The organism is endosymbiont of Galathealinum brachiosum (assembly GCA_003349885.1).
In the GTDB taxonomy this organism is placed as follows: domain Bacteria; phylum Pseudomonadota; class Gammaproteobacteria; order SZUA-229; family SZUA-229; genus SZUA-229.
The window spans coordinates 115343-173013 of record QFXC01000014.1; the positions used below are offsets into that span (position 1 = coordinate 115343).

The following is a 57671-nucleotide window of genomic DNA, read 5'->3' on the forward strand; positions in this document are numbered from 1 at the left end:
ATTAATTTTAGTTACACTCATATTCAATAAGCGCCTACCAGAACCACCACCCGGACTTTAATTCTGCTTCACAGGTTTTAAGCTGTGCAGCGTATTTACTCGCATTCTTTTTAACTTTTTTAGCCACTTTAATCAGCCAGGGTTTCTGATTATATGTTTTACGCTTAAAACCACCATGACCTTCATGATAAGCAAGGTACTGGTTATAAGCATCCCATTTGGATATTTTCAGGGTATCGTATGATTTTTTACCATACCAGCCTATAAAATCAACAGCATCGCCAAAATCATCCCTGTCTGCGCCTGAATTGCCCGTAGACTTAATATACCAGTCCCAGGTGGCATCTTTTACCTGCGCATAACCATAAGCGGTTGATTGACGACCTGTTGGTATAATCCACAAAAAATACTGCATTTCTGTTTGTGCATCATGTGTAAAACGAGATTCCTGATGAATTATAGCCAGTTGCACATGTACGGGTACCCCCCAGCGCTTAAAACTATCACTCGCATCATCATACCAGCCGCCTTTTTCTTCAAATATAGAACAGCTATTAGTCATATTCTTTGGTGGTGAAGTTGAGCAGCCTGCTACCAGAAGATATATTACAAAAATTATCAGATGTTTAATTTTAAAAAGCCTATTAATTAAATGTTAATATATTCAATAAGATAGTTCATATATTAAACTGTTATTCATGCTATAACTGATAAAAACATTCATATTATATCGTGATCTATTTCACACAATTTGCCCTAATGAACGTTTCATCCTTGTTATTACTATTTCCACTGCTTTAATAAGGTGACTCGCAGTATTTTTACTGACTGTAAGTACAAAATGATAACCCTCTTTATAAGAATAACATTATCTTTTACTTATTAAGCAGGAAAACTATGAAAAAATTAGCTCAGCGATTCTTCAGCAAAAAAACAGACGATCATTTTGTATCAGCTGTCGGTACTAACGTAAAAATACTCTTTTCTTCTGAAAACCCATCATTACTCGGTAAAACCATGGTGACCACCGCGATTGAGATGTCTCCTCAAAGCATTAGACTGGAAGTGGCACACCCGATAGAAATAGACTCTGTACTGGATATTTCTGTAAAACTGGATAGCAGTGATAGAACGTATAATTTAACAGGTAATGTACGCTGGCGCTTACCTTCAACACGCGGTCAGTATCATATCGTACTGGTTTTAAGAGAACGAAGAGATATCAGATCTGACTTCAAAGCCTGGAAATCAAATTTCCTGCAGAATTTTGAATACGCTAAAGCGGTTTAATTTACATTATGAGCAACCTTGAAGGTTGCTCATTTTTAATTATTTAACGATGACTTTACTTATCTGATGTTGCTTATTTAAATTCAATACTACATCTGCTCTTTGCGGCATTTCTTTTAAACACTGCATAGTGATTCTTTCAAAGTACATAACAAACTCTTTAACTTCTATCTCACTTTTAATATGTGACGTTGTGTTTTCTCGGTGATTCAACTTTGATTCCTGCAAACACCTCCATTCAAACACTGATTCCATATCCGGTACTTTTAGCATAATTAAATGATCAATATATGAAAATAAATCATTATATTGCTCTGTCAACTGCCTGTTAACATAATGCCGCCAGTTCCCTTGCGTATCTTTACTTTCTTCAAGTTTGTTAAGTGGTTTTAATAATTCACTGTCTGATTGAGGCTTTGCGCCGACACACCACCCCTCAAATATAATGATATCAGGCATTTTTCTGATAACTGTCCATTCTTCATCCGGTAACAGGTCATCAAGCGCTTTATCAAAACGGGGTATTTTGAGTTTATTGTTAATATTAGTCTTAAGTGTTTTTAATATTTCAATCCCAAGATTAACATCATGAGTTCCAGGAACGCCTCTAACACTTAACAGTGGGTGCACCTCATCAGCTAACAACAAACGACGATAACGGGATATATACAGATCATCAATTGATAAATGTAATACTGTTTTACTAAATAAAGTTTCAAGAATAAGAACAAGCAACTTACTTAAAGTCGACTTACCCGAGCCCTGCCCTCCATTTAAGCCTATAACTACAGGGGTAGTAGTATGTTTATTTTCTATCCATTTTGCTAACGGCAGATAAACTGATTTAAATGATTCTTTAAATGACTCATCGAGTTTTTCCTGCTCTATAAATAAAGAAAGCTCATTTAAAAATACATTATTGTAATTTTGTATTTGATCTTCTTTCAGAATATGATGTATTTCAGGCCACATTGTTATATTTAAACATTTTACTTATAATTAATCTTACAAAAAGCCTATGTAGAGCATATAAATTGAGTTTACCTGAAAAAATAATTCAACAGACCCAGTGCTGGTTAAAAACGACCATTATCGGCCTTAATTTCTGCCCTTTTGCTAATAAGGAATTCAAACAGAACAGTATACGATATTCTGTTTTTGATGGACTAGATCTTGAGTCTAATCTACATGCTCTGGCAGATGAATTTCAACACCTTGATAACAACAATGACACTGAAACCAGCCTTTTAATGTTCACTAACTCGGTAGATGAGTTCGAAGATTTTCTGGAACTAATAGAATACAGCAATGAGTTACTTGATGATCTGGGTTATTGCTCTACTTACCAGATAGCACATTTCCATCCCCAGTATTGCTTTGATGGAGTTGAGGCTGATGATGCGTCTAATTACACCAATCGATCCCCCTATCCGACGTTACATTTAATTCGCGAAGCCAGCCTGCAACTAGCTATAGAAAATTACCCGGATACTTCTGAAATACCTGAGAACAATATTAAACTCGCTCGGGAACTTGGCTCTGAGAAACTGGATTCTCTCCTCAAAAGCTGTAACAAAATTTTATGATTACATTGTCACAACTGGCTATTTACCCCATAAAATCAACTGCACAGGTTTCCTTAGATAACTGCAAAATGGGCGCTTTCGGGCTAGATATGGATAGACGCTGGATGCTCATCAATAATGAAGGTTATATGCTGACACAGCGCAAACACCCGAAGATGTGTTTGATTAAGAGCCGCTTTGAAGCTAATCAACTCGTTATTACAGCTCCTGGAATGGAACAGCTCATAATTCCGACTCAATATTCCGGGGAATTGATATCAGCCACTGTTTGGGATGATGTCTGTAATGCACACAACTGTGGACAGCAGGCAGCGCAATGGTTTAGCCATTTTTTAGGTATATCAGCACGTCTTGTTTATTTTCCACACGAAGAAGTACGTCAGGTTGATCTAGATTATGCAAAACAGGGTAATAAAACTGCATTTAGTGATGGTTTTCCTTATTTATTGATAAGTCAGGCATCACTTGATGATTTAAACAGCCGTCTGGCTGCACCGGTAGATATGAGACGCTTTCGCCCAAATCTTGTCATTAATGGTACTGAAGCATTTGCTGAGGATGACTGGAAAGCAATACGCATTGGTGATATTACATTTAACCTCGTAAAGCCCTGCAGCCGATGCGTAATACCCAGTATTGATCCAGAGACCGCTAAAAAATCAGCTGAAGTGGTTAAAACTCTCGCGGGATACCGCATGAGAGAAAATAAGATATATTTCGGCCAAAATCTTATAGCAGAAGATGCGGGTAAGTTAGAAGTGGGTATGGAGGTTGAAATACTTGATACCTGTTGATACCCGAGGCGAATACACATTCAGTTTACGTTACAGGTAAAAAAGTACACCGCTGTGGAACATATCCCTCGGGGATGGACCGCGTTTTTAGCGCTCCGTCCCCTTAAGCCATACCACAAGGGCTGACAGTGTAGCTAGTTAAAGCACTAAACTTCAGGCCCTAATAAAAAAGACATCTCTTCAAAGCCCATATCTTCCAGTTCCTCCATCAGGTCATCCCAGTCATAGTCTGGTAAATTTTCCTCTATACGCGCAATTGCCCCTGTAGCAGCCCTGTAGACTTCATGTTCTTCGTAATCTCTGGGTATCTTTACGAGTCTTATTTTTTTGCTATCCTTACTTGGCAAAATCATTAGCTTTTCAGCCATATTAAACAACCTTTAAATATTAATTTATAAAATAATACAACCGTATGAAACCATTTGCTAATACTGTGTTCTTATAGAGACCTCAGTAACACAAAAATAGTACAATAAGATTATGAAAAATACGAGACTACACCTTATACATAGCCTGGCATTATTAGTATTTATTTTGCCTTTTAATCTCTCGGCATCTGTTGAAAACAATAACACACTTATTAACTCACTACCCACCTACAGCACACAATATAATGTAAAACAGGATGCTTTTAAAGATGGTGCAGCTGCAGTAAAACTTGCAACCAGCACTAATCGCCGAATTCTTATTGAGTTGGGTGGTGACTGGTGTAAATGGTGCCATCAAATGGATGTGTTTTTTGATAACAATCCGGATATCAAACAAAAGTTACACGAAACATTTGTAATGCTTAAAATTAATGTCAGCGATGAAAATGACAATGCCGAATTTCTAAAAGCATTTCCAAAACCTTTAGGTTACCCGCACATGTACGTTTCAGAATACAACGGAAGCGTATTATGGTCTCAGGATACAGCCGAATTTTTAAAAGATGGTCATTATACGCGTGAGTCATTTCTCGTATTTTTTGATCGCTGGAATATTAACAATAAAAACAAAAAGTAAAACATGAGCACACAGTTAATTAATCGTAGGCAATTCGTCCAGCTTATAGCAATAGCGAGTACAAGCTGGCCTTTAATGAGCAGGGCTAATACAAAAACACTTGGTCAGGATGCCGACCTTGTTTATAAAGACCTAACTGACCCCTGGTTAAGTCTAGCTGCTGTACAGGAACATTTATTCCCTGCAGATGAATCTTCTCCGGGAGCGAAAGATATAAGCGCATTACGTTTCTTACGTAATATGCTTGACACACCTGACTTAGAATCTGACGAGAAAGAATTTATTATTCAAGGTGTAGGCTGGTTAAATGACTTATCTATTAAAAATCATAAACAAACTTTTATTAAACTGAATGATTCTGAAAAAGAAAAGGTATTACGCAAAATTGAGAGCAGTCGTGCTGGTAGTCGCTGGTTGTCACTTATGATGAATTATTTAATTGAAGCTTTACTCAGTGATCCCGTATACGGAGGAAATAAAGACAGTAAAGGATGGCAATGGCTAGAACACATTCCCGGTTTCCCTACTCCTACTAGCAATCAGGTCTATTTCAAACTTGGTAAACAGATTAATGGAAATACACGTCGGAGAACAAAAGCATGAGTAAAGATTATGACGTGTGTGTAGTTGGCAGTGGTGCCGGCGCAGGACCAGTTATTTCAGAATTATCAAAACAGGGTAAATCAGTACTGGTTTTAGAAAAAGGCCCCTGGTTAACCGAAGAAGATTTCACTAAAGATGAAATGGCCTGTTGTAGACGTAGTGTCTACACCCCGAATCTTGAAGATGAACAACATGTGCTTGAAGAAGAAACAAATAAAGGTAACTGGGTAAGTGAATCTACCTATGAATCAGGATGGGACTTCTGGAACGGCAATGTTGTCGGTGGCTCATCTAATTTTATGAGCGGCTATTTTTATCGAATCAAACCCAAAGACTTTCGACTGTTATCAGAGTTTGGTCCCATTAAAGGTGCAAACATTGTTGACTGGCCCATTAGTTACGAAGACATGGAACCTTACTTCACTAAAGCCGAAACTGAGGTTGGTATCTCGGGAAAAATAATGCCTCATAAACATCAGGAACCAAGGTCAACTAAAGACTTTCCATACCCGCCAACCAGTGAACATCCTATCGTAAATAAAATTGATAAGGCATGTAATGAACTAAATATAACCTCTCTACCAACACCAAGAGCGATTTTATCCCAACCTAAAAATAATCGTAACAGTTGTGAATATTCAGGTTATTGCGGAAGTTATGGTTGTCACTCAGGAGCAAAAGGTAGCGCACGTGCAGCATTACTTGATGATGCGGTTTTAACTGGAAACTGCGAAATTAGAGCTCATTGCAAAGTATATAAACTAAAAAGTGACAATAAGGGAAATGTAGTTGAAGCACTATATTATGATATAAATGGTGAAGCACAATCCGTTTCAGCTAAAACATTTGTTGTCGCCTGTCACGCAATTGAAACATCACGTTTATTATTATCATCTACAGGCCCTAAACATCCCAATGGATTAGGTAATAATTATTCACAGTTAGGTAAAAACCTTCTATTTTCAGCAGGTGGATCAGGCACAGGTGAATTTCATTACAGTGAAATGGACAAACTTGCTGCTTCTGCAATGAAGACACGTGGCCCCTTTGTAAACAGGGGCGTACAGGACTGGTATTATTTTGAAGACAATGAATTTGGCGGAAAAACAAAAGGTGGGGTCATTGACTTTTTATTACGACACCCTAATCCAATTTCAAAAGCCATGTCTGCAAAATGGAATGATAATGACAATTTAAACTGGGGACATAATCTTAAACGCGATTTAAAAACTGTATTCACTGAATCTCAGGACTTACGTTTTGAAGTATTTAATGACTGGTTACCAACAGACAATTGTTTTGTAAGCCTGGATAATAATGTAAAAGACAAATGGGGATCCCCTGTTGGTAAAGTTCGCCTGGGTTATCACGAACATGATTTAAAGGTCGGCAAATACTTATCAGGTAAAGCAGAAAACATTTTACGTCAAATGGGTGCTAAAAATATTCGTTCTAGTGTAAGCGGTTCACCACCTGCCAATTTAGTTGCGGGTGGCTGCCGTTTTGGAAATGACATTAATACATCTGTACTAGATGCCGATTGTAAAGTTCATGATGTAGACAACCTGTATGTTACCGATGGAAGCTTTATGCCTACAGGTGGTAGCGTTCCATACACCTGGACTATTTATGCTAACTCTTTTCGTGTTGCTGATATATTAAAAGACCGAACATAATCATATTAACAACTACACACCTTCATAAATGTACTCTCTAAATTTCTGTTTTTGATTTCGATCAAAAACAGAAATTATAATTACGCTTATAACTCTCTATTTTCAATCTGATCCATCTCAATATTAATATATTAAAATATTAAAACACATTCAAAAGTTGAGTAATGTCAATTTTTAACCGTATCAACTATGGGAGAGTATTTCAGGTAAGTAAGAAAGCATTTAACGATGTTTTATTGTAGGCACGGTTGATACAGATCAAATTGATCATTCAACTGGAATTGCTGGCTATGTTTTTGTAATAGATATTTATTAATGGTCAAACGAAAATTCTATTCAAAAAATAATCTAAATAAAATCAAAGGTGATATCCAATGAAAAAAATAGTTTTATGTGCTGCTGTATCAGCTATATGTGCAGTCCCCGTTACGGCAATGGCAGAAGCAGATTTCTATGGCCAATTACGAATCTCACTTGATTCAGTTGATGCAGACAATGCAGCTGCCGCAAAAGATGGCTTAACTGTTACAGACAATACTTCTGTATTCGGCTTTAAAGCAATGAGTGAAGGTGATGGAGTAAAAGCATTTATTCATTTACAGGCTGGAGCTAAAGCTGATGGAAATGACGCAGCTGATGCCGCATTCACTAAGCGTTTCTACTTCGGTGGATTAAAAGGTGACTTTGGTCAGGTTGCATATGGTTTAATGTCTAGTGCATATAAAATGCCTGGTTTCAAAATGGACCCTTTCTATAATCACTCTAGTGTAAATGTCAGTGGTTCAGTTGTAAATGGAGCTGGTGGTACGTATGGTCTGTCTCCAGTAAACAATCTATTCACTGATAATGCATTACAATATACCAGCCCTGCGATGGGTGGTCTGACATTAAATATAGGCCTGTATGTTGATGATTCAGAAGCTGATGAACATGGTACCGGTTTTGGTGCTGCTTATAAGAGCGGTAATATTTCAGCAGGTGTTCAATATGCATCGAATGGTGATAACGCAACAATAAAGAACTTAAATGCAGACAGTACTGCTATTCGTGTACATGGCGGATATAAAGCAGATGGCTGGAGTGCCGCTATTTCAGCTGAACAGGTTGAAAAATCATCGACTACCGATGACACCTACCTGTTTCTTGTAGGTAAAGCTAATATTTCAGATTCTTTAGAAGCAGCTGTAACTTTAGGTTCAGTTAGTGGCGACACTACTGCAATAGAAGGTACGGGTATAACTGCGGGTGTTTTCAAAACTGTTGCTAAGAAAACACAGGTATTTGGTTCTCTAAGTACGGTTAGTTTAGATGATGATACTCAGGCAGAACCTTCAGTGTTCTCTGTGGGTGTAATTCATAAGTTCTAAAACGATTAAATCATGCAACAGTTAACTGTTGCATGATTTTTTACTTAAGTAATTTATTTAATACCTGTGCTGCCTTTTTTGAAGACACACCTTCTCTTACCGGTATATTTGTTTCATCACCCGATTCAAGTCTTTTGAAAAGATATTTCTTTTCCTCGTCACTTCGCTTTTCCAGACCAGACAAGACTTCTCTTGATATATCACCTTCAACATCAATCCCGTTTTCACCAAAAAAGAATAATTTCTTATCGGTTTCCTCTGCTTCAAGGTCATTTAAAGCAATTTTATATCGAATATCAGGGCAGACTTTAGGTGAAAAACCATAATTATCTTCTTCAGCATACTCAACACAAACTCTTAATGTATATTCCAGATATTCTTTCGATATTATAATGTTTCGGGCATCAATAGCTTGTTTAATAAACGCCTCATCATCACTTAAATTAATCTGAGTTTTTGAAGACACAATAACTGGAACTGATTTTTCTTCTGACGAAGCCTTGCACAATTCAGTAATCTGTTGCGTAGTAAAGTTTTTAGATAGATAAAACTCAACATCATCTCGATTACACTCTGAAAGAGCATTTTGTGAAAATAAAGACAGACCAGTAAGCGCTATAAAACAATAATTAGTCTTAACGATTGAATTCAACTTAAGTTACCTCCTAAAAAACATTCATTAGATGACAATTGTACCATCTAACCCGCATAACTCTCTTGACATATATTTACACTGATAATTTTTCTAGCAGGTTAAACACATTATTACTGCTTAAATTAATATAATCCTGTTGATTGAATAACAACATCGCACCACTAAGTTCATACCATGTAAAACCACTGCTCCAGTTAGGCGTCTCTATATCACCCTGCAGTTTTCTTGGCATGATGTACAGAGCATCAGGAAGGTACAATAAATTAAAAGGCTGCTTTTTAACATGTAGTTCATTTATCACTTGCCAGGATTTTAGCCTGTCTGTTGATTTTATTACCTGCAGTGGATAAGGATCATTACCGCCATTATGCTGCCAATGTGAATGACTAACCGGTAACCCCTTATCATCAACAAACATCTGAAAATGTAAATGATTTACAGAAGCATAAGCTCCATAACTATTATAACCGAACCCTGCCCCCGGCAAAGTAGCAGATAACCCAGAACTTAAACCCCAGATATATTCATGCATTTCCTGAAATAAAAACTGAGGCAGACAATCTTCACGCTGCGGTACAATTAAACCATGAAGATCTGCAAATGGATATTTATTATAAAACAGATCAAGTTGCTTCCCCTGATACTCACCTCGCCAGAAACATTCTTTAGCCATAAACGGTTTATTAAAATTAAACTGATTTTCAACAAATGGAGTAAACATTTCACCATTATGATTAAAACTGCTCATTCTTCTCGGGCGAAATGAACGTAGTTGATTAAACTGATACAACCAGGGAGATTCTTCTTTTAATTGAGTGATGTTAATATTTTCAAACCCCATTGCTACGAGCTTTAAAAAAACAAGAAGATCCTCTTCTACTGCATTAATCTGATTACCATTTATTAAATCTAATTTATACTGCTTAAGTAAAAATTCAAACTGAGATTTAAGTTGCGATTTTAGCTGGTTAAATAATTCAGGATTATTACTTGCATTTGCCAGACATAAAATAAAGGTCCCCAGTTGCTGTTGATCAAGTAATTCACACAGTCCCTGGTTAAACTGCTCTCTAAAATAGGACAGTGATGTAAATGGATTATTCATATATTATCAGAAGTATTTTGTGTTAAAACGGATCAATCATCAATACTGGTATCAATCCAGTCATCAAGATAATAAATTCTCTGACCTTCTGATGATTTAGATGGCCCTATCACTTTTGCTGCAAACAGGTGTTTTTCTACGTTAGCCTCTTCAATTGCATCTAACTCGGACTCGCATAAAAACACACAGTTTTCTGAAAAACGCCCTCGTGAGCGTTTAGGCGCATAAACTACGGCAAATCTATGCTGAACAACGGTTGAATCTCCGTCTACGGTAATTCCTTTCATAATATAATTGATCTGTAAGCTGATTTATTAAGGTTACCTGAGCACACACTAATCAGTATTAGTTTATACTAGGGCATCTCTGAACAAGTCTATCATGTCTCTGCGGGGCGTTCAGAGTTACCCTGACGTTTAAGCCATTTTAATTAATCCAGGAAACTATCTTTCGTGTCACAAATCACCCTAACAACCCTGAATGCACGGTATATTCATGCATCTATGGGTTTACGATATTTATATGCCAATATGGGTGACTTACAACCTGTTACCAAACTTGTCGAATTCAATATCAATACCCGCGTTATGGATATTGCTGAGTCTCTATTACTGGACGAACCAGAGATCATTGGCATTGGAGTGTATATCTGGAACGCCAACGAATCACTTGAGCTGGTCAAGTTACTTAAGACTATTTCACCTGAAACCATTATTGTACTTGGTGGCCCTGAAGTTAGTTATGAGTTTGAGCAACAGGAATTAGTAAGTTGTGCAGATTATCTAATCACCGGTCAGGCAGATCTGGCATTTAAAGAGTTATGTAGCGATCTAAAAAATAATAAAAAACCAGTTAATAAAATAATCCACCCTCTGCCTCTTGAATTATCAGAGATTGAGCTTCCCTATGCACATTACAACGATGAAGATGTTGCTAATCGGGTTATCTATGTAGAAGCATCTAGAGGCTGCCCGTTTAAATGTGAATTTTGCCTCTCCTCTCTAGATAAAACAGTTTACCCTTTTGATCTTGATATTTTTCTAACAGAAATGGAGAAACTGTATCAACGGGGTGTACGCCACTTTAAATTTGTCGATAGAACCTTTAATCTAAAAGCCGATACCAGCATTCGTATTATGGAATTCTTTCTGAATAAAATGAACTCGGAAAACAACAACCTGTTTTTACATTTTGAGTTAATTCCAGATCATCTTCCTGAAAAATTAAAAAAAACGATCAGTCGTTTTCCTGAAGGTAGCTTACAGTTTGAAATTGGTATTCAGAGCCTTAACCCTGAAGTTCAAATGACCATTAGTAGAAAACAGAACACACAAAAAGTTAAAGACAATTTAAGCTGGATAAGAAATCACTCTAATGCACATATTCATGCAGATTTAATCATAGGTTTACCCGGTGAAAGTATAGATAGTTTTGCCACAGGTTTAAATCAGTTATATGATTTTAACCCCCACGAAATTCAGGTCGGAATATTAAAACGCCTAAAGGGCACACCAATCATACGCCATAGCATTGATTACGATATGCGATATAACCCACTACCACCCTTTAATATAGTGAGTAATAATTTAATCAGTTTTATGGATATGCAGCGCTTGAGTCGTTATGCCAGATACTGGGATTTGATTATTAATTCAGGGCGTTTTAAACATACCAAGAAAGTTATTCTTGAAGGAAATTCTTTTTATAATTTTCTTAATTTAAGTGACTGGATTTTTGGAACAACGGGTCAAACTCATAAAATCTCATTAGAGCGTTTATATTCACTTCTTTATAATGGGTTAATTAATGGACTTGAGTTTGATGAGAAACGGGTGACTGATGCTTTATTAAGTGATTATGATATATCTGGTATAAAGGGGTATCCTAAGTTTTTGGCTAATTCCAATAATGATGCTGAGGTTAAGAAAATTAAGTCTAGTCAGAGGCAGGTTAGGCATAGTGGGCTTTGATTTATTTAAATTTAACTAGTAGTTAGGGCTGCTTGAGTTTTCCACGCTAATTTCTTCATGGGAATGTGAATTCTGTTTAGTCGCCGCGCTGGCGACTTACTTTTCTTACAACAGCTTAAGAAAAGTAAGCAAAAGAACGCCGTCCTTTACTCGCTTGTTCTCATTAAAAAGCTAATGAGAATTCCCAAAAATTGTACCGAAGTCTTCCAGTAATGCTTAACCTGTCAGTTCATTGCTCTGTTGCCGGGTCGTCACGGTAAGCCGTCCTGGCTTATCGTGACTCAAAATCACATCCCTGTGATTTTGCCCCTACAGATATACAATTTTCGGCAAGCTCCAGAGGAGAGGTAAATCAAAACCGATATAAACTTCTCTTTCAAAAGAAAAATATTCTATATTGTCATTCCTGCGGAGGCAGGAATCCACTGGCTGTGAATGCATAGCAATAAATCCAGTCTGTAACTAACAACCAGCCCGCATAATCTGCTTGTGATTCTATTCTTTTGACTCATCTCCCCATTACACAAGCTGATGAGGGAGTGATTTATTTGGAGTTTTCCGCGAGGATGTCTGAGCGAATTCGCCTTTTAATTCGTGAGTTCCGCAGTGGCCAAATAAATCGGGAACGAAGAAGGTACTTTTATTTGTGTTTTTTACAAATAAAAGCTTGAGTTAAGCGGGGCGGCATTTCTTTGGTTACTTTCTTTTTGCTGCTGAAAAGAAAGTAACTCGCCAGCACGGCGACACCTCAGAAACCTAATTCCCATGAAGCAAGGGGCTTGTAGATAAACTAACAGACTGAAATCACAAAATTCACGTTCCCATAAGGAAATGAACGGGTAACACTCCGACAGGCGACACCTCAGAAATTAAATAGAAAAACTACGAATAATCCCCTTCGCACTCTGAATGAGCAACCACAAAAACAACAAAGGAAAAATAATAGTCTGCACCACAAACACAACAATTAAATTTATAACCTGATGACTCATATCAGATGCCGCCTGTTTTAAAGACTGTATTTGCTTCTCAACATCCAGGCTTTGCCTGGTTTGATCAAGCCAGACACCCACCTGACCAATTAAATCATTACTAGAATCATCAATATTTCCTCGAGTTGTTTCATTAATACTCTTTATCTGATCTGAAGCATTAACTAACTGTTCCTGCGCTTCAGTATATTGAGGCTGTAAATAATGTAGATAAAGACCTTCATTTATTAATGCAATCGTTGGAACTGAAAAACGGATAAACATCAAAATAACCAGACCTTTCTTCAAAAACGATAACGAAAGTAACTTATATTCAGCTCTGTTAAATACCCCCCATATTTTAAGTAAAAGTAATATGATAAAAATTGAAAGCATTACACTAATCAATAAAGAAGAGGTTATTTCCAGAAATAACCGTTGGACACCTAATGAAGCCCCACTAACCATTACGACCCAGGAAAAACGCTCTATCAGGTCATTAACCGGATCAAGAATCTGACCAGGAGCAAATGTTAGACCAACACCAGCTGGAGATAACGCGACTTCTGTTCCCTGTGCTACCGAAATAACACCATTTAAGCTCCTTGAAATAGCAAATACAATTAATGATCTTTCTACACCTGCCTCAGTATAGTCTTCAGCTAGCTCATCAAGCAGATTCGAATAAGACAGAAACACAATCAATATCAGGAATACCGTGAGTAAACTTTTATTTATAAAATTTTTATTCAAATCGATAGCTCTATGACAGAATCATCATCATTAGTTAATTAAAGTTAAATATTATTGCTGATCACACTCTGATCAGTATCATCGTTATAATAAATAAAACGTCATTTCCTGAGATTTTATTAAAACTGTTAACGCCAATTATGTGACGTTATCAATGTGTATAAACAGAGAAATGATTCATTTTTGACAAACACGTTACAAACTTAAACGCTACTAATATCGATTTGCCATAATTACCGACTCATATAGTACTATTTCACTTATTATGAAACTAGCCAGATTTTCTTTTATACATAAAAAAAGCCGCGTCTACTGAGGCGACTTTAAATATAATAACTAAAATATTTCAGTATTAATTTATACGATAATTCTGGTACTGGATTATTGCCTCTTCAACTTTATTGTTGAGATGCTGCATTGGCATTACCTTAATATAACCTGATTCATTGTGTTCATCGATTGCATCAGGGTGCACTCTGTACGTACCTTTTCTTATTCTAAACAGATACTTAGTGTGAGTTGGAGTATATTGTCCTGTTTCAATTACCGCTGCTGGTAAGAATGAATTTATATAGTCAGATTTAACGTCTTTAAAATATGATTTGAATTCTTTTAAGCTCACAATCACACCAAAGTCATCTACTTCACCAAGATCTCCACTGGATACTGCTTCCATAAAACGATTTTTTAATGTCATTTGATTACACCGTTAATAGTTGTTTATAAAGTAACTCTAATATTAGAAATAACAGATACACTACTTTGCTGTATTATTTCTTCAAGAAATAACAAAGCAATAGTTAGGCCAATACTAATGGCTCTTTATTTGCGTGAGTTTGAGAATTAGATACGCTTCTCTGATCTTTATAAACTTTAAACTATCTCCACCCTTATCTGGGTGATAAACGGTTATAAGCTGTCTATAAGACTGCTGGATATCTTTCCAGCTTGCTGATGATTTTAACCCGAGAGCATGTAACGAGTCTAACCGTTTATCTTTTGCATCATGCCACTCATGATAGTTTGTATAAGAGTCCCAGAAACTACTCAGTAACTCATCTACACCCTGTTCATCTGTAAGGTGGTAATTATCCCAGTTAAGAAAATAGTCACTCAGCGCATCATCTGTTGTTGTATTAGAATCTTCAACTGATAAATCCTGAGCATTTATTTTCAATTCTGGAATGAGCTCAATTTTTAAAGATGATATAAAAAGACTAAAACCTGAACCAGATAAATCTTTTCTCAATTGGTATAAAGCATTCATTACAACAAAATTTTTTCGAAAAAGCTTCATTTCACTGGTTTCATCAGGCTCTGATTTATTTAGAGCAAAACCAAGTTGTTCTAATATTTGCATTAACTTATATAAGCTTAATACATCATCTGACTGCTTTAATTCATTTAAAATTGCTAATATTAATGGGTTTTCAGTCGACATCTGAGAGATTAAATACCTGATGACAAATTTCGTTATACGCGCTCGAGTCCCACTGGCCAAGCTGAATACCAAAAATTCTTGACGGTAATTGAGTATTTAAAGCCTGGTCTATGACTTTTCTGTCAACTTCAAAACGCCCATCACTCATTATCAATATATCCGCATTTTTCCATTGACTGCTTTTCCTTCTTTCAAGGGCTTTTACTAGAACATTATTAATATCGGTACCCCCATTAATAGAGACGTTAAGAAACTCAAGTATAGACTTCCAGCCATGATCTAAATTTAATTCTAACTGAATAACTTCTTCTGGCCCACTAAAACAGAAAAGATGACAATCTCTTTTTTCTAAACGTGAAACTCTCATTGCTTCAAGTGCTATAGCTTTAGCTAATATGGCTGGCCTGCCTTTCATAGACGCAGAAGTATCTACACAAAGAATCATGGGGCCTGCATGTTTAATCGATGTTTTACCCGGTATATTAATATTTATCGAATTTGTTTCTATATTAGGAATATGCTCTGATAACAAACCTTTTACGTGATAATTCAATAACTGACGTTCAGCACGTCTTACATGCCATAGCATTTTAAATCGACTATTACCTAACATTGAAAGCTCAGAAGACAGCATTTTAGAAATATCATCACCCCGAAAAACACCTGTAATACTATTTACAGCCTGATCATCAGGTAACGCATTATCCATCTTTCTATTCTCATCTGAATATTGATTAAACCCTCTTAAATCAGTCTCGTCATAATTCCCTGATTTATTCCTGCCTATTAATTTTATGATGGATTGCAATCTTTGTGATTTTTTAATGACACGATGAACATTCACAAGTTGTTTTAAATCAGCTTCAGAAGTTATACCTTTAGATAAATCCCAACCGAGACTACGTTGCAATGCAAAATCAACATTAATATCATTCATTGATTTATATAGTGCATTATTAACAATACCTGACTTTTCATTATTATATATGTCTTGAGTTAGACTTTTATAAGATTCATTCAGCGCACTATTATCACTTGTTATTTCATCCTCAACATCATCTAACCAGTTAAGCACACTAATCAGAATATCATTTGTATAAGATTCGTTATCAAGTGAGTGTTTCAACAATGTTTTGTCGGTTAATTTATTATGAAAAGCATCAACAAGATCAGACTCAATCCATTTCTCTAGAGACTCTTTAGTTACCTGCTTCCCATTAATGAGATTATTTCTTATCTCAACTATACCGGTTGCTCTTTTTTGTAAGCTATTAGACGTAGATCCATCTATCGTTGATCTGTATTGGTGTGTAATTAATCTTTTATAGATATACTCAGGTATCTGATCAAGAACACTTAAAGATTGAAACTCTACCTTTAACATAGCAGCTTTAATTTATAGTTATTTCTTTGTGTTTTTTCTTATTCAAAGATTCATTTATGATAAGAAGTGATTGAAGACGCTGATGATAATCAACAAGTTTTGGAACCATTAGATTAATTTCATCACTGGATTTTTTAATAAACCCTCCTGATAACCATAAATGATCATTTTCAACCGTGTTAATTTTATTCTGAATCTTGATGAAGTTATCACATTCATATTTAACGTTATTTATAATATCAGTAAGTTCAGACCTCTGATTAACTATATAATCTTCCGAAAAATAATAAAGCTCTGTTAAGGCTTCAAAATCAATTCTATTCACCAGTCTGTTTTGAGTATTGTTAATATAATTTTGTACATCTACCCAACGTCCTTCTATATGACTTTGTTTAAAATTATCATCAAAAAACAATTCCTCAAGCTCGTTTAAAGTATATCCGGCCCCATTATTAGTTCGATCATTTTTATCTGGTGGCGCTAAAAAAAGCACCTCATTATCTCTTTCAGCCAGGCTAACACGCTCATGCTGCGTAGTTATCTTACCTTCAGGTGTTTTATACAGATTTTCTCCGCTTGAATTTGTTTTTTGCGTATACCTGGATTTGTCTTCATCAAGCTTACTTTCCCAAACTAATACGAGCTTCTCTATTCTTTTGGTCTGGTTATATATATCTAATTTCAACATTTCTATAAACCAGTTATTTAAATCCTCAATTTGATCAGGATGATTCCACATAAGATGGGTCAACAACACACAATCCCATACATCAATAACATCTTTATTATTGGTAAAAGCACAAACCTGTAATATTTTTAGAGCTTTACGCCAACGACGATCTGAAATATAAATGGATTTATCTGATAAGTGATTGCGTAACTTTCGTAGTAATTCATGTGATTCAGCATTCAGTTTAATGCTGTTTGAATTTGATTGAATTTCATCTACATCTGAAACACTTAATTTTTCAAAATCAAATTGACTACTTTCAGAATCTGATGATATTTCTAACAAATCATTAAATCCGTCATTTGTGACTGGTACAACCTGATAACGAAACAAAAATCGATCGAATAGAGCATCTAAGCCCTCATCATCAGGCAACTCATTACTCGCTGCGATTACGCTTATCAATGGCACATTAACTCTTACATTGCCATTATCGAATTCTCGCTCGTTTAAAATCGTTAATAAGGAGTTAAGTATTGCACTATTAGCTTTAAATATTTCATCAATGAATGCCACACTGGCATCAGGAAGATAACCTGTTGTAAGACGATGATAACGATCATCCTCAAGCGCTTTAATAGATAATGGGCCAAAAAGCTCTTCGGGAACAGAAAAGCGAGTCAATAATCGTTCGAAATAGTTTATATCTGTAAAAACATTACATAACTTACGTGCCAATTCACTTTTTGCTGTTCCTGGTGGACCTAGAAGCAGTAAATGCTCTCCACTTAATGCGGCCAGTAAAGACAGACGAACAGGAACAGAGCGCTCTATTAATGTCGACTCGATATATGAAAAAATATTTTTTAATTTTGTTTTCATTTTTAAATATACGACGCCGAATTAAAGATAAAAGTATCGCTATTAATGCTCGCCCTTAGGCTTTCTAACACCAGCAAGACGATTACCCTGCTTCTGCGGACCACCTAATGGGAATATTTTATGTAAATATCGGGTATTTCCTTTTTCTTTTCCCCAAACTTTTTTAAAATGTTTAATCATGTCTCGTACAGGTGCCTGAACATTATTCTGTTCATAGTAATCACGTATATAATTTATAATTTCCCAATGCTCGTCAGTTAACTGAAGCTCTTCAAAATCTGCACGTACCTGCACAAATTCCTCAGACCACTGATCAAGATCTAACAGGTAACCCTCACCATCTAACAATATTTCTATCCCGTCAACCACGGTTGTCTGGGTTTGCATATTTGGGTAATAAATCTTTCCGGCCATAACAATTCCTATTTAAATTCTAAATAATATTTTAATGCGCATCGGCAATAATGCCGGCCTGCACGGTATTCGCTAAACCTGTTTCACGAGCATGCTCTTCAAAACCTTTATTTTTCCAGAAGAAGGCTCCTGGCATCGTTGTTGGTACTACCATCACATAAAACATTGCTCTACTAATTAAAGATGATGCCAGTACGCTTAATACCAGTAGCACCCAGAGCGCCATTATGATGGGTGATGGACTGGTTACAAACATTAAAGACGCAACCACTAATATGTTTGTAAATAACATAGCCAGCCTTAACAAATTCGTCTTACCAAATGTTGTAACCTGCTCGTAATAAGAAACAGCCCCTTCACGTCCCTTCACATTTAAATGTTTAGCGTGAAAATAATGACCTACAGCTTCTATCATCAAACCAATAAACATAAGGCCGGCTACTAACTGCAACAAACCAGATACTGACTGATTGCCATACAGTAAAACCGGTACAAAGAACAAACCTGTAATCAAAGAACCGAGTGAAATCATATTTCCATAAAAAGCAGTAAGAACCTGCCAGTGATTCCAGAAAGGGCGTGCCTCTATTCGATATATTTTATGCATAAAATATATCGCTATCGGACCGGAAACTGCTGCTGCATATGCAAAAAACACTGAAGCCTGCCCGACTATTTCATAACCACCCATTTCTGTATATACAAGCGAAGCCAGAAAGTGAGCACCCAGACTATTAAAGAAAACAGCTATGCCCGCTACTTCACGACTCACCGGAGAATATTTAAGATTATTAAATGCTCTATAAAAACGCAATGGTTTACCTAAATGCATTGTTGATAAGAATAAAGCAATCGCCTCTAAACCAAGCATGACAAATAACATTGGTAAATAAGCAGAAGAATTGACAATTTTCTGAATAGATTCAATCCCAGCAAGATTGCCAATAAACATCAGTAAAAATGCACCTATCACAGCTTGTGATACGAGTGTAAATATAACTAGAGGATCTTCACGTGAGCGTAATTTATCCAGATTCCAACTACGCTTAATACCTTTCTTTTTATCAACAACCGGTTCAAATACACCCGTATCTATATCTTTATGATACTTAACGGCCATACTATCAGTGCGGGTCATTTCATTAGGCATATCACGTGTCTGTTGAAATCGTATATTCGGATTTGTTATATCTGTACGAGGAAAGCCAGGTATTTCAACTTTTGCCTGCTCTCTCTTTTCAGGTGTATTTTCAATAACACCAAAATTCAATGCATTACCTAAGCATGCTGATACACAAGCCGGCTTCAAGCCAACTTCAAGACGATCAACACACATATTACATTTACTAACCTGTCCTTTTACCGGATCGAGCTGAGGTGCGTTGTAAGGACAAACCCAGGTACAATAACCACAACCAAAACAGATATCTGAATCCTGTAATACCGCACCATACTCAGCAAATTTTGTATACGCACGTGTTGGGCAACCTTTTAAACAAACCGGGTCATCACAATGATTACAGGCCATTGAAATATTCAGGCGTTTAAAATCAGGATAAGTTCCACCTTCAACATAACCTACAGACCTGAATGCAATATGCGCCGGGTTATCATTCTTTTCACTACAGGCTGCTTCACATGCATGGCAACCTATACAGTTATCTGCCGTAAAATGAAAGCCATGCTGTTTATAACGATTTGGATTTTCACCCACAGCCGAATTTAAATTAATATTCAGTGATTTTCCATGAAGCTCACTAGTATGATCAACCGTTTGAATAGGTTTACCATAACAGTTGGTTTCTTTCATGGTTTCGTCATTCAGAAATGCGTATTGGGGTTCGTCGTTTCTTACCTGGAACATAATTTTTCTTCAGTCTTTTTAATTCACATTGTCATTGCCGAAAGCATGTGTCGGAAATAACGTATTTTAGTTAATATTCTCGTGCTTCAACATTACGTTTAGCTGCTTCTACCTGATCAACCAGTTCAATACGAACTGCATTTTGTTTAAATGCAGGCTGACGTGAATGTGGATCCAATAAGCCAAGTGTTAAACGATTTACGCAATCATGAAAATGAAAGGGTATAAACACCATGTCCCTGGGAATTCTCTGCGTTAACTGAACCATTACAACCGCATCACCACGGCGTGAAACACAACGTACATATGACTGATGCTCGATACCCAGTTCAGCTGCTGAATCAGGATTCATCTCCATGTATGGAGTTGGTGAAAATTTATTCTGATTGCCTATCTTTCCTGTACGAGTACGCGTATGAAAATGCTCTACTACACGACCTGAATTTAACCAGAACGGATATTCTGTATCAGGACGCTCATTATTATCTACAAACGGCAACGGAATAATTTTGGCCTTACCATCGGGATACGGAAACTTTCCATCACTGTACAGTCGCTGAGCACCTTTCTCATCACCTTCACGACAGGGCCACTGTAACCCACGATTTTTTTCAATTTTTTCGTAACTCATTCCTGAAATATCTAAATTACGATCTTTACCTTTAGATAGCTCTTTCATTTCTTCAAACATGTCTTCCGCATTATCAGAAAACTTCATTTTTAATCCATTTTCAAAACGTTTGGCTAAATTACTGAATATCCATAAATCAGGTTTTGAGTCTGCATAAGGTTTAGAGACATTTGATACTCTGTTCACTCGACGCTCTGTATTGGTAAAGCATCCTTCTTTTTCTGCCCAGATTGCAGCTGGTAAATACATATGCGCATATTGAACAGTTTCAACATCTTCATAAGCGTCCTGAATAACAAGAAAATCAAGTTTCTCCAGTGTCTTACGAATACGTGCTGTATTAGGCATAGATGTCATGGGGTTAGTTGCAACCAGCCACAGACCTTTAATTTGACCTGTTTCAATTGCAGGAAAAATATCTGTTTGTGCCAGACCTCTTTGCTTGGGTAAAAACTCAGGATCAATTCCCCAGTAATCTGCAATTTCCTGACGGTGATCTGAGTTTTCTAATGCACGATAACCGGGTAAACCTGAACATGAAGACCACTCACGTGTCCCCATTGCATTACTTTGTCCGGTAATAGATAAACTTGTTCCACCCTCTTTACCGATGTTTCCAGTAATCAGGTTTAAATTATTAATACCCACTACGCCATCTGAACCATGTGTACTCTGGTTAATGCCCATCGTCCAGATAGACATCGCCTGACCTGCTTTTGCATAAAGACGAGCAACATGACGAATTGTATCTTCATCAATGCCACAAACTTTTGAAGCTGAAACCGGATCATATTCTTCTACAATGGCAGTAAACTCCTCCATACCATTTGTATTTTTTTCTATGTAATCCATATCAGCAAGATTTTCATTGATAATGACGTGCGCTAGAGAGTTTAACAACACAACATCTGTTCCGGGGTTAATTGCCAGATGCATATCCGCAAATTGAGCCAGCATGGTCACGCGCGGGTCAACTACAATTAGAGGAAACTTTCGCTTCTCCATTGCTTCTTTTAAACGCCAGTAAATAATCGGATGTTGTTCTGGAAGGTTAGAACCAAATGCAATTAAACAATCTGTTTTTTCAAAGTCTTCATAACAACCGGGAGGACCATCAGAACCGAAAGATCGTTTATAACCGGAAACAGCTGATGCCATACAAAGCGTTGTATTGCCATCATAGTTATTAGTGCCAATAGCACCACGTGTTAATTTCCCTAAGGTATAAAATTCTTCTGTAAGAATCTGACCAGTAGACACGACAGCAAATGCGTCACGACCATATTTTTCCTGAATTGTTTTAATTTTATCTGCCATGGTATCCAGAGCTGGATCCCATTCTGTTTCTCGATACTCATCAATCGTTGAATTACGCACAATTGGTTTTTTGCCACGACCTTCTGTTTTAAATAATTCGTGTTCAAAAATTCCTTTAATACAAAGCTTGCCACGATTTACATCCGCACCACCAACACCACGCGAAGAAACCGCCTGGCCATCACCATTAATTCCTACTTCAATAGAACAACCGGTTGAACAATATCCACAGGTTGTATACTTCCATTCAACTACACCTTTATCTGCAATTTTAATGGGATTTTTTTTGTTACGGCCGAATAACATGGGTGGGAGGCTCCGAATTTAAATGAACAATACCGTTAAATCGTTAGCCCATGCTATTAACAGGGCTAACTCCTATAAAATTTATATATTTTATGTAGGAGCAATCTTTAGATCACGATCGGCGTACAAATACTTATTTTACTTCAACGAAAATACTTCCGTTTTCAATTTTAGTAGCAAAATGTCCTGTACAACCTTCATCAGGACCTAATGCTTCACCATTAGTTAAATCAATTTTCCAGTTATGTAACGGACAAGTTACAGATTGACCGTGCACAATACCCTGAGATAACTTGCCCTGCTTATGAGGGCAGGAATCTGTTACAGCAAAAACTTCATCGTTGTTATTACGGAAAACAGCAATATCTACATCACCATTTTTAACAACACGGGCACCCAATACAGGTATATCTTCTACTGATCCTACTTCTATCCAATTTGACATAATTTTTACCTTTACTCTTTCAAGTAGTGTCGAATTAGAAAACTAATTCGACCTGTTTTTATTAACCGATTACTTTTAATGGAGTGAACTCATGCGCATCAACGCCTTTAGTTGAACGTTCAGTCCATGGATCTTCCTGAGATCGAGTAATTTCCTGTGAGAACTTAAATCTTTCAGCAAGTTCTTTACGTTTTTCAGCATCATCAACGATGCTTTCTTTAACGTAAGTAAAACCAACTCGTTCAATCCAGGGAGCAGTACGTTCCAGATAACGTGCTTCTTCACGATATATCTGACAGAAAGCTGCTGCGTACTCTAATACTTCTTCTTCAGTATCAACCCTGGTTAATAAATCAGTTACGCGTACATGAATACCGCCATTACCACCGATATGTAATTCGTAACCTGAATCAACACAAACCACACCGAAATCTTTAATCGTTGCTTCTGCACAGTTACGAGGACAACCAGATGCTGCCATCTTAAATTTATGAGGCATCCAGGAACCCCAGCTTAATTGCTCAAGCTTGATACCAATACCAGTTGAATCCTGCGTACCAAAACGACACCAGTCTTTACCAACACAGGTTTTAACTGTACGTAAAGCTTTACCATATGCATGACCTGAAACCAGGCCTTCATCATTTAAATCTTTCCAGATTAAAGGCAGCTCTTCTTTCTTAACACCGTATAAACCAATACGTTGACCACCGGTTACGTGAACCGTATCTAAATCAAATTTTTCAGCAACATTTGCAATCGCACGTAACTCTTTAGGTGTAGTCATACCACCCCACATACGTGGAATAACTGAGTAGGTACCATCTTTCTGAATGTTTGCGTGAGCACGCTCATTAATGAAGCGTGACTGGTAATCATCTTTCGATTCTTCAGGCCATGAACTTATTACATAATAGTTAACCGACATACGACAGGCCGCACAGCCATCATCATTTTTCCAGTTAAGCTTTTTGTAAACATCACTAATTGAAGTTAGTTTCTGTTTGCGAATCTGTTCACGCACATAATCATGAGTATGATCAGTACAACCACAAATTGGTTTAGCCTCAGGTGCTGCATAATCACCACCTAAGGTTGTTTCTAATATTTGTTCAACTAAACCGGTACATGAACCACAAGAAGAAGATGCTTTTGTATGAGCACGAACATCATCTAATGTGAATAAACCTTTAACCGTAATTGCGTTAACAACATCACCTTTAGTAACACCATTACAACCACAAATTTCAGCATCATCAGACATGTTAGCAACAACGTTACCACCGTGACCTGAATCTCCCAGGTGACCCTGCCCAAACATTAATGCATCACGAATATCAGTGATATTTGTACCTTCACGCATTAACTGGAAGTACCATGAACCATCAATCGTATCGCCATATAAAACTGCACCAAGAATTTTTTCATCTTTGATTACAATCTTTTTATAAACACCACGACTTGCATCACGTACTACTATATCTTCTGTTGTTTCATCACCGATGAAATCACCCGCAGAAAACAAATCAATACCCGTAACTTTTAATTTTGTAGAAGTGACTGTACCGGTGTAAATACCAATACCGTATTCAGCAAGATGGTTTGCACAAACCTTAGCCATTTCGAACAATGGAGCAACTAAACCATAAACCATGCCACGGTGCTCAATACACTCACCAATCGCATAAATTTTTGGGTCATAAGTTTGTAATGTATCGTTAACAACAATACCGCGTTCACAATGCAAACCAATTTGTTTAGCCAGTTCTATGTTAGGGCGAATACCCACTGCCATTACAATTAAATCTGTTTCAATTTCAGTGCCATCAGCAAAAACTATTTTCTCTACTTTGCCATCACCCTGAATTTCAGAAGTAGAAGTTTTCATTCTAAACTTCATACCCTGCTCTTCTAATGAGTTCTTTAACATCTCACCAGAAATATCATCCATCTGGCGTTCCATTAACCAGTCCATTAAATGAATAACAGTTACATCCATACCCTGCTTCATTAAACCGTTTGCCGCTTCTAAACCTAAAAGACCACCACCAATGACAACAGCACGTTTTTTAGATTTAGACACATCAATCATCGTGTCTACATCTTTTATGTCACGGAAGCCGATAACACCGGGAAGATCATGACCGGGAACAGGAATAATAAATGGATCTGAACCGGTTGAAATCAATAAACGATCATACTCAACCGTTGTGCCATCATCAGCAGTAACCGTACAGGCTTTACGGTCTACATCAGTAACCTTCACACCTTTATGTAAAGTGATGTTGTTTTCTTCATACCATGGCAAATCATTCAACATGATTTCATCAATTTCTTTTTCCCCACATAAAACAGGAGATAAAAGGATACGGTTATAATTTCCGTAAGGCTCCGCACCAAATACAGTTATCTCATATTTGTCTGGTGCAATTTCCAGCAGTTCTTCAACGGTACGCATACCCGCCATACCATTACCAATAACGACTAGTTTTTCTTTCATGTGCTGACTCCATAGATGGGGCAAATTTGTAATTGCTTGTGATAATGCACATTACATGCCAAATTCACCATTAGACGTTTAACCTATTGTTTTATATAGATTATGTATAATTTACTTCATTAACATTAACATTCAATAGGCCATATGCGCACCAAGTTAGTGCGTCGCACCTGCATGTGACATATAATTAAGCACTAATATTGTACTCGGTATTAAAAACATAAGCTCTAAAGCGCTTAACATATGAACAATAAAAGACTTGCACCAAAAAAATGCCAAACGATTAAGGCGTAAAATAAAACCCTTATATTTTGCACCTTTAATGTGCAAATCTCAGCTTATAATATCCTTTAAATTCACTATCTATTTGAATTTATTAGCAAAATTATAACTGGTATTAACATTGCTTAAACAACAACAAATTAAAACTTTCAGGACAATTTGCAAATGAGCGCTTCTAACGGCATCAAGATATTATCATTCAGCGGCAATACACGGATATTACACTTATCATGGATTGCATTTTTTATTACGTTTGTAATCTGGTTCAACCACGCCCCACTACTGGCTGCAATGCGAGAAACAATGGGACTGACCGACCAGCAGATTAAAACCCTGTTAATACTAAACGTCGCATTAACCATACCCGCACGAATAATTATTGGAATGCTTGTCGACAGCTTTGGGCCGAAACGTATTTATTCCTTCCTGTTAATGGTATCCGCCCTGCTCTGTTTTGGTTTTGCTGCAGCTCAAAATTTTGAACAACTGGCTATTATGCGTTTCTTACTCGGTTTTTCCGGTGCGGGTTTTGTAATTGGTATTCGTATGATTTCTGAATGGTACCCGGCTCGTCAGGCTGGTATTGCTCAGGGCATATATGGTGGCTGGGGCAACTTTGGCTCGGCCGGTGCAGCTATAAGCCTTCCAACCATTGCATTATTATTCGGCGGTGATGATGGATGGCGTTATGCTGTTGCCAGCACAGGCGTTCTGGCGTTTGTATATTCATTTATCTACTACTTCAGTACACACGATACACCCAAAGGCTCCACCTACTTTAAACCGAAAAAAAGTGGTGCACTGGAGATTTCAAGTAAAAAAGATTTCGTTTTATATCTGATAATGAATATCCCCATGTATGCAGCACTTGCTGTTCTTACCTGGAAATTAAGCCCATCTAATATCAATATGCTGGAAGCCGGTGTAACAAATACTATTTACATCATATTAGCCTCTCTATACCTGTTTCAGGCATTTCGTATGTATCAGGTAAACGCACATGTATTTAAAACCGAAGTACCAGAAATTGAGCGTTATGAGTTTAGTCAGGTAGCCGTGCTTAACCTTGCTTATATGGTTACCTTTGGTTCCGAACTCGCTATTATTTCAATGTTGCCTTTGTTCTTTATGGATACATTTAATCTATCACCAGCAGGTGCCGGTCTGGTTGCTTCCATATTTGCAGGTCTTAATCTAATTATGCGTCCTGCAGGCGGCTGGATTTCAGACAAGTTTGGCCGTAAACGCAGTCTGGTTGTCATTATGTTTGGCCTGATACTCGGTTATGCAATGATGAGCCAGATAGATGCAAGCTGGTCTTTACCAATGGCTATTGTCGTCACTATTTTCTGCTCACTATTCGTTAATGCAGGTAATGGTGCTGTATTTGCAGTTGTTCCATTAATCAAACGTCGCCTTACCGGGCAAATAGCCGGTATGACAGGTGCTTACGGTAATGTAGGTGGTGTAACCTTTCTGACTGTACTGTCATTTGTATCTTCCGAAATATTCTTTCTAGTTATTGGAGGAGCAGCTATCTTTGTTTTCCTTGCAACTGTATTAATACTGAAAGAGCCCTCTAACAAAATGACAGAAGTACTACCGGATGGAACAGTTCAGGTAATTGAGACTTAAAGGCATGCTGTTTACGGGGCATCTCCATCGGGGATAGTCCGCTGCTTTTTAGCGCTCTGTCTCCTTATTGATTCCATAGAAATCATACGGTGCCGTTTATCACACTGCCAGGCTGAGCGAAATCATCACAGGGATCAGAGCCGTAAAAACCGGCTCTGATCCCGAGCAAATGAACCTGCATAAACAATAAAATCCCAGTAATATACAATCTTAACGAGACAACAAAAATAACAGCATGACCAACCAACTAAAAATAAATGTAGCCCAAAGCTCGGATGCAGGCATAAAAGACCATAATGAAGACTCTTATGGCATTGTCACTCCTGAGGGCCAACTGCTTGAAAACAAGGGCATTAGTGCAATTGTTGCAGATGGCATGGGTAGCTGCGCCTTTCCCAAAGAAGCGTCTGAATATGTTGTAAAAGGTTTTTTTAGTGATTACTACAGCACACCCGAGAGCTGGACGGTTAAAACATCAGGCGCAAAAGTGCTTACTGCTTTAAATAGCTGGCTCTATGGCAAAAGCACCGATGAACATGCAAAAGCCTATGTATCTACGTTTTCTGCTTTGGTCATCAAATCAACTACTGCACATATCTTACATATTGGCGATAGCCGTATTTACCGTCTTCGTGATGGCAATATCGAACAACTCACAAATGATCATCGAATCTGGATTACCAAAGAAAAAAATTACCTGAGCCGCGCAATGGGTGTAGACCTACACCTTGATATCGACTACAAAACGGTTGATCTTGAAGTTGATGATGTATTTGTAATGACAACAGATGGTATTCACGACTACATGCAGGACCAGCAAATTAAAGACGTTGTTAGCCAGTCTGCAAATATGAATGTATTAGCCGATAAAGTAATTAGCACAGCTCTTTCCCAGGGCAGCCATGACAATGTCACCTGTCAGATCATCCATATTGAACAGCTACCAAATCAGCAGGCCAACGAAGTTATAAATGACCTGATACGCCTGCCGTTTCCACCCGACCTGTCACCCGGTATGATCATAGATGGCTATAAAGTCATTAAAGACTTTCATTCCAGCTCAACTTCCCAACTTTATCTGGTAGAAGATACGGAAACAGAGAAAACAATGCTGATGAAAACACCATCAGTTAACTATGATGACGACCCATCTTATATTGATCGTTTTCACATGGAAGAATGGGCGGGTAAGCGGGTTTATAACCCGAATGTAATGATCACTTACGAACAGAAACGCAAACGAAGTTGTCAGTATTTTTTAATAGAGCATGTTGAAGGCATTACATTAGCCGAATGGATTACGCAAAACCCGAACCCGGATATTAAACAGGTTACAAAAATCATTGACCAGTTAATTCATGGGTTACGTGGACTGCATCGCCTTGAAATGTTACATCGCGATCTCAAACCAGATAATATAATGATCAAGGAAGATGGAAGCATAAAGATAATAGATCTGGGCGCTGTTAAAGTCGCTGGTATTCAGGAGATTTCTTCACCTGTTGAGCGCCTTGAACTACTCGGCACAAAAAACTACACCGCACCAGAATACCTGATGGGCGTAGCCGGGTCTAACAAATCAGACCTGTTTTCACTGGGTGTTATCGCATACGAAATACTCACGGGAAAACTTCCCTATGGAGATCAGTCAGATAAAAACATCGACTGGCGATCTATAAGCAAAATCAGATATACCTCCTCCCTGAAACACAATCCCATGATTCCATTATGGCTTGATGGCGCCATTGAGAAAGCAGTACGTATTGACCACAGATTACGCTATGACAGCTTCTCAGAATTTTATCACGACCTGACACACCCTAATGAGTCATTTATGAAACACAGCCTTCCTCTGGCTGAAAAAGACCCGTTAATATTCTGGCGTTCTATTTCTGTTATTCTATTAATTAGCAATTTGATTCTGCTTTACTTATTTATAAAATAAAAAAACACATAAATTCAAGCACATATAGAATATTGTACTAAACTAAAATATAACTTTATGATTACTGTGTGTTTAATGTGCCTCAAGAAAACAGAACCGCTACAAACGTAATCGATTTTAGAAGAGAACTTAAGGACAGAGAATCTGAAATTGAATTACTACAGGATACTTTTCGACTTGTAGCAAGCGAACTTAATCTCGAAAAAGTATTTGATACTGTCGCAAAACGTGCAATCCACCTGGTTCGCGCTGAGACATTATTAATCCCCATTCTCGACAATAACAATGAAACTTACACCTATCGTGCTGGTGCAGGAAAAAATACCGAAGAAATAGTGGGCGAAGCACTGCCTCTTGATTTTGGCGTATGTGGCTGGGTATGGAAAAATAAAAAACCCTGGTGGCGCGGCATGCTTGATGAACTTGATGAAAAAGAAAGAAACCAGTGGGAAAAGGAAGCAGGCACGTTAATACTTGTGCCTTTACAGGGTAGAAGACATTTTCTTGGTGGTATTGCAGCCATCAATAAACAGGACGGGCTTGAATTTACACAACGTGACCTGAACATGTTATCCATGTTTGCAGGAATTGTAAGCATAGCAATCGAAAATGCACTAGCTGTAAAAGAGCTTGAAGAAACACACCAGGCATTAATCACACATCAACACAGACTGGAAAGACTCAATAAACAATATTCTGAATCGAATAAAAAAGTAGAGCAGTTATCACTGTACGACCCATTAACCGGCTTGCCAAATCGCACACTTTTAAGAGACCGGATAAACAGGCAGTTATCTCTGTCCACTAGTGAAAATGATGTTACAAGTGTGTTATTAATAGACATTAACAACTTTAAATCCATTAATGATGCATTAGGCCATGATAAAGGTGACCAGATACTCATTGAATTTTGCAAACGTATAAAAAAACACCTTAGACTTAATGAAACGCTAGGCCGTCTGGGCAGTGATGAATTCATTCTCCTGCTACCCTATACTTCACATAAAAAAACAGTAAATCGCACCAATAAAATATTAAAGGAAATGGAATCTCCTTATATTATTGACAATAAAGACTTCAACGTAGATGCCAGTATTGGAATAAGTTCTTTTCCTGAACATGGTGAAGACAGAAAAACTTTATTAAGGCATGCCGATATTGCTTTAAATATCGCAAAAGAAAGACATAGTAAATATCATATTTTTAATGATCAGGAAGATGAAGCAGATGAAAGCCAGATAAACCTCTCTGTTGATCTAAACAACGCCTTTAAAGAAAAACAGTTTGAACTATATTATCAACCAAAAATTGATATTAAATCTAACACAATAATGTCCGCTGAAGCCCTTGGCAGATGGACACACCCTGAAAGAGGTTTCATATCTCCAGTTGTATTCATTGAAGCACTGGAACAATATAATTTAATTGATAAATACACCTATGACGCAATTGAGTGCGCTGCTGAAAGCATTAACCAGTGGAGCAAAGATGGGCATAATTTAAAAATTGCTATTAATATTTCAACTCAGACATTAATGGATCCGGACTTTGTTAATCAGGTCAGGAATAGAATTAGCGATTTTTCCATTAGCCGACGATTAATATTTGAAATAACAGAAAGTCTTTTCTTATCTGATCACGATTATATATTTGACACCCTCACCCGTTTACGCTCAATGGGAATAGAATTATCAATTGATGACTTTGGAACAGGTTACTCTTCACTAAGCCGTTTAAAACGATTACCCGTAAATGAATTAAAAATCGATCAGTCTTTTATCAGAGATATGATTGATAATTTTGATGATCAGATAATCGTAAAATCAATTATAGATCTAGCACACAACCTTGGCTTGTCGGTTGTTGCAGAAGGCGTAGAAACTCAGGAAATATTAGATCACCTGAATAAACTTGGCTGCGATATTGCGCAGGGTTATTTAATTGCTAAACCTATGCCAGCTAAAGAATTTGAAAAATTCATTAAAAACTATAAATAATAATTTTATTTTATAAAATAACTTATAACCCATATGAATGATTTAAATATTACAGTTTCTCTGTATTATAGGAGAGCTTTGAAATGTGCGAATAAAACAAATTCTTTACGTACTTTCACTATACGGAACTAATCAGATTCCGAACAGATGACAAAATTCACTAAAAATACTTTATTAATCTAACAGGATTATTTATTACTATGCATTATTTTTTTAACCTGAACAAATACATAACACTATTTATTTTAAGTATTCTGTTTACCTCCCCCGCTCATGCAGTTATAGACCTCCAGTCATCAAGTGATACCTGGGCTGAAGTTCTAGTTGGTAATAATTTTGATCCTGGCCAGGATACGCAGGCAGTTGCCGCGGTAGATTTAACCGGTTTTGGTACCACTCCCCTGTTTTACATGAAGTATGACGATAGTGGAACTCCAGCAGACACATCTGATGATGAAGTCGCCTTTCGTTTTCGCGCAGATCATGCCGTTGATAATAAGGGTGAGTTTGACGGTTATATCTGGATTGGTCTGGATGTAGACAGTGATAATGACATAGATGCTTTTATGATGTTAGTAGGTAAAAGCGGGGTTTATAATGTCGATGTATATGATGCAGGAAATGGCACAAACACGTCACCCAGCACAACCGATATTAATTCTGCTTCTATTACGCCTGTCACAGCAGGCTTTACTTTTGACCATAACCTAATCACAACAATCGATGCGACAGGCACTGCAGATCTTGATGGCGATACAGAACTGGACTACCTGATAAGTTATAAAGTGAATTTCGATGCACTTGCTACCGCTCTTAACGCATTAACATTAACTGGCTCTAACCCTTCAGCTACAATCTCTACACTCAATTCAAATGCAGGCATGACAGTCGACACTGCGTTTCAACTTGTTGTTGCAAGCGCACAAAACGCAAACACACTTAATGGAGATATCGGCGGTTACGATGATAAAGCCGATGATCTAACCGTTTCTTTTGCAAGCAAAGGCGCTTTCTCCAGTGGTTTAAGTTTCTCAAATCCGGAACCCGCTATTGCCGATTTAACTACCAGCCTGATCACAGCAAGTATTTTATCAATAGAAGCCAATGGCTCTTCAACATCCACTATTACGGTACAGTTAAAAGATGAAAATGGTATTAATCTGACATTAGGTGGCGATACAGTTACATTAAGCACAACACTCGGTTCACTTGACACCGTTAGTGATAATAATAATGGAACATATAGCGCGATATTAACAAGCTCTACAACAAGTGGCTTAGCTACAATTACCGGAACGATAAATACCAACAATCTTACCGATACTGCATCTGTTACATATACACCAGGTGCGGCAACTACCACTACAAGTACAGTTTCTGCCAGTAGTGCATCCATTACAGCCGATGGTACATCTACATCAACAATCACTGTTCAACTTATAGATACAAACGGAAACAACCTTAATAACGGTGGTGACGCAGTAACGCTTTCAACAACATTAGGCTCACTAGGTTTAGTTACTGATTTAAATAATGGTACATATCGCGCTGTACTTACAAGTGGTACAACAACCGGAACAGCGATTATTACCGGCACATTAAACACTCAGGATATTGATGATAATGCCTCTGTTATCTTTAACGCTGATATTGTCTCGCAAAATACCAGTATAATTTCTGTTAGTAATAACACTATAGCTGCAAATGGTATTTCAACTTCTATCGTAACCGTACAACTTAAAGATAGTAACGGCAATAATCTCAGCACTGGTGGTGACACTGTAGAATTAAATACAACGCTAGGCACATTAAGTTCAGTAACAGATGAGCTAGATGGTAGCTATACAGCAACATTAACCAGCTCTATCATTGCAGGTACAGCAACGATTACCGGATTAGTAAATAGTAATTCTATTACAGATAATGCCACCGTATCTTTTTTTGTTAGTGCTGCATCAGCAACAACTAGCCTGATTACTGCTAGCATTTTATCTATTAATGCTGATGGAACATCAACATCATTAATAACCGTTCAGCTTAAGGACATTAACGGAAACAACCTAAGCAGTGGCGGCGATACAGTCGTACTTGATACAACTCTCGGTAATCTTAGCGCTGTAACTGATAAATTAAATGGCACCTATGAAGTAACGTTAACCAGCGCCACTACGGTAGGAACTGCGACGATTACAGGTACTTTAAATGGCGCCTCAATTACAGATGATGCAACGGTTGCTTTTACAGTTGGTTCAGCCGTAATAACAACCAGTGTAATTTCTGCTAGCATTAATTCAATATCGGCAGATGGAACAAGCACTTCAATCATTACCGTACAGTTAAAAGATGCTAACGGCAATGTACTTAGCAGCGGTGGTGATTCTGTTTTACTAAATACCACATTGGGCAGCTTAGGGTTAGTAACAGACCAATTAGATGGTACATATCGCGCCACTTTAACCAGTGGTACTACAGCTGGAAGCGCAACAATTACAGGCACATTAAATGGAAATGCCATTAGTAATAATGCCAGTGTAGTTTTCATTTCAATACTGGATACAGACGGTGACGGAATTATTGATGACATAGATATTGATGATGACAACGATGGCATACCAGACTCGCTCGAAGGTGATGGAATAACCGACAGTGATGGTGACGGTATAGTTGATAGCCTTGATCTTGATAGTGACAACGATGGTATAACTGATTTAATGGAGTCAGGTATAACAAACCCTGAGTCACTCGATACAGATAACAATGGTCAAATCGATACTGACAACCCTGTCGGCACTAACGGATTAGCTGATATTATTGAAACCACAATAGACTCAGGCATTGTTAATTACAATAATGGTAACACCATAGATACTGATGGGGATGGTGTTGAAGATTTCCGCGACCTTGATAGTGATAACGATGGCATACCTGATGTTACGGAAGCAGGTGGAAACGATTCTGATAACAATGGAATTATTGGCACAGGCACACCTGTTGTAGACAGTAATGGACTTCCATCAGCTTTAATTACCTCACCTACAGATACTGATGGTGATGGCATTCCTGATCACCTGCAACTCGATTCTGATGGCGATGGCATCTCTGACCTGATCGAAGGCGGTGGCACCGACAGCAATGATGATGGAAAGGTCGACGGTTTTACTGACAATAACGGTGATGGTTTTGATGATGGAACGTTAAATACCCCTCTCCCACTTACCGATACTGATGGAGATGGAACCCCGGACTATCAGGACAATGATGACGTTGATAACGATGGCATAACTGATAGCATTGATCTTGATGATGATAACGACGGTATTCCAGACAGCCTTGAAGGCAACGGCCTAGTTGATACAGATGGAGACGGAGTTGTTGATAGCCGTGATTTAGACAGTGATAATGATGGCTTATTTGATCTTGTTGAGTCAGGAATTACAGACCCGTCATCACTGGATAGTGATAACAATGGCCAGATCGATAGCTCAAATGATGTGGGTAGTAACGGAATTGCAGATGTAATTGAAACATCCCCGGATAGCGGAACCATTAATTACAATAACGGCTCAATCATTGATACCGATAACGATGGTATTGAAGATTTCCGTGATCTTGATAGTGATAATGATGGTATTACAGATGTTATTGAAAGCGGTGGTAGTGATGATGACAATGATGGAATTATTGGTACGGGAACACCAACTGTTAATAACAACGGCCTTGCGACTGGTAGTGGTTTAACTGAGAAAGATACAGATAAAGATGGCATACCTGACCAACTGGATCTGGATTCTGACGCTGATGGAAAATTTGACCTGCTTGAATCAGGTAATAATGACATCGATTCAGATGGTCTGGTAGATAACTTCACTGACCTTGATGGAAATGGTTTCGATGACTCACTGACATTGCAGGCAACAGTTCTAACCGATACAGATAATGATGGCACGCCTGATTATCTTGATACAACAGACGACGCGAGCGGCACAATTCGTACAGGTGTAGATGGAATTGGTCCACTTAATCCAGTATTAATTTTGTTATTAATGCCTGTCGTTTTAATCAGCCGGTATTTTTCTAAAACTATATTATTATCGCTATTAATCACGCTACCTTTAACAGGCAATGCTGAAAGCAATAATGAAAGTGATAAAGATAAATATCAACGAGGTGTTTATATTGGCGCAGGTATTGGTCAGTCTTTAATGGCTCCAGAAACTGATGGCACTATTTACTCTATAGATGATGATGAAGATTTTTCATATAAAATTTATGCCGGTATGGATCTGACAGAACACTTTAGTGCCGAGATTAGTTTTGCCGATTTAGGCACAACCACCCTTCAACCAACGGGTGAGATTGATTATGAAACCATCTCATTCAGTGCTCTATATTATTTTTATGATCAGGATGAAAATGATCATCTAGGCTGGGCCGGTTACATTAAAGCAGGTCTGGGTACAATTAATAACAGTGCCAACGTACCCTATGATAAAGAAAATTCCGTACAGATATCAATGGGTGCCGGTATAGAATACGGTTGGGATAATGGTCTGGCTGCTCGTCTTGATCTTGAAAGCTTTGATGATGACGCATCCTTATTAACTGTAGGTCTGCTATATCGTTTTGGTAAGAAACAGAAGAAGCCACAACCAGAACCCAAACCCGAACAAATCAAAGAACCAGTGGACACAGACAAAGACGGCATCATTGATGAGCAGGACGAATGCCCGAACACAATTGCCGATAGAAAGGTAGATTCTAAAGGCTGCGAACTTGATACAGATAAAGATGGCGTATTAGACAGTCAGGATCAATGCCCGGAATCACCAGAAGGCGTGAAGATCGATGAAAAAGGCTGCAATAATGACAAAGATAATGACGGTGTACTAAATGAAACAGATGCCTGCCCTGACACTGTAAAAGACGCTTCTGTTAATACACAGGGTTGCGCTATTTTTGAGACAAAAATAGATGGCATCAATTTCAAAGTACGCTCTTCCGACTTAACTGATGACTCTAAATCAATATTAGATGTTGCCGCTGAAGCTTTACTAAAAGCAGCCAGTGTTCGCATAGAAATTCAGGCGCATACGGATAGCCGTGGTAAAGAATCTGCTAACCAGAAACTGTCGGATGCACGGGCAAAAAGTGTAGCTGATTATTTAGAATCAAAAGGTATTAATAGCGAACGAATGGAGTCGAAAGGTTATGGTGAAACACAACCTACAGCAAGCAATGACACTGAAGAAGGTCGCGCCGAAAACAGAAGAGTTGAATTTCGTGTACTGGATAGCGAATAACGAACTGCGTTAGATATAATCTGTTCTCACACATCTGTGTGGGAACAAATCTAAAATAAAATATTTTATTAAAACTATCAGATAAAACTTAAGTAAATATACCTTTAATTACACCTACTTAACTATGCTCCCGACTGACATTAATAACATTCTGTAACTGATTAATTTTATCCATTACCCTTCCCAGTTGGTCTAAGTCACAAATCTCAGCAGTAATTGTCATATCAGCCGTTTGCTCATCTTTATTCGAGAACGTATTAACACCGACAACATCTACTTTTTCATCTGTTAATACCTTGCTTACATCACTTAACAAACCCTGGCGATCAAACGCTTCGACATGTATGGAAACGGTATAGGTTTTATTTATATCATCCCCCCAGTCGGCCTCAATCAGGCGATCACGTTTATCATTTTCCAGATTAATAATATTAACGCAATCTTTTCTATGAACAGCGACTCCTTTGCCACGGGTAATAAAACCAATTATCTGATCACCCGGCACAGGTTTACAACAATTTGATATTGTTGTTAATAGATTATCCACTCCACGAATACGAACTTCATCACTATTTAATGGTTTTTTCGATGTTTTCGTTTGTTTGGCTAATAACGGTATACTCTTTTCTTTATCAGAAAATACATCATGCAAAGCATTAGCTAATTGCCCGGGAGTGATATCTCCTCGACCAATCGCAGCATAAAAATCTTCTGCAGAATCCTGTTTGTAATGGTCTAGTATTTTTTGCAATGATGATTTAACTAAACCCAGACGATTTAATTCACGTTCATAACAGACTTTTCCGTCAATTATATTGAGTTCATAATCCTGATGTTTAAACCAGCTTTTAACTTTTGCACGGGCACGTTTAGTTTTTAAATACCCCAGAGTCGGATTCATCCAGTCACGACTTGGAGCGGCTTTATTACTGGTTAATACTTCTACCTGCTCACCATTCTTTAATTCATAAGTTAACTGAACAATACGCCCGTTGACTTTCGCCCCACGACAACGGTGACCAATTTCTGTATGAACTATATAGGCAAAATCTAAAGGCGTTGCACCATGTGGCAAATCCAGAACTTTTCCTCTGGGGGTTAAAATAAAAACACGATCAGGAAATAATTCCGTATGAAAACTATCAATTAATTCTTCATCTTTTGTTTCGTTCGGGTCGAGTAATTTCCTTAATGATGCTATGCCTTTTTCAAGACTATCATCACTCTCACTTCCTTCCTTATACCGCCAGTGCGCAGCAACACCGAACTCTGCAAATTCGTGCATTTCACGTGTACGAATCTGTATTTCTAACGGTTTACCATCAGGACCAAAAACGGCAGTATGAAGCGAGCGGTAACCATTTTCTTTTGGGTTAGCAATATAATCATCGAACTCCTGAGCTATATGGTGCCAGCGCCCATGAACTAGACCAAGTACCGCATAACAATCTGCAACCGCCTCTACAGTAATTCTTACCGCTCGAACATCAAATAGTTCTGTAAACTCTTTCTGTTTGGCGGTCATTTTTTTCCAGATACTATAAATGTGTTTGGGGCGACCGTAAATTTCAGCCTTAACATCATTCGCATCCAGCATACTGGTTATATCGTTTACAGCATCCTTAATATAATTTTCACGCTCATCTCTACGATCTTCTAGCAATCTTGCAATACGTTTATATGTGAACGGCTCAAGAAAGCGAAACGAAAGATCTTCCATTTCCCATTTAAGCTGCCCCAGCCCAAGACGATTTGCAAGTGGCGTAAAAATATCCAGTGTTTCTCTGGCAATTACCTGACGTTGAGCTGTGTCCTGACCTGCCAACATTCTTAACCGTTGAACACGATAAGCGATTTTTATTAACATAACCCGAACATCATCAACCATCGATAATAACATTCGCCTTAAACGCTCTATCTGTTCAGGTGAATTATCACCCATGTTTTCTATATGAAACTCATGCAACCAACGAACTTTTTTTACCAGATGATAAATCTCTTCACCATACTCTTTAATTACACTCTCAATAAATTCGTCCTGATTTAAACGGAAATCACCCAGCAGAGTAACGAGTAAAGTCGTACTATCGACACTTAAATCAGCCAGAATTAAAGCAACTTCAAGACCATTGGGCAGTATTTGTTCAGAGGGCGGCAGGTTCCAGACAAGTTTACAGGCACGAGTCAGTTTCTGATCACTGCCACAGTGGGCAGTTAATTTATGAAGATACTCATCAAATGTATACTGACGAGTAATATCCTGTCTTGAATGGGTAGTTTGCATAGACTATTTATATGAAATACTTTCATCCATGAAAAGAGATTTAATCCTTTGTAAGATTAATGTGACGTAAAATTACTGACAGTTCTCACAGTATCCATAAATAATTAAGCTGTGTTCTGATATTTGAAAATTATTATCTTTGGCTATCTGGTTCTGATGCTGTTCAATTACATCATCCATAAACTCAACAACTTTACCGCAACTGGTACAAACCAGATGGTCATGATGCTCACCATGATTTAACTCAAATACCGCTTGACCACCCTCAAAGTGATGACGCGTAACAAGACCTGCACCTTCAAATTGAGTTAAAACACGATAGACCGTTGCCAGCCCAATTTCTTCATCCTGCTTGAGTAATGATTTGTAAATATCTTCAGCACTTTGGTGACGCAGATTTCCCGACTCCAGCAATTCAAGTATTTTCATTCGTGGCAGGGTAATTTTAAGCCCTGCTTTTTTTAAATCAGCTGTTTCCAAATCAAACTCCTGCTGTTTTTTGAGTGGGATATAGTTTAAGATTCTACGCTTCATTATACGCGAATCTAGATACGTATCATTAATATATGCAAAAGAAACTCATTATTATTAGCATTATAAGTGCCGCTCTGTTTTTTACATCGGCTTGCGACCCCCACCGAATAGACATACAACAGGGAAATAAGGTCACGCCTGAGAACTTTGCCAAACTGAAAAATGGTATGAGTCGGAACCAGGTTGTCTTTGTACTAGGTTCCCCACTACTAAAAGACCCGTTCCATCAGGATCGCTGGGATTACATCTTTTATCTCAAACCAGGGAATAAAGACGTAAAACAATCACGTTTAACCTTACATTTTGATGGTGATACGTTGATTCGAATTGACGATAGTGCGTATACACCGGGAGTTCATGGAGATAAGGTAAAAGTAGAATCCCTGAATCCAGATGATTTACCACCCGAAGTAAATTAAGCCTGCTAAATAAGTTCGATGAGATTTACTGGCGATAGTGACTGATTGCTCTTTGCCACTATAAATGAAAGGGTTTATTTATCACCACCGCCTTTCTTCATTTTCTTTCCATCTGCTTCTCGTTTACGCCGAACCTCTTTAGGGTCAGCAATTAACGGACGATATATTTCAACTCGGTCACCGGCTCTCAATGCTGCAGTTTTCTTACCCAGCTTGCCAAAAACACCTATTTTATTAACTTTAAGATCAATCTCGGGATATATCATTAGAATTCCGGACTGATCAACTGCCTGTTCCAGTGTCGTACCCTCATCAACCATCAATTCTAAAATTTGTTGATTGTTTTCCAGAGCATAAGCAACTTCTACTTTAATTTGAGTTATCTGGTTAATTGTTTCAGATTCGCTCACCGTACACCTCTACTGCTCGTTTACAAAAAGCATCAACCATTGAATTACCTATCTGATTAAACACCGGGCCTACCGCAAACGCGATAAGTTTGCTCTCAAATTCAAATTCCAGGTCCAAAGAAATTTTACTAGCACTTTTATCCTTAAGTGCATCAAATCGCCAGTATCCCTGCAAGTGCTTGAATGGACCTTTTAAAAGTCGCATTTCAATTATCTTGTCTTTTTGCAGGCGATTTAATGTAGTAAATGATTTATTAAGTGCACCACGGGCAATTTCTATACTCGCCTGAACTTCATTATCATCTCTGGATAAAACATCTGTTGAACGACACCAGGGCAAAAACTCTGCATAAGATTCAATGTCATCAACCAGTGCAAACATTTCTTCTACAGAATACGGAACTAGCGCATTACGGGATATTAACGTCACTCTTAAACCTGTTTATTTAATCACACCGACTACATTTAAAAACACAACCATAACCGCTATGGGTGCTACAACCCGAACCAGGTTAATCCAGACAGTATAACCTTTTTCCGTTGTATTTAACTCTTTCTTACTAGACTGAGGTTTCATTAACCAGCCAGCAAATATTGCGATAAATAGCCCTCCGACAGGCAGCATAATATTTGCAGTCAGGCCATCGAGCGTATCGAAGAAGGTTTTATTTTCAAATAAGGTTTCCCCAAATACAACCAGAGACCAGGTTTTATCCGCCCACAGGTTAAAGGATAATAAACTACCAATACCTGTAAACCAGACGGCCAGGCCACACCAGACAGAGGCAGAAACCCGTGTCATACCTCTATTTTCAACCAGCCATGCAACCGCTGGCTCTATCAGAGAAATAGAAGAACTCCAGGCAGCAAAAACCAGTAAAACAAAGAATAATGTACCAATTAAAACCCCTGCCTCCATCTGACCAAAAGCAATAGGCAGGGTCTGAAAAATCAAACCGGGACCAGCACCTGGCTCAAGATTATTAGCAAACACTATCGGAAATATAATCATGCCAGCAACCAGGGCAACTGCTGTATCTGCAACGGCTATCATGAAGGTAGCTTTAGCTATCGACGTCTCTTTAGGCAGATATGACCCATAAACCATGATCGCCCCCATACCAAGACTCAGGGTAAAAAAAGCATGCCCCATCGCAACAAGTACAGAGCCAGGGGTAAGTTTGCTAAAATCAGGAGAGAACATAAATTCCAGCCCCTGCGAAAAATAACCCGTAGACATGGAATAGAATAAAAGAATAATCAACAGTACAAACAGGGCTGGCATTAAATAAGTAACCGCTTTCTCAATACCGTGCTTAACACCTCTTGAGACGATGACCATAGTAGCGACCATAAATATGGTATGCCATGCCAATAGACTTTCAGGATTAGATACTAAATTTGTAAAGATACTGCTAACACCATCGGCAGTTGCACCTGAAAACAATCCTGAAGCAGTACGAAAAACATAAGACAAAGCCCAGCCTGCAATTACACTGTAATAAGACAGAATTAGAAAACCTGCAACAACACCAAGCCAGCCTAGCAAGGCCCAGGATGCAGGGCGCCCCTCTTCCGCTGCCAGAGCAGCCATGGTATTTACAGGGCTTTGACGACCTCGTCGACCCAACATAACCTCGGCCATCATAATAGGAATACCGATAGCAGCTATACAGATGAGATAGACCAGAACAAAAGCACCACCACCATTTTCACCGGTAATATATGGGAATTTCCAGATATTACCTAAACCTACTGCAGAGCCGGTGGCTGCAAGAATAAATGCGGTTCGACTTGACCACTGACCATGAATTGAGGTTCTGCTTTCTTCAGACATTTATTCTCCAGAAAAGAAAATACTTTAATTAAATTATATAACTTATTGTTTTATAAGGATTGTATTCTTAATGTTTCACTTTAAACAATGATAAAACACAACTCTTTTTTTATGCATAGTGTAAACGACTATTGCCTTTCGATAAACGACTTAAGCTGACAAATCATTCTCACGAGCAATAATATTAAATTCAAAACCAGCTTCATATTTAACGTATAATCACGCATCTTTAATGGACCACAACCAGATCTGTATTTATAAGAATGGCAAAGAAAAACAAAAAAACCAAGAAAAACTCAGGCAGCAGCATTGCTTTAAATAAAAAAGCTAGACATGACTACAGCATAGAAAAAACATTTGAAGCAGGCATAGTGCTCGAGGGCTGGGAAGTAAAAAGCATACGTGATGGTCGCGTTCAAATGACAGATACCTATGTCATGGTTAAAAATAATGAGATATTCTGGTTAGGCGGCCAGATCACAGCCCTGCTCACCGCATCAACTCATATCCATCCAGAACCCACCCGCCCACGTAAGTTACTACTGCATAGACATGAGATAGACAGACTAGTAGGCGCAGTTGAGAGAAAAGGATATACCTTAGTTCCTTTAAAAATGTACTGGAGCAAAGGCCATGTAAAAATGGAAATCGGACTGGCGAAAGGAAAGCAATTACACGATAAACGAGCAGATGAAAAAGATCGCGACTGGAACAGAGATAAAGCCCGAATTCTGAAAGGCACTCATCATTAACGTGGATAATCAGGGAATAACATAAAACAGGATAGAAAAGAAATGCAATACACTGCCCGCAAGCACAAACATGTGCCAGATCGCGTGATTGTATTTAATGCTATCCCATACATAAAAAACAACACCTAAAGAATAAAATAAACCTCCAGCAAGCAACAATATCAGGCCTCCAGTTGCCACCTGCTCCAGCATAGGATTAATGGCGACAATAACAATCCAGCCCATTCCCAGATAAAGCGCCAGAGATACTTTTTTAAACGGTTTCCAGTTTACAAACTCAAGCACCACACCAATAAGAGCCAAAGACCAGATCACACCAAATAATGACCACCCCCATGAACCCCGTAAACTGATAAGTAGAAAAGGCGTATATGTTCCTGCAATAAGCAAATATATTGCTGCATGATCAATACGTTGTAATAAAACTTTAGCAACAGGATGAGGAATGCCATGATATAAAGCTGAAGCACCATATAATATAATTAGACTGGCTCCATAAATACTGCTACTTACCACATGCCATGCATCACCATTAAGGCTGGAAAAACCCACTAGAATCGCCAGTCCCGCAATGCTAAGCAACATACCCAATGCATGCGTAGCGGTATGAGCAACCTCTTCAGCCGACGTATAGGCAGTTTCTTGCGATTGAGACATGATGGAACCTCTGGCATTCTAACGACTCCGACTATACTGAAACACTAAACAAACGAAGTAAAGAACATAAATACATGACTCGTAAGCATCAGCTAATTCAGGCCTTAAGCTTTGAAATAGGCGCTCTGACACTCTTTATCCTGATTTTTTCTCCTTTATTGGGGTATAACGAAATAGACCTGGGAATCCTTGGACTCATTTTCTCATTACTGGCTATTATCGTTCTCTATTTCTACAATCAGGCATTTAACAGATCACTAGTAAAAATTAACGGCAGTACAGACAAATCTACCCTGGCAAGATTTGTACACGCCATTATGTTTGAGTTTATTTTATTACTAATAAGTCTGCCAATCGTGATCTGGTGGTTAAGTATTAACTTATTAGAAACTCTCACTCTGGAAGCAGCAGCAATCACATTTATGGTGATATACACTTTTTTATTCCACCTGATAGTAGAGAAATATATTATTAAACCTTCTACTTAGTGTTATTAAGAATGCATTCTGGCCAATATGATATTGTATTTATATACACAATATAAAAAGCTCTTACATGAGATTTACAGGCAATTAAAAATATGGAAGATAAAAAGTATGCAGTAATTTTCACTGCACAAATGACTAACCCTGATAAAGAGTATTATGCGACTGCAAAAAAAATGCGCGAACTGGCAATCAATCAATACGGTTGTACAGACTTCACATCTGTATTTGAAGATTCAAATGAAATCACGGTATCATACTGGGAAAACCTGGAACAAATAAATGCATGGAAACAGGATATAGAACATTTAAAAGCCCAGAACATGGGAAAGAGCAAATGGTATAAAACATACAGAGTACAGGTTGTAGAAGTTTTACGTGAATACTCTAGCCATTTATAAACAGGTATAAATACCTTAAACATACATCACGTTTTTATATACTAACCACTATCAATATTTAAAAGGTAAACCAGAGGCTAAAATGTCTTATATAGAATCCTCCCTGCTAGATGGCGAGAAAATCAGAGAACTATTCAATTTTCACTGGTCATCCAAAGTTCTGGCTATTGTTATGATCCCACTTATCATTCCAAGTTTTGGTATTGCTTTAATTATCATTATTAGAGAATACATAAAATTAGTTAGCACAGACCAGTGCCTGACAGACCAGCGCATTATACTAAAAACCGGCATTCTAACCTATACAACAGATATTATTGAGTTACCCTCAATTAAAACTGTAACTATCGATCAGAACTTTTTTGGCTCTATCTTTAATTTTGGCTCAGTGATAATTAGCGACAACAAATCTAAAGACATAACCTTTAAATACGTAGATAACCCAATAAACGTCAAAAACACAATAGATAACGCCAGAACAGAATGAAATACACACTAATCACCTGATTTAATTCAATTTAAGGCATTATTGATTTTTTAAGCTAAAATTGGATAACGAATTAAAGATAACCATTATAAAAGGCATACCAGACATGAATACTAATAATGAAACAGATCGTCGACAATTTCTACTGGCTGCAGGCTCTCTGGCTGTTGCGGCTGCTGCAACCTCATCTAATGTATTAGCTTCCAATTCTAAACACCATCATCATGCTCCATCAAATGAAGAGCTTGTTAAAACAGCATCTCATTGCCGTTCTACAGGCAATGCCTGTATTGCACATTGCCTGACTTTACTTGGTGAGGGTGATACTGAGATGGCTGAATGCGCGAAAAGCGTACAGTTAATGATGCCTACGTGTGATGCCACAGGATATCATGCGGCCGCCAATTCCAAATATCTAAAAGATTTGGTTAAGACCTGCCAGGAGGTTTGTGAAGATTGTGAAAAGGCCTGCCGTAAACACGAAGACAAGCATGTTGAATGTAAAGATTGTGCGGAGAGCTGTTCTGATATGATTGATGCCTGCAAAGCTTATTTAAAAGCTGCATAATCATTTAAATTACCCCCCTTCAAAGCCTTGCTTAGGTTCAGATTATCTGAATTCTAAGTAGGGTTTTAAGTACTCAACAACTATAACTTAATCATCATCTCTCAGTTTCTGCCCGGACCACGCACGAACAATCGCCCAGACTGCAACTAATATAAACACAGTATGCACGAAGGTAAAATAAGTAATAACGTAAACCCATGTCAATGGTGACTCAAAACCTCCAAGTAAAATCATAAGCGCACTAACCACAAACAAACTTACCCCTGCTATCAGGTTTAACTTAATCCCCAGTAAAGCATGATAATGATCGATAGTATTTTTTTCTGATTTACTAAAATTAATCAGGAGATATATAAAAGCCAGACCTGGGAGAAAAGTAAGATTTAAAAAAGAGGCTAAAGCATAATTAGATGCGTGCTTTACCTGAGTATCTGTAAAACCATTATTACTGCTAACTTCTGATGCCTGCATTATCAGTACCTGATTATATTAGGAAAACGAGTATTCGACGCCTATACAACATTCACAACACCTCTGGCATCCCGTAACAACACTATCATAAGGATAGCAGAAATAGTAATAGAGTTTACTGCTTCCTCTGCTTTTTTTATAACACAACAAAACTTAGCGGCTAGTTAAAAAGTCCGTTAACTTTCCCTTATTCAATAACTTTGCTTTACCCCATGAAGAAACACAAACCTATACCAGAGATTTTAACCTTTATTACTTTACACACACAGATCATTTAATGGTAACTTACCCCGAATTATAATTTTCATTATAAACAGGATAAAACATGAGTGATAACATTTATGCTGCACCACAAGCCGATTTAACACAGACTTCTGATAACGATAATGAAGCTGAGCTGGCAACTCGTTGGAGCAGGCTCTGGTCTTCATTAATTGATAGTTTAACGATTATGGCTGTTTCCATTCCTACCATGTACTTTACTGGCGGTTTTGACATGATAAGTGAAGGAATACAACCCTCCTTTGCTTACAATATAGCGATTGCTGCATTATCCATTTCCGTATTCTTTATCATTAATTTTAAATCACTGAAAACTCAGGGGCAGACGATAGGTAAAAAAACACTAAAAATAAAAATCGTTGATCTTGAAGGGAACCTGCCTGACTTTAATACACAAATCCTGAAACGATATGCCACATACTTTTTACCTGGACAAATCCCGGTTGCTGGACAGTTTTTTTCACTTATAAATATACTTTTCATATTTGGTAAGAAAAAACGCTGCATACATGATTTTGTGGCCGGCACAAACGTCATTAAATCTTAACAAAGAATCACCTACGGAAATTTTTATGGATTTACTTTCTCAATACCTTGAAATCGCAACTTTTATAATTACAATTTTTGGTTTACCTGTTGCTATTTATATTTATTTACAGGAACAGAAACTTCAAAGAGAAGAAAGAGAATACGGCACATACGATGCACTTGATGACAAATATATAGAACTACAGCAACTATGTCTTGATTACCCGAACCTTGACGTTTTTGACACGCCGTTTAATAAAAAACCAGACCTCACCGAAGGCGAGTTAAAACAGGAAGAAGCCATACTGCTTATTCGAATTTCCATTTTCGAACGAGCCTATTTAATGTATCAACGTGAAGTAGCAAAGGCCAAACAAAATCAGTGGGAAGGATGGGATATTGAAATACAGGAATGGTTAGAACGACAGAATTTTAAAGAAATATGGGATATTCATAAACAATATTATGACAGAAGATTTGTCACATATTTCGAAAATAAAAGGTCATAAAAAGATGATTAAAAACATGTATTCAGAGTAACTAGTGAGCATATTACTAACTGTAATTACATCAACCCTGCTAGCAGGACTTGCTATGCCCTTAGGAGCCGCACTTGCCTGCTTCGATAATATTAGAACAGACTGGTTAGAACAGGAGTTCAGACACAGTGTAATGGCTTTTGGTGGCGGCGCATTATTATCGGCTGTTGCTCTTGTTCTGGTTCCAGAAGGCATAACAAATCTCACCCCACTGTCAGCCAGTATTTATTTTATAGCTGGTGGTTTTGCATTTATGCTGCTGGATATATACCTCAACAAGATAAATACACCCGCAAGCCAACTTGCTGCGATGTTATCGGATTTCATACCTGAATCCATCGCACTAGGCGCAGCATTTGCAACAGATAGTAAAATCGCTTTTTTACTGGCTGCAATGATTGGCTTACAAAACTTACCCGAAGGCTTTAATGCATATCGGGAACTAAATAAATCTTCATCATACAGCCGAAAAAAAATTATAACTGTATTTACACTAATGGCTTTACTCGGCCCAGTTGCAGGAATATCCGGTTTTCTCTGGTTGCTTGATTATCCGCATTTTATAGGTGCAATTATGTTGTTTGCATCCGGTGCTATACTTTATTCTATATTTCAGGACATCGCTCCTCAGGTAAAACTTGAAAAACATTACGCTCCACCAATGGGCGCTATCTCAGGTTTTGTTTTAGGGCTGATTGGCTATATGGCAATGTCATAATGGATTTTCTTACCTTTAAAAAATTTATTAGCACAGAAGCATTAATTCTGTTTTATTACACGGGGGCATTACTAATGCCCGTCGGTATATGGGTTTCTCTTTTATGGTTAACAAAAAAGTACAAACTTATACATGATGCCTATCAAAATACAAAAGACATATTATGGAAATCATTAACGTTAAAACAACAAATAAAATTTATTTCATTCTTTATTTTGTGTATCCTCTTTGCTGAACTATTCTGGAGAATGTTATTCGAATTTCTTATTGCCTATATGCAAATTCGCGATGCATTATTAAACACACAATTTTAAGTAACCTTTAATATGACATTTATAAAAACTGACAAACCTGTCGCAATCTGGGTCATATCAATAATAGCCGTAGTCTTTGGCTTACTTACAATAAAATCAGGTGGATCCGTCATTTTTATTGATGGTATTGACCGAAAGAATGCAGGTAACTATATTCCTTTCGTAGTCTGGTTTAACTTTCTGGCCGGTTTTGCTTATGTTATCGCTGGTACAGGACTCTTTATGAAAAAAAGCTGGGCGGCCCGCTTATCTTTTCTTATAACAATCTCTACGCTGATAATATTCATACTTCTTGGCTTACATATACTTAATAATCAGGCATACGAGACGCGCACCGTTATTGCTATGAGTTTACGAACAACTATATGGACACTGATCTCTATATTTTCATATATAAAATTAATCAAACCTGCTTAATAAAACTCTAAACATCATAAATAATCTTTACTGATATAACCCGGCCCGGTTTACGGCCAAGCATCCTGCCATCTAACGGTGATTGTAATTCCTGCCTGTTTCAGGTGATTGTTTTTGTATATATTAGTATAATTTAATATACTGAGACATAACTCACTGTTTTGTAACATCAAGCCTATATAATTCATAAAAATCAAACTATCGAGAAAGCTAATGACTGATAAAGAGCCGACTAAAAAGCCCACCGCCCCAAAGAAAGCCGCTAAAAAGAAAGCCGCAGCACAACCTGCTGCAGTAACCGTAGAAGCACTGGAGAGCATAAAGTCCGTACTGGCTGAGATGAAAACTGAACGACAAAGCCGTGATGAGCAGTTATCTCAGTTGTTTGATGGCCTGAATGGTGCTTTTGCCCGTGCAGATTCTATTAATAACGATCGTGAAGACCACAGCAATAAATCTATCAAGGACCTTACAGAATCAATCATGCGTGACCATGAGGCCACCTTGAAAGAAGTACATGAGCAGGAAGCTCTGGCTGATAAAAAATTAGGTTATTTGCAACAAATTCAACAGCAGCAATCAAAACGTAATAAATGGATCGCCATACCCGGCGCTACCATGGCTGTTGTGGCCGTTATTTATATGTTTTATGTAGTCACTATTATGGAAGAAGCCATGAGCAGCATGTCTAACGATATGCAGCATATAACAAGCTCAGTTAATAATATGTCTACTCGAATGAACACGATCAGTGAAGATACTCGAGCCCTGAACGTTCACACGGGGCAGATGAATCACGTGATGAACCAGAATGTAGCGCCCGCCATGAATGGTATGAACAGTATGATGCCGTGGTAATTATAAAATACTGAAAGACCGGTCACCTTATGAGTAACTGGTCTTTCAGATTATTTAATCGTTACCTAAGCTCTGGCCATAACACTAAAACTATGAATAAAAGATGAGCCCACTCTGCTATCTTTCAAAATCGCTTTATAATCACCTACTTTCAGTTTTACCTTTCCAGCAGTAAACGCCATTCCCATTGATACCATACCAGGTGGCTTTTTAATCCATTTTCTCCACTGTGATTTACCACATCGGACATCTAGGTCCAGTTTCTGATCGGTATATATACCTGCTGAAACAATTTTACCATTTTCAATAGAAACATAAGCCTCCGGTTTATCCTGCTTATCAAAACCATAACCAATCACCTGAGTAAATCGCGCTTTTTCCAGTGGTTTTATTAACTCGGGCTCTTCATTCCAGAATGCCATAAAATTATCAGTCCATTCTTTAGAAAATAATTCTGCCATTTGCTGACCTCAATTTATTATCAGAGAGTTTTTAAATTAACTTTAAAAACACACTATATTCATAAGACCCCTCTAGATATATTTGCTTTGAAAGCCTCATACTTCCTATTAGGTTATTTAATTGACGTTAACGTCAACCTGATCTATATTATGTCATATAGGAGATGTAATGGACAAGTTATTAAGCATTACTGAAGTCGCAGAAGAATTCGGTGTTACAGCAAGAACAATACGGTTTTATGAGAGCAAAGGCCTGATTTCTCCACAAAGAGTAGGCTCTACCCGCGCTTATTCATATAAGGACCGGGGGCGATTAAAGCTTATTTTCAGAGCTAAAAGGCTTGGTTTTTCGCTTACTGACATTAATGAGTACCTGGAACTCTATATCGTAGATCAGACTCAAAAAGAACAGGTACATCTCCTGTTAGACAAGGTAAATGGTCGAATTTCTGAGCTAGAGCAGCAACAGGAAGACTTAATCGATACTTTAGAAGAGCTAAGAGAAATACAGAAACAATGTTCGGAATCTATAGACACAGCCTGACAACACATCTGCAGATTCATTAGTAACGAACTTAACTTTATTATTTATACCGGAGAACACCATGAAAACTGTCGTAATAGCTGGATATGCCAGGTCCCCATTTACCCTGTCCAATAAAGGCGAGTTATCAAAAGTTCGCCCGGATGATCTTGCAGCTACGGTAGTTAGGGGACTGGTTGAGAAAACCGGTGTTAATGTAGATGACATTGAGGATTTAATTCTAGGTTGCGCCTTTCCAGAAGGTGAACAGGGATTTAATGTTGCGCGTCTGGTTGTGTTCCTGGCCGGCCTTCCCCAGTCAGTTGCCGGTACAACCGTAAATCGTTTTTGTGGCTCATCGATGCAAAGCATACATAATGCTGCAGGTGCAATTTTGATGGGTGCTGGTGATGTCTATATCTGTGCCGGCGTTGAATCAATGACACGGGTTCCAATGATGGGCTTTAATCCAATGCCCAATCCTGAATTAGCTCAAAGCCTGCCAGGTGCATATATGGGTATGGGTGAAACCGCAGAGAACCTTGCAACTAAATATGAAATCAGTCGTCTGGCTCAGGAAGAATTTGCAGTAACCAGTCACCAACGTGCTGTCGCGGCTCTTCAAGCGGGTAAGCTGAAAGATGAAATTATCGCTATTGGTGATGTAGATAAAGATGGCTGCATTAGACCAGACACATCACTTGAAGGTCTGGCCGGTTTACGGCTCGCATTTGATGAAAACGGTTCAGTAACTGCAGGCACATCATCCCCGTTAACCGATGGTGCATCAGCCACTCTCGTGTGTAGTGAAGAATACGCAAAAGCTAACGGCCTGGAAATTATGGCGCGAATTAAAAGTATTGCTGTCTCAGGTTGTGCACCTGAAATTATGGGCATTGGCCCCGTTGCTTCCAGTAATAAAGCACTTGAACGTGCAGGTCTTAGTGTTGCCGATCTGGATATTATCGAACTTAATGAAGCTTTCGCATCACAGTCCCTTGCCTGCATACATGACCTGAATCTGGATATGAATAAAATCAATCTTGATGGCGGCGCAATTGCCCTCGGCCACCCTCTTGGAGCTACCGGTGCTCGCATCACCGGCAAAGCTGCAGCTTTATTAAAACGAGAAGGTAAACAGTTTGCGCTGGCGACCCAGTGCATAGGCGGAGGTCAGGGTATCGCCACTATACTGGAGGCAGTGTAATGGATATTAATAAAGTTGCCGTTATCGGTGCAGGTGTTATGGGAGCCGGCATTGCCGCTCACATTAGTAATGCAGGTATTTCTGTTGTACTACTCGATATAGTGCCCGAAGGTGCTGAGAATAGAAACATCATCGCTGATACCGCTGTAAGTAAAATGATGAAAGCTCAACCCGCAGCTTTTATGCATAAAAGAAATTCAAAATTAATTACCACCGGCAACATAGAAGACCACCTTGATTTACTCGCTGATTGCGACTGGATCGTTGAAGCTGTTATTGAACGTCTGGATATAAAACAGGATCTGTATAAAAAAATTGATTCTGTGCGTAAAACCGGTGCCATTATTTCATCAAACACATCGTCTATTCCGTTACATGATTTATTAAACGGATTACCCGACACTTTCGCAGCTGATTTCTTAATAACACACTTTTTCAACCCTCCCCGTTATATGCGTTTACTGGAAATCACTCGCGGCGAAAAAACACGTGAAGAAGTTGTTAATGCAATCGATTTATTTTCTGATAAAGCATTAGGTAAAGGTGTTGTTAACTGTAAAGACACACCGGGCTTTATTGCTAATCGTATTGGTATTTACTGGATTCAGGTTGCCATACTTGAAGCGATGGAACTTGGCTTAACGGTTGAAGAAGCCGATGCAGTTGTGGGTCGCCCCATGGGTATTCCTAAAACCGGTGTATTTGGTTTATCCGATTTAGTGGGGCTGGATTTAATGCCACACTTAATGGAAAGCATGACGAGCACATTACCTGAAGATGATGTTTTTCATTCTAAAGCAACGATACCCGAACTTATTACCAGACTTATTGAAACCGGTTATACAGGGCGTAAAGGTAAAGGTGGTTTTTATCGCTTAAACAAAGAAGGCGGTAAAAAAGTTAAAGAAGCCATAGATTTAAAATCAGGTGAATATCACCCGGTTAAAAAAGCGCATTTAAAAAGCATTTCTGCCTCACGTAAAGGTGGTTTACAGGCCTTGATAAGCCACGAAGATAAGGGCGGCGTTTATGCCTGGAAGGTACTCTCACAGGTTCTATCTTATGCGGTAAGTTTACTACCTGAAATTGCTGATGACATTCTTTCAGTTGATGAGGCAATGAAACTGGGATACGCATGGAAATATGGTCCATTTGAATTAATAGATCAAATGGGTGCCGAGTTTTTTGCTAAACGCCTTGAAGAAGACGGTTTAGAAATTCCCTCTTTATTAAAGACCGCTCTAAAACAGACCGAAACGGGTTGCAAATTTTACAATATAGACAATGGACAATTACAAAGGCTTACATTAGACGGAAAGTATAAAAATGTAGAGCGCAATGAAGGTGTTCTACTGTTATCAGATATAAAACTGGCCAGTAAACCGATTGAAAAAAATGGCTCTGCTTCACTATGGGATATTGGTGATGGTGTCATCTGTTTAGAATTTACCAGCAAGATGAATGCAATTGATCCGGAAATTTTAAAAATGATCAATATTGCTATTGAACGCATAGAAGATGATTTTAAAGCACTGGTAATTTACAACGAAGGATCAAATTTCTCTGTAGGTGCAAATGTTGGTTTATTATTATTCGCTGCAAATATTGCCGCCTGGGAAGAAATTGAAGACATGATTGAGTCCGGACAGGAAACGTATAAAGCACTTAAGTATGCCCCTTTCCCTGTTGTTGGCGCTTCTTCAGGTATGGCACTGGGTGGTGGCTGTGAAGTTTTATTACATTGCGATCGTATTCAAGCCCATGCTGAAACATACATGGGACTGGTTGAAGTGGGTGTAGGTTTAATACCTGGCTGGGGTGGTTGTAAAGAAATGTTACAACGCTGGGTTGTTAATAAAAAACGTGCAGCCGGTCCTATGCCTCCTGCTATAAAAGTATTTGAAATGATCAGCACTGCAGCAGTTGCAAAATCAGCTGCTGAAGCAAAATCAATGTTGTTATTACGCGAAGAAGATAATATCACTATGAATCGCGATCGTTTACTTGCTGATGCAAAAGCACAGGCGCTTTCTATGGTTGAAAATTATCAACCACCAGAAGAAATTGAAATTAGTCTGGCCGGCCCTACCGCAAAAACAGCCATGAGCATGGCCGTAAGTGGATTTAGAAAGAATGGCATGGCAACTCAACATGACGAAGTTGTTTCACTTGCTCTGGCAGATGTAATTAGTGGCGGAGATACCGACATTACCGAAACACTCAGTGAAGATGATTTACTGGAACTTGAACGGGAAACTTTCATGACCCTTGCACACCATCCTGACTCTCTGGACAGGATGGAGCACATGTTAGAAACCGGCAAACCACTGCGCAACTAAAGGATGATTGAATAATGGCAAATTATATAACTCCACTGCGCGATATGCGTTTTGTATATAACGAACTTCTTGATCCGGAAGCGATTCAGGCTTTACCCGGTTTTGAAGAAATAAGTCCTGATTTAGTTGATGCACTTTTAGAAGAATCGGGTAAGTTTTGTGAAGAACAATTACAGCCGTTAAATCGAAGCGGTGACGAAGAAGGCTGCCATTTTGAAAATGGCAATGTAACGACACCAGAAGGATTCAAAGAAGCCTATAAAGGTTTTTGTGAAATGGGTTTAAACAGTCTCACATCAGATCCACAATACGGTGGGCAAGGTCTACCAAAAACAGTCGCTATGCTTGCCGAAGAAACCATGTGTGGTGCAAATTTCTCATTCAGCCTTTACCCGGGTCTGACTGCAGGTGCAATTAATTCAATTGAGTTATACGGCAGTGAAGAATTAAAAAACACCTACCTGCCTAATATGGTTGAAGGCACCTGGAGTGGTTCTATGTGTTTGACTGAACCTCACTGCGGAACTGATTTAGGTTTATGTCGCACTAAAGCCATCGTTCAGGATGATAATAGTTACCTTGTAACCGGTACTAAAATGTTTATCACTGCGGGTGAACATGATCTTACAGAAAATATTATTCATTTAGTTCTAGCAAGAACGCCCGATGCACCTGAAGGCATAAAAGGTATTAGTTTATTTATCGTACCTAAATTATCCATCAATGAAGATGGTACATCTGGCGATGCAAATGGCGTTACCTGTGGATCAATAGAACATAAAATGGGCATTAATGCGTCAGCAACCTGTGTTATGAATTTTGATGATGCAAAAGGTTACCTTGTTGGAAAACTCAATAAAGGCATGGAAGCCATGTTTGTCATGATGAATAATGAACGCTTAGGTGTTGGTATACAGGGCCTGGGCGTTGCAGAAGCCTCATATCAAGGTGCAGTAGAATATGCTCGTGATCGTATACAGGGCCGGGCTTTAACCGGTGCAAAAAAACCTGCTGATAAAGCCGATCCTATTCTGGTACATCCTGATGTCAGGCGTATGTTATTAACACAACGCGCCTTAATCGAAGGCAATCGAGCTTTAGCTGCATGGGTCGCCTTTGAACTTGATATCTCACACAATCATCCGGATGAAAAACGACGTAAACAGGCTGATGATTTTATCGCATTAATGACACCTGTTGTTAAAGCCTTTATGACAGATTGTGGTTCAGAAGTATCCAATATTGGTATGCAGGTACTCGGTGGTCATGGTTATATTCGTGAAAACGGTATGGAACAATATGTACGTGATGCACGTATTGCTCAAATTTACGAAGGCACAAATGGTATTCAGGCATTAGATCTTTTAGGGCGTAAAATGCCCGCTCATTTTGGTCGTAATATGCGCCCTTTCTTCCATGCTGTGCGTAATTATATTTACGAGAAAGAAATGAACTATGAATTAAAAGAATTTTTAATTCCTCTCGCTAAAGCATTTGGTCGGTTACAGAAGATCACGGCCGTATTAGCACAACGTGGAATGAAGAATCCTGACGAAATTGGTATGGCTTCTACAGATTATTTACGTATGTTAGCGTTAGTCGCTCTAGCCCATCAATGGATGCGTATGGCTGAAATTGGACTGCAGAAAAACAATGGTGATGATGCGATGTTTTATCAGGCGAAAATTGATACAGCAAAATTTTATTTTGAACGTATATTGCCACAGACCGGTGCATTGTTTGCAACAATGATGTCAGGTTCAAAAAGCACGATGTCATTTAATGATGATGCGTTCTAAATGCTTAATTATAACTACATCATTCCCGAACACTTATTTCGAGAATGATAGAACATAGGAGCTAACATGAAAATTCTGGTTGCTGTTAAACGAGTCGTTGATTACAACGTAAAAATTCGTGTCAACGCAGACAATACTGCTGTTGAGCTAGCCAATGTAAAAATGTCGATCAATCCTTTTGATGAAATTGCCGTTGAAGAAGCTATTCGAATAAAAGAGGCTAAAAAGGCTGATGAAATCATTGTTGTTTCTATCGGTCCAAAAGAAAATCAGGAAACTATTCGCAGTGCATTAGCTCTGGGAGCTGATCGTGGTTTATTAATGCAAACTGACGAAGACATCCAGCCTTTAGCTGTAGCTAAAATTTTAAAACATGTTGTTGAAACCGAAAATCCTGATCTGGTTATTCTGGGTAAACAGGCCATTGATGATGACAGTAATCAAACTGGACAAATGTTATCTGCTTTAATGAACTGGCCTCAGGGTACCTTTGCCTCAAAAGTTGATATAAATGGTAACGAATTGAATGTTACACGTGAAATTGATGGGGGCCTGGAGACACTTAAACTTCAGTTACCTGCAGTTATTACAACAGATCTGCGACTCAATGAACCTCGTTACGCAAAATTGCCCAACATCATGAAAGCTAAAAAGAAACCTCTGGATATTCAGGATGTTTCTGAAATGGGTATTGATATAAAACCACGGCTATCCACCCTAAAGGTAACAGAACCATCACAACGTAGTGCAGGCATTAAAGTCACCTCCGTAACAGAGCTGGTTGAAAAACTACGTAACGAAGCAAAGGTGATTTAAATGAGCATTTTAATTATTGCTGAACATGATAATACACAACTTAAAGCAGCCACCTTAAACACTGTTTCTGCTGCAAAAAAATTAGATGATGAATTACATATTTTAGTTGCAGGTGAAAACTGTAATGAGGTTGTTAAAGCAGCGTCTAAAATTGAGGGCATAAACAAAGTACTCAATGCAGATAACGCTAACTATGCTCATGCCCTTGCAGAAAACCTTGCATTATTAGTTACAAAACTTGCTGAAGATTACACACATATATTCACCCCTGCTACAACCACGGGCAAAAACTTTATGCCTCGAGTTGCGGCGTTATTAGATGTAGCGCAAATCTCTGACATAGTAGCAGTTGAATCAACAGATACTTTTGTTCGCCCAATCTATGCGGGTAACGCAATGGCAACCGTTCAAAGCAGTGACACAATTAAACTAATTACAGTTAGAGGAACCGCTTTCGATCCGGTGAATTCAGAAAGTGGTACCGCTGAAGTTCAAACAATAGAAAGTGCCGACAACTTTGCGCGGTCACATTTTGATAATCATCAACTCACAGTTTCTGAACGTCCTGAGTTAACCAGTGCTCAAGTGGTTATTTCCGGTGGACGAGGAATGGGCAATGGTGAAAATTTTGCATTACTTGAAAACATTGCGGATAAACTAAATGGTGCTATTGGCGCATCTCGCGCAGCAGTTGATGCCGGTTATGTTCCTAATGATTATCAGGTTGGACAAACGGGTAAAATTGTTGCGCCTGATCTCTATATTGCGGTTGGTATA

54 protein-coding genes (1 of these 54 cut by a window edge) are annotated in these 57671 nt (G+C 38.2%); 30 read left to right on the forward strand and 24 right to left on the reverse strand.

Annotated features, from left to right (window positions below; genetic code table 11):
* Positions 1 to 34: 34 nt before the first annotated feature.
* A complete protein-coding gene (locus tag DIZ80_17095) occupies positions 35 to 562 on the reverse strand; it encodes a hypothetical protein (protein ID RDH80743.1) in 528 nt (175 codons plus the stop codon).
* A gap of 335 nt (positions 563 to 897) precedes the next feature.
* On the opposite strand from DIZ80_17095, the gene DIZ80_17100 reads away from it, so the two are divergent.
* On the forward strand, positions 898 to 1290 hold the full coding sequence (locus tag DIZ80_17100) for a hypothetical protein (GenBank protein RDH80744.1): 393 nt from the start codon (positions 898 to 900) through the stop codon (positions 1288 to 1290).
* Positions 1291 to 1329: 39 nt separating this feature from the next.
* Here DIZ80_17100 and DIZ80_17105 read toward each other — a convergent pair whose 3' ends face one another.
* A complete protein-coding gene (locus DIZ80_17105; GenBank protein ID RDH80745.1) occupies positions 1330 to 2262 on the reverse strand; it encodes a hypothetical protein in 933 nt (310 codons plus the stop codon).
* Between DIZ80_17105 and DIZ80_17110 the strand changes: the two genes are divergently transcribed.
* The gene (locus tag DIZ80_17110; protein ID RDH80746.1) at positions 2181 to 2876 is read left to right on the forward strand and encodes a DUF1415 domain-containing protein; all 696 of its coding nucleotides are present in this window, start codon (positions 2181 to 2183) and stop codon (positions 2874 to 2876) included. The genes DIZ80_17105 and DIZ80_17110 overlap by 82 nt on opposite strands.
* Positions 2876 to 3670 (forward strand): MOSC domain-containing protein, encoded by a 795-nt coding sequence (locus DIZ80_17115; protein ID RDH80820.1) that lies wholly within the window; start codon positions 2876 to 2878, stop codon positions 3668 to 3670. Before DIZ80_17110 ends, DIZ80_17115 begins: the two co-directional genes overlap by 1 nt.
* A gap of 146 nt (positions 3671 to 3816) precedes the next feature.
* Here the strand turns inward: DIZ80_17115 and DIZ80_17120 are convergent, their stop codons facing one another.
* On the reverse strand, positions 3817 to 4038 hold the full coding sequence (locus DIZ80_17120) for a hypothetical protein (protein RDH80747.1): 222 nt from the start codon (positions 4036 to 4038) through the stop codon (positions 3817 to 3819).
* A 112-nt stretch (positions 4039 to 4150) separates the two neighbouring features.
* Here DIZ80_17120 and DIZ80_17125 point away from each other — a divergent pair, with 112 nt between their 5' ends.
* The 4 genes from DIZ80_17125 (at position 4151) to DIZ80_17140 (ending at position 8321) form a co-directional block, all read left to right on the forward strand.
* Positions 4151 to 4675, forward strand: a complete 525-nt coding sequence (locus DIZ80_17125) for a thioredoxin family protein (protein RDH80748.1) — start codon at positions 4151 to 4153, stop codon at positions 4673 to 4675.
* Between the two features lie 3 nt (positions 4676 to 4678).
* Positions 4679 to 5278: a hypothetical protein gene (locus tag DIZ80_17130; GenBank protein ID RDH80749.1), complete on the forward strand. Its 600-nt coding sequence runs from the start codon at positions 4679 to 4681 to the stop codon at positions 5276 to 5278.
* Positions 5275 to 6954 carry an oxidoreductase gene (locus DIZ80_17135; GenBank protein RDH80750.1) on the forward strand — a complete coding sequence of 560 codons (1680 nt, stop codon included), beginning with the start codon at positions 5275 to 5277 and terminating at the stop codon, positions 6952 to 6954. The genes DIZ80_17130 and DIZ80_17135 overlap by 4 nt, the downstream gene beginning before the upstream one ends.
* Positions 6955 to 7328: 374 nt before the next feature.
* Complete coding sequence (locus DIZ80_17140; protein RDH80751.1) at positions 7329 to 8321, forward strand: hypothetical protein; 993 nt, start codon at positions 7329 to 7331, stop codon at positions 8319 to 8321.
* A 40-nt stretch (positions 8322 to 8361) separates the two neighbouring features.
* On the opposite strand, the gene DIZ80_17145 is transcribed toward DIZ80_17140, so the two are convergent.
* From DIZ80_17145 to DIZ80_17155, 3 genes are all read right to left on the reverse strand, one after another.
* Positions 8362 to 8973, reverse strand: coding sequence for a hypothetical protein (locus DIZ80_17145; protein ID RDH80752.1), 612 nt, complete (start codon positions 8971 to 8973; stop codon positions 8362 to 8364).
* Between the two features lie 76 nt (positions 8974 to 9049).
* Positions 9050 to 10081: a hypothetical protein gene (locus DIZ80_17150; GenBank protein RDH80753.1), complete on the reverse strand. Its 1032-nt coding sequence runs from the start codon at positions 10079 to 10081 to the stop codon at positions 9050 to 9052.
* Between the two features lie 32 nt (positions 10082 to 10113).
* Complete coding sequence (locus DIZ80_17155) at positions 10114 to 10368, reverse strand: hypothetical protein (protein ID RDH80754.1); 255 nt, start codon at positions 10366 to 10368, stop codon at positions 10114 to 10116.
* A 165-nt stretch (positions 10369 to 10533) separates the two neighbouring features.
* Here DIZ80_17155 and DIZ80_17160 point away from each other — a divergent pair, with 165 nt between their 5' ends.
* On the forward strand, positions 10534 to 12051 hold the full coding sequence (locus DIZ80_17160; GenBank protein ID RDH80755.1) for a B12-binding domain-containing radical SAM protein: 1518 nt from the start codon (positions 10534 to 10536) through the stop codon (positions 12049 to 12051).
* Between the two features lie 869 nt (positions 12052 to 12920).
* Here DIZ80_17160 and DIZ80_17165 read toward each other — a convergent pair.
* The 10 genes from DIZ80_17165 to DIZ80_17210 all read right to left on the reverse strand — a co-directional run bounded on the left by DIZ80_17165 (position 12921) and on the right by DIZ80_17210 (position 25629).
* Complete coding sequence (locus DIZ80_17165; GenBank protein RDH80756.1) at positions 12921 to 13775, reverse strand: hypothetical protein; 855 nt, start codon at positions 13773 to 13775, stop codon at positions 12921 to 12923.
* A gap of 352 nt (positions 13776 to 14127) precedes the next feature.
* Entirely contained in the window at positions 14128 to 14472 is a 345-nt protein-coding gene (locus DIZ80_17170) for a hypothetical protein (protein RDH80757.1), read from the reverse strand.
* A 114-nt stretch (positions 14473 to 14586) separates the two neighbouring features.
* Positions 14587 to 15216, reverse strand: a complete 630-nt coding sequence (locus tag DIZ80_17175) for a hypothetical protein (GenBank protein ID RDH80758.1) — start codon at positions 15214 to 15216, stop codon at positions 14587 to 14589.
* On the reverse strand, positions 15206 to 16600 hold the full coding sequence (locus DIZ80_17180) for a hypothetical protein (protein RDH80759.1): 1395 nt from the start codon (positions 16598 to 16600) through the stop codon (positions 15206 to 15208). The genes DIZ80_17175 and DIZ80_17180 overlap by 11 nt, the downstream gene beginning before the upstream one ends.
* A 7-nt stretch (positions 16601 to 16607) precedes the next feature.
* Positions 16608 to 18152, reverse strand: coding sequence for an ATPase (locus tag DIZ80_17185; protein RDH80760.1), 1545 nt, complete (start codon positions 18150 to 18152; stop codon positions 16608 to 16610).
* A gap of 42 nt (positions 18153 to 18194) precedes the next feature.
* Positions 18195 to 18539, reverse strand: coding sequence for a sulfur relay protein DsrC (locus DIZ80_17190; protein ID RDH80821.1), 345 nt, complete (start codon positions 18537 to 18539; stop codon positions 18195 to 18197).
* Positions 18540 to 18597: 58 nt separating this feature from the next.
* Entirely contained in the window at positions 18598 to 20430 is a 1833-nt protein-coding gene (locus tag DIZ80_17195; GenBank protein RDH80761.1) for an aspartate carbamoyltransferase, read from the reverse strand.
* 70 nt (positions 20431 to 20500) lie between these two features.
* The gene (locus DIZ80_17200) at positions 20501 to 22684 is read right to left on the reverse strand and encodes a nitrate reductase catalytic subunit (GenBank protein ID RDH80762.1); all 2184 of its coding nucleotides are present in this window, start codon (positions 22682 to 22684) and stop codon (positions 20501 to 20503) included.
* Between the two features lie 133 nt (positions 22685 to 22817).
* Positions 22818 to 23129 (reverse strand): nitrite reductase (NAD(P)H) small subunit, encoded by a 312-nt coding sequence (gene nirD, locus DIZ80_17205; GenBank protein ID RDH80763.1) that lies wholly within the window; start codon positions 23127 to 23129, stop codon positions 22818 to 22820.
* Between the two features lie 61 nt (positions 23130 to 23190).
* A complete protein-coding gene (locus DIZ80_17210; protein ID RDH80764.1) occupies positions 23191 to 25629 on the reverse strand; it encodes a nitrite reductase large subunit in 2439 nt (812 codons plus the stop codon).
* A 447-nt stretch (positions 25630 to 26076) separates the two neighbouring features.
* On the opposite strand from DIZ80_17210, the gene DIZ80_17215 reads away from it, so the two are divergent.
* The 4 genes from DIZ80_17215 to DIZ80_17230 all read left to right on the forward strand — a co-directional run bounded on the left by DIZ80_17215 (position 26077) and on the right by DIZ80_17230 (position 36788).
* The gene (locus DIZ80_17215) at positions 26077 to 27546 is read left to right on the forward strand and encodes an MFS transporter (protein ID RDH80765.1); all 1470 of its coding nucleotides are present in this window, start codon (positions 26077 to 26079) and stop codon (positions 27544 to 27546) included.
* Between the two features lie 235 nt (positions 27547 to 27781).
* Positions 27782 to 29491: a protein kinase gene (locus DIZ80_17220; GenBank protein RDH80766.1), complete on the forward strand. Its 1710-nt coding sequence runs from the start codon at positions 27782 to 27784 to the stop codon at positions 29489 to 29491.
* A 68-nt stretch (positions 29492 to 29559) separates the two neighbouring features.
* Positions 29560 to 31488: a hypothetical protein gene (locus DIZ80_17225; protein ID RDH80767.1), complete on the forward strand. Its 1929-nt coding sequence runs from the start codon at positions 29560 to 29562 to the stop codon at positions 31486 to 31488.
* A 200-nt stretch (positions 31489 to 31688) separates the two neighbouring features.
* On the forward strand, positions 31689 to 36788 hold the full coding sequence (locus DIZ80_17230) for a hypothetical protein (protein ID RDH80768.1): 5100 nt from the start codon (positions 31689 to 31691) through the stop codon (positions 36786 to 36788).
* Between the two features lie 118 nt (positions 36789 to 36906).
* On the opposite strand, the gene DIZ80_17235 is transcribed toward DIZ80_17230, so the two are convergent.
* Together DIZ80_17235 and DIZ80_17240 are read right to left on the reverse strand one after the other, a co-directional pair.
* Entirely contained in the window at positions 36907 to 39072 is a 2166-nt protein-coding gene (locus DIZ80_17235; GenBank protein ID RDH80769.1) for a GTP diphosphokinase, read from the reverse strand.
* 72 nt (positions 39073 to 39144) lie between these two features.
* On the reverse strand, positions 39145 to 39552 hold the full coding sequence (locus DIZ80_17240) for a ferric iron uptake transcriptional regulator (protein RDH80822.1): 408 nt from the start codon (positions 39550 to 39552) through the stop codon (positions 39145 to 39147).
* Positions 39553 to 39653: 101 nt separating this feature from the next.
* On the opposite strand from DIZ80_17240, the gene DIZ80_17245 reads away from it, so the two are divergent.
* Entirely contained in the window at positions 39654 to 40025 is a 372-nt protein-coding gene (locus DIZ80_17245; protein RDH80823.1) for an outer membrane protein assembly factor BamE, read from the forward strand.
* A gap of 74 nt (positions 40026 to 40099) precedes the next feature.
* Here DIZ80_17245 and DIZ80_17250 read toward each other — a convergent pair whose 3' ends face one another.
* Genes DIZ80_17250 through DIZ80_17260 form a run of 3 tightly spaced genes read right to left on the reverse strand, consistent with a single transcriptional unit; the run spans position 40100 to position 42272 of the window.
* Positions 40100 to 40417: an RnfH family protein gene (locus tag DIZ80_17250; GenBank protein ID RDH80824.1), complete on the reverse strand. Its 318-nt coding sequence runs from the start codon at positions 40415 to 40417 to the stop codon at positions 40100 to 40102.
* A gap of 4 nt (positions 40418 to 40421) precedes the next feature.
* Positions 40422 to 40865, reverse strand: a complete 444-nt coding sequence (locus tag DIZ80_17255; protein ID RDH80770.1) for a ubiquinone-binding protein — start codon at positions 40863 to 40865, stop codon at positions 40422 to 40424.
* 12 nt (positions 40866 to 40877) lie between these two features.
* On the reverse strand, positions 40878 to 42272 hold the full coding sequence (locus DIZ80_17260; GenBank protein RDH80771.1) for a sodium-dependent transporter: 1395 nt from the start codon (positions 42270 to 42272) through the stop codon (positions 40878 to 40880).
* Positions 42273 to 42535: 263 nt separating this feature from the next.
* Between DIZ80_17260 and DIZ80_17265 the strand changes: the two genes are divergently transcribed.
* Positions 42536 to 43024 carry an SsrA-binding protein gene (locus tag DIZ80_17265; GenBank protein ID RDH80772.1) on the forward strand — a complete coding sequence of 163 codons (489 nt, stop codon included), beginning with the start codon at positions 42536 to 42538 and terminating at the stop codon, positions 43022 to 43024.
* A gap of 9 nt (positions 43025 to 43033) precedes the next feature.
* Here DIZ80_17265 and DIZ80_17270 read toward each other — a convergent pair whose 3' ends face one another.
* Positions 43034 to 43681, reverse strand: coding sequence for a hemolysin III (locus DIZ80_17270; protein ID RDH80773.1), 648 nt, complete (start codon positions 43679 to 43681; stop codon positions 43034 to 43036).
* 74 nt (positions 43682 to 43755) lie between these two features.
* On the opposite strand from DIZ80_17270, the gene DIZ80_17275 reads away from it, so the two are divergent.
* From DIZ80_17275 to DIZ80_17290, 4 genes are all read left to right on the forward strand, one after another.
* Entirely contained in the window at positions 43756 to 44169 is a 414-nt protein-coding gene (locus DIZ80_17275; GenBank protein RDH80774.1) for a hypothetical protein, read from the forward strand.
* Between the two features lie 92 nt (positions 44170 to 44261).
* A complete protein-coding gene (locus DIZ80_17280) occupies positions 44262 to 44567 on the forward strand; it encodes an antibiotic biosynthesis monooxygenase (protein RDH80775.1) in 306 nt (101 codons plus the stop codon).
* A gap of 82 nt (positions 44568 to 44649) precedes the next feature.
* Positions 44650 to 45054: a hypothetical protein gene (locus tag DIZ80_17285; GenBank protein ID RDH80776.1), complete on the forward strand. Its 405-nt coding sequence runs from the start codon at positions 44650 to 44652 to the stop codon at positions 45052 to 45054.
* A 106-nt stretch (positions 45055 to 45160) separates the two neighbouring features.
* Positions 45161 to 45622 carry a four-helix bundle copper-binding protein gene (locus DIZ80_17290; protein RDH80777.1) on the forward strand — a complete coding sequence of 154 codons (462 nt, stop codon included), beginning with the start codon at positions 45161 to 45163 and terminating at the stop codon, positions 45620 to 45622.
* A gap of 87 nt (positions 45623 to 45709) precedes the next feature.
* Here DIZ80_17290 and DIZ80_17295 read toward each other — a convergent pair whose 3' ends face one another.
* Positions 45710 to 46093, reverse strand: a complete 384-nt coding sequence (locus DIZ80_17295; GenBank protein ID RDH80778.1) for a hypothetical protein — start codon at positions 46091 to 46093, stop codon at positions 45710 to 45712.
* A gap of 325 nt (positions 46094 to 46418) precedes the next feature.
* On the opposite strand from DIZ80_17295, the gene DIZ80_17300 reads away from it, so the two are divergent.
* The 6 genes from DIZ80_17300 to DIZ80_17325 all read left to right on the forward strand — a co-directional run bounded on the left by DIZ80_17300 (position 46419) and on the right by DIZ80_17325 (position 49749).
* Positions 46419 to 46922 (forward strand): RDD family protein, encoded by a 504-nt coding sequence (locus DIZ80_17300; GenBank protein RDH80779.1) that lies wholly within the window; start codon positions 46419 to 46421, stop codon positions 46920 to 46922.
* 25 nt (positions 46923 to 46947) lie between these two features.
* Positions 46948 to 47412 carry a hypothetical protein gene (locus DIZ80_17305; protein RDH80780.1) on the forward strand — a complete coding sequence of 155 codons (465 nt, stop codon included), beginning with the start codon at positions 46948 to 46950 and terminating at the stop codon, positions 47410 to 47412.
* 85 nt (positions 47413 to 47497) lie between these two features.
* Positions 47498 to 48160 carry a divalent cation transporter gene (locus DIZ80_17310; protein ID RDH80781.1) on the forward strand — a complete coding sequence of 221 codons (663 nt, stop codon included), beginning with the start codon at positions 47498 to 47500 and terminating at the stop codon, positions 48158 to 48160.
* Positions 48160 to 48474 carry a hypothetical protein gene (locus DIZ80_17315; GenBank protein RDH80782.1) on the forward strand — a complete coding sequence of 105 codons (315 nt, stop codon included), beginning with the start codon at positions 48160 to 48162 and terminating at the stop codon, positions 48472 to 48474. Before DIZ80_17310 ends, DIZ80_17315 begins: the two co-directional genes overlap by 1 nt.
* 12 nt (positions 48475 to 48486) lie before the next feature.
* On the forward strand, positions 48487 to 48891 hold the full coding sequence (locus tag DIZ80_17320) for a hypothetical protein (protein ID RDH80783.1): 405 nt from the start codon (positions 48487 to 48489) through the stop codon (positions 48889 to 48891).
* A gap of 213 nt (positions 48892 to 49104) precedes the next feature.
* On the forward strand, positions 49105 to 49749 hold the full coding sequence (locus DIZ80_17325; GenBank protein RDH80784.1) for a hypothetical protein: 645 nt from the start codon (positions 49105 to 49107) through the stop codon (positions 49747 to 49749).
* 65 nt (positions 49750 to 49814) lie between these two features.
* Here DIZ80_17325 and DIZ80_17330 read toward each other — a convergent pair whose 3' ends face one another.
* On the reverse strand, positions 49815 to 50210 hold the full coding sequence (locus DIZ80_17330) for an SCP-2 sterol transfer family protein (protein ID RDH80785.1): 396 nt from the start codon (positions 50208 to 50210) through the stop codon (positions 49815 to 49817).
* Between the two features lie 169 nt (positions 50211 to 50379).
* Between DIZ80_17330 and DIZ80_17335 the strand changes: the two genes are divergently transcribed.
* The 6 genes from DIZ80_17335 to DIZ80_17360 all read left to right on the forward strand — a co-directional run.
* Positions 50380 to 50754: a MerR family transcriptional regulator gene (locus DIZ80_17335; GenBank protein ID RDH80786.1), complete on the forward strand. Its 375-nt coding sequence runs from the start codon at positions 50380 to 50382 to the stop codon at positions 50752 to 50754.
* A 61-nt stretch (positions 50755 to 50815) separates the two neighbouring features.
* On the forward strand, positions 50816 to 51940 hold the full coding sequence (locus DIZ80_17340; GenBank protein RDH80787.1) for an acetyl-CoA C-acyltransferase: 1125 nt from the start codon (positions 50816 to 50818) through the stop codon (positions 51938 to 51940).
* Entirely contained in the window at positions 51940 to 54279 is a 2340-nt protein-coding gene (locus tag DIZ80_17345; protein RDH80788.1) for a 3-hydroxyacyl-CoA dehydrogenase, read from the forward strand. Before DIZ80_17340 ends, DIZ80_17345 begins: the two co-directional genes overlap by 1 nt.
* Before the next feature lie 14 nt (positions 54280 to 54293).
* Positions 54294 to 56078 carry an acyl-CoA dehydrogenase gene (locus DIZ80_17350; protein RDH80789.1) on the forward strand — a complete coding sequence of 595 codons (1785 nt, stop codon included), beginning with the start codon at positions 54294 to 54296 and terminating at the stop codon, positions 56076 to 56078.
* Positions 56079 to 56144: 66 nt separating this feature from the next.
* Positions 56145 to 56894, forward strand: a complete 750-nt coding sequence (locus DIZ80_17355) for an electron transfer flavoprotein subunit beta (GenBank protein RDH80790.1) — start codon at positions 56145 to 56147, stop codon at positions 56892 to 56894.
* On the forward strand, positions 56895 to 57671 hold the 5' portion of the coding sequence (locus DIZ80_17360; protein RDH80791.1) for an electron transfer flavoprotein subunit alpha. The gene runs 153 nt beyond the window's last position; only the first 777 of its 930 coding nucleotides appear in the window; its start codon is at positions 56895 to 56897; its stop codon lies off the right edge, out of view.

What these genes read in the sequence shown, in the direction of transcription:
- DIZ80_17095 (RDH80743.1), bottom strand. Translation starts at nt 562, where the DNA reads ATGACTAATAGCTGTTCTATATTTGAAGAAAAAGGCGGCTGGTATGAT.
- DIZ80_17100 (RDH80744.1), top strand. Translation starts at nt 898, where the DNA reads ATGAAAAAATTAGCTCAGCGATTCTTCAGCAAAAAAACAGACGATCAT.
- DIZ80_17105 (RDH80745.1), bottom strand. Translation starts at nt 2,262, where the DNA reads ATGTGGCCTGAAATACATCATATTCTGAAAGAAGATCAAATACAAAAT.
- DIZ80_17120 (RDH80747.1), bottom strand. Translation starts at nt 4,038, where the DNA reads ATGGCTGAAAAGCTAATGATTTTGCCAAGTAAGGATAGCAAAAAAATA.
- DIZ80_17125 (RDH80748.1), top strand. Translation starts at nt 4,151, where the DNA reads ATGAAAAATACGAGACTACACCTTATACATAGCCTGGCATTATTAGTA.
- DIZ80_17130 (RDH80749.1), top strand. Translation starts at nt 4,679, where the DNA reads ATGAGCACACAGTTAATTAATCGTAGGCAATTCGTCCAGCTTATAGCA.
- DIZ80_17135 (RDH80750.1), top strand. Translation starts at nt 5,275, where the DNA reads ATGAGTAAAGATTATGACGTGTGTGTAGTTGGCAGTGGTGCCGGCGCA.
- DIZ80_17140 (RDH80751.1), top strand. Translation starts at nt 7,329, where the DNA reads ATGAAAAAAATAGTTTTATGTGCTGCTGTATCAGCTATATGTGCAGTC.
- DIZ80_17150 (RDH80753.1), bottom strand. Translation starts at nt 10,081, where the DNA reads ATGAATAATCCATTTACATCACTGTCCTATTTTAGAGAGCAGTTTAAC.
- DIZ80_17155 (RDH80754.1), bottom strand. Translation starts at nt 10,368, where the DNA reads ATGAAAGGAATTACCGTAGACGGAGATTCAACCGTTGTTCAGCATAGA.
- DIZ80_17170 (RDH80757.1), bottom strand. Translation starts at nt 14,472, where the DNA reads ATGACATTAAAAAATCGTTTTATGGAAGCAGTATCCAGTGGAGATCTT.
- DIZ80_17175 (RDH80758.1), bottom strand. Translation starts at nt 15,216, where the DNA reads ATGTCGACTGAAAACCCATTAATATTAGCAATTTTAAATGAATTAAAG.
- DIZ80_17180 (RDH80759.1), bottom strand. Translation starts at nt 16,600, where the DNA reads ATGTTAAAGGTAGAGTTTCAATCTTTAAGTGTTCTTGATCAGATACCT.
- DIZ80_17185 (RDH80760.1), bottom strand. Translation starts at nt 18,152, where the DNA reads ATGAAAACAAAATTAAAAAATATTTTTTCATATATCGAGTCGACATTA.
- DIZ80_17190 (RDH80821.1), bottom strand. Translation starts at nt 18,539, where the DNA reads ATGCAAACCCAGACAACCGTGGTTGACGGGATAGAAATATTGTTAGAT.
- DIZ80_17195 (RDH80761.1), bottom strand. Translation starts at nt 20,430, where the DNA reads ATGTTCCAGGTAAGAAACGACGAACCCCAATACGCATTTCTGAATGAC.
- DIZ80_17200 (RDH80762.1), bottom strand. Translation starts at nt 22,684, where the DNA reads ATGTTATTCGGCCGTAACAAAAAAAATCCCATTAAAATTGCAGATAAA.
- nirD (RDH80763.1), bottom strand. Translation starts at nt 23,129, where the DNA reads ATGTCAAATTGGATAGAAGTAGGATCAGTAGAAGATATACCTGTATTG.
- DIZ80_17210 (RDH80764.1), bottom strand. Translation starts at nt 25,629, where the DNA reads ATGAAAGAAAAACTAGTCGTTATTGGTAATGGTATGGCGGGTATGCGT.
- DIZ80_17215 (RDH80765.1), top strand. Translation starts at nt 26,077, where the DNA reads ATGAGCGCTTCTAACGGCATCAAGATATTATCATTCAGCGGCAATACA.
- DIZ80_17220 (RDH80766.1), top strand. Translation starts at nt 27,782, where the DNA reads ATGACCAACCAACTAAAAATAAATGTAGCCCAAAGCTCGGATGCAGGC.
- DIZ80_17230 (RDH80768.1), top strand. Translation starts at nt 31,689, where the DNA reads ATGCATTATTTTTTTAACCTGAACAAATACATAACACTATTTATTTTA.
- DIZ80_17235 (RDH80769.1), bottom strand. Translation starts at nt 39,072, where the DNA reads ATGCAAACTACCCATTCAAGACAGGATATTACTCGTCAGTATACATTT.
- DIZ80_17260 (RDH80771.1), bottom strand. Translation starts at nt 42,272, where the DNA reads ATGTCTGAAGAAAGCAGAACCTCAATTCATGGTCAGTGGTCAAGTCGA.
- DIZ80_17265 (RDH80772.1), top strand. Translation starts at nt 42,536, where the DNA reads ATGGCAAAGAAAAACAAAAAAACCAAGAAAAACTCAGGCAGCAGCATT.
- DIZ80_17270 (RDH80773.1), bottom strand. Translation starts at nt 43,681, where the DNA reads ATGTCTCAATCGCAAGAAACTGCCTATACGTCGGCTGAAGAGGTTGCT.
- DIZ80_17275 (RDH80774.1), top strand. Translation starts at nt 43,756, where the DNA reads ATGACTCGTAAGCATCAGCTAATTCAGGCCTTAAGCTTTGAAATAGGC.
- DIZ80_17280 (RDH80775.1), top strand. Translation starts at nt 44,262, where the DNA reads ATGGAAGATAAAAAGTATGCAGTAATTTTCACTGCACAAATGACTAAC.
- DIZ80_17285 (RDH80776.1), top strand. Translation starts at nt 44,650, where the DNA reads ATGTCTTATATAGAATCCTCCCTGCTAGATGGCGAGAAAATCAGAGAA.
- DIZ80_17290 (RDH80777.1), top strand. Translation starts at nt 45,161, where the DNA reads ATGAATACTAATAATGAAACAGATCGTCGACAATTTCTACTGGCTGCA.
- DIZ80_17295 (RDH80778.1), bottom strand. Translation starts at nt 46,093, where the DNA reads ATGCAGGCATCAGAAGTTAGCAGTAATAATGGTTTTACAGATACTCAG.
- DIZ80_17300 (RDH80779.1), top strand. Translation starts at nt 46,419, where the DNA reads ATGAGTGATAACATTTATGCTGCACCACAAGCCGATTTAACACAGACT.
- DIZ80_17305 (RDH80780.1), top strand. Translation starts at nt 46,948, where the DNA reads ATGGATTTACTTTCTCAATACCTTGAAATCGCAACTTTTATAATTACA.
- DIZ80_17310 (RDH80781.1), top strand. Translation starts at nt 47,498, where the DNA reads ATGCCCTTAGGAGCCGCACTTGCCTGCTTCGATAATATTAGAACAGAC.
- DIZ80_17315 (RDH80782.1), top strand. Translation starts at nt 48,160, where the DNA reads ATGGATTTTCTTACCTTTAAAAAATTTATTAGCACAGAAGCATTAATT.
- DIZ80_17320 (RDH80783.1), top strand. Translation starts at nt 48,487, where the DNA reads ATGACATTTATAAAAACTGACAAACCTGTCGCAATCTGGGTCATATCA.
- DIZ80_17325 (RDH80784.1), top strand. Translation starts at nt 49,105, where the DNA reads ATGACTGATAAAGAGCCGACTAAAAAGCCCACCGCCCCAAAGAAAGCC.
- DIZ80_17330 (RDH80785.1), bottom strand. Translation starts at nt 50,210, where the DNA reads ATGGCAGAATTATTTTCTAAAGAATGGACTGATAATTTTATGGCATTC.
- DIZ80_17335 (RDH80786.1), top strand. Translation starts at nt 50,380, where the DNA reads ATGGACAAGTTATTAAGCATTACTGAAGTCGCAGAAGAATTCGGTGTT.
- DIZ80_17340 (RDH80787.1), top strand. Translation starts at nt 50,816, where the DNA reads ATGAAAACTGTCGTAATAGCTGGATATGCCAGGTCCCCATTTACCCTG.
- DIZ80_17345 (RDH80788.1), top strand. Translation starts at nt 51,940, where the DNA reads ATGGATATTAATAAAGTTGCCGTTATCGGTGCAGGTGTTATGGGAGCC.
- DIZ80_17350 (RDH80789.1), top strand. Translation starts at nt 54,294, where the DNA reads ATGGCAAATTATATAACTCCACTGCGCGATATGCGTTTTGTATATAAC.
- DIZ80_17355 (RDH80790.1), top strand. Translation starts at nt 56,145, where the DNA reads ATGAAAATTCTGGTTGCTGTTAAACGAGTCGTTGATTACAACGTAAAA.